Genomic DNA, 57,671 nt, shown 5'->3' on the forward strand with positions numbered 1-57,671 from the left:
AGGCCGGGCGCTCGCTGCTACCAGAGCCATTCCTCTTACCGTGCCTAAAGCAAAAGTTGAAGAGGTGGAAAGACTGGCTGCGGAATATAGAGCGGCCAATGAAGGGGAGGCTCCTCTTCGGGTCGTTCCTTTCCGCAAGCTGCGCGCGGGACTTCTGACAACCGGCGGCGAAGTATTTTCCGGACGCATTAAGGATAAATTTGGTCCGGCCGTCCGTTCCAAGCTGGAAGCGTTTGGCTCGGAAGTAGCCGAGCAGCGTTTCGCGCCGGATGACCGACAAATAATTGTCAAGGAAATACACTATTTGCTAGAGCAACGTTATGATATGATACTAGTGACCGGCGGAATGTCGGTTGATCCTGATGACCGGACACCAGGCGCGATAAAAGCGTCCGGAGCGGATATTGTCAGCTACGGCACGCCAATGCTGCCGGGCTCGATGCTGCTTATGGGTTATTTGAACGGCGTGCCGATTATGGGATTGCCGGGCTGCGTCATGCATGATCCGTATACTTCCTTCGATGTACTGCTGCCTCGTATATTAGCTGGTCAGACTATCGTGAGAGAAGACATTGTCCGTATGGGATATGGCGGTTTGAACAACGGTTAGTGTAGTACATAAGCGTATAACGATGAGGAGGAAGATCGAGGATGTCGGGAATTGGCGCAACGGGATTTATTTTGCTCGCAATTGTCGCTTTGCTGTTGTTTGGACCAAACAAGCTGCCTGAGCTGGGACGCGCATTCGGGCGCACGCTGAAGGAGTTTAAAGCAGGCGCAAGAGATATGATGGATGACGAGAAAGACAACAAACGGGTTGAAGTGAACCGTACGGAAAATATCGAAGTGGATAATAAGCGGCTTCCGGACTAAACCGGGCCCGCTTTTTTGCTGAAAGGGGGCTATAAAGATGAGTACATCACAAGACAAGGCTTCCGGACAGAGCTTCGACCGGGCCCGGATTCGCGAAGAAGGCTTGATGCCGCTGTTCGAGCATCTTGGCGAGCTGCGGAAGCGGATTATTTATATGCTGATTGTTATCGTACTAGGCCTTATTATCGGACTCGTTATAGCCGAACCGGCCTATAACTTCCTGATGGAGCAAGAGCCGGCTAAAGGCTTGCAGCTGCATGCGTTCTCCTTGTGGGACGGCATCGGCATTTATATGAAATTTGCCTTTGTTATTGCCCTATTGCTGGCTATTCCGTTTACGGCCTATCAACTGTGGGCCTTCGTGAAGCCTGCGCTTAAGCCGAATGAACAACGGGCAACGATTAAATACATACCTTTTGCGCTCATTATGTTCTTGGTTGGCCTATCTTTTTCATATTTTGTCGTGTTCCCGCTAGCCTTTCATTTCACGCGAAAAGTATCGGCGAATCTTAATCTGGAAGAAACGATTGGGATTACGCAGTACTTCTCCTTTATGTTTAATATTTTGATACCGATTTCACTCTTGTTTGAGCTGCCGCTTGTTATTATGTTCCTGACGGCCATCCGGATACTTAACCCGGTAAGGCTCCGCAAGATGAGACGGATTGCTTATTTCCTTATGATTTTTATCGGTGTCGTTGTGACGCCGCCGGACTTCGTATCCGACAGCCTGGTTGCGATCCCCCTTATTATTCTGTATGAGATAAGCGTGCTGCTGTCCGGAACGGTATACAAGAAACAGCTTGCTGCTGCCGAGAAACGCGAAGCAGAGTGGGCAGCGGGGCAATAACCCTGCGTTAAGCCAAAAAGACCTTGGGACTCCCAAGGTCTTTTTGGCTGCGTCGGCATTCGCCGGATTAATAACTCATGGCATTATCTTTGTACAGCTCTCGTCCGCCGAGCAGGGCGGCAAGAGTCTCGCGGCTCGCGGAAACGGCTGTCTTGCGTCCGGAAGCGACTCTCTCGCCCGGGCCAACAACGGCGACTTGCTCGCTTTGAGGAGCGCCAATAACCGCGCCGTCCTCGATAACCGCGTTTTCTCCGATAATGGCCTTATGAATACGGACATTCCGCCCGATCCTTGCGCCCGGCATAATGATGCTCTCGTAAATCTGGCTGCCTTTGCCAACGTCCGCACCGTCGCTTATAACGGATCGCTGCGCAATACCTTCCATCCGGCTATTGTTATGCACAATGCTGTCACGCTGCACAGACAGGTTTCGGAGAGTGGGACGCAAAGGGCTTTGGCGTTTTTGGCTGCTGCCATACAATGGCCAATGCGGCTCGGACAGGCTCAGCGTACCTTCGATCAGCTCCATATGCGCTTCCCACAAGCTGTCGACCGTGCCGACATCGCGCCAGTAGCCTTCATAAGGATAAGCCGTCAGGCTTGCTCCATCCTGCAGCAGCATCGGAATGACATCCTTGCCGAAGTCATGGCTGGAAGCGGGATTGCCGGCGTCTTTCAGCAGCACCTCCTTCAGCTTGTCGGTGCGGAACATATAAATGCCCATGGAAGCCAGGTTGCTTCTTGGACGGGAGGGTTTTTCCTCAAATTCAACCACGCTGTAATCCTCGTTCGTATTCAAAATGCCAAAGCGGCTTGCTTCATGCCACGGGACGCGCTTGACCGCAATCGTAGCTGCTGCTCCGCTTCTGACATGCGCCTCCAGCATCGGCCGGTAATCCATTTGATAGATATGGTCGCCGGAGAGAATGAGAACATGCTCCGGATCATGCTGCTCGATATAGCTTAGATTGCGATAGATGGCATCAGCTGTCCCTGCGTAGTATCCGTTTGGAGAAGCTTCGGAAGCGGGCAATAACGCAATCTCGCCCAGATGCTTAGGCTGCACGGCGTTCAGCCATGCTTCTCCGCCGCCGATATGACGGTGAACGGTGTCCGCGCAAAATTGAGTCAGCACGCCAATCCGTCGAATTCCCGAATTCATGCAGTTGCTAAGCGGGAAATCAATCATCCGATACTGTTCTCCGAAGGGGACAACCGGTTTGGCTAGCGCCGTCGTAAGGGGTGCAAGCCGTTTGCCTTCGCCGCCTGCCAATAACATCGCCATGCAATTCATCTGTGTCATTCTATATTCCTCCAAGCTTTCTCGTATTAGGATGGTATAATCGAAAGTGTCCTTGTATCATCTGCTTACACCAGAGCGTCCGCCTTTGAAACAGCTGTTTCTATAAAGCTATTAGCGGGTATTAAACATTCTGGAATGTGTTTTTTGGCTTACGAAGCAAGAATTGCCGCCAAAAGCAGGCGCCAATTCTAAGCACATGCTTACGAAGTAAGAATTGTCACCAAGAGCATGTGACAATTCTTTAAGCAAATCCTTACGATGCAAGAAATGTCACAAAAAGCATGTGACATTTCTTTTTAGGAGGTTGGAAATATTGAAACGAAGCAACAAGCTTAGCGCAGACGATATTTATCAATTCCGCGAAGGAACATGGCTGAACAGCTATCGGAAGATGGGTGCTCACTTAGCGGTGGAAAAAGGACGCAGGGGCGTTCGTTTCACGGTGTGGGCACCAAACGCGAGACGTCTTGCCGTCGCATCGGACCGCAATAGCTGGGACGGGTTCAAGGAAGCCGGCTATGAGCTGGAGAAGGTCGGAGAGTCGGGGATATGGAGCGGGTTTATCGAGGGCTTTGCCAATGGAGATTTATATAAATACGATATAGAGACAAGGACTGGAAGCAGGCAGCTGAAGGCGGATCCTTATGCGTTCAAGGCTGAAGTGCGGCCTCGCACGGCATCGGTCATCTGCTCATTAGACGGTTACGAATGGCAGGACAAGAGCTGGCTTCGCGGACGCAAGCCGCTGTTTGGCCAGCCTATAAATATTTACGAGGTACACGCCGGCACATGGAGGCAGCATCAGGATGGGCGGCTGTATTCGTATGAAGAGCTGGCGGAGGAGCTGCCCGCCTACGCAGCGGAGATGGGATACACCCATATCGAGCTGATGCCCTTGGCGGAACATCCGTACGATCGTTCCTGGGGTTATCAGGGGACGGGCTACTTCGCCGCAACAAGCCGGTATGGGGATCCTCACCAGCTGATGGCTTTTATAGACCGCTGCCATAGTCTTGGGCTGGGCGTTATCTTGGACTGGGTTCCCGGACATTTCGCAAAGGATGCGCATGGCCTGCGTCTTTTTGACGGCAGCCCGCTATACGAGAATGCGGATCCGCTGATTGCGGAGAAGGAGCAGTGGGGGACCCTTGCTTTTGATTACGAGAAGCCGGAGGTATGCGGTTTTCTGATCTCGAATGCTTTGTTTTGGCTGGACGTGTACCATATTGACGGTTTTCGGGTAGACGCGATTACGAGCATGCTGCTCCGGAACTTCGACCGTCCGGATGGGCGTTGGCGGCCGAACCGGCATGGCGGCAAGGAGGATTTGGAGGCGGCAGCCTTTTTGCGAAAGCTGAATACGGTGGTGAGGACGCATTTCCCTCATGCGCTTATGATGGCGGAGGAGTCGCATGCCTATCCGGGCGTGACGGTTCCGCCGGAGCAGGGAGGATTGGGCTTCACCCATAAATGGAATATGGGCTGGATGAACGATACGCTGAAGTATTTTTCCCATCAACCCGACGAAAGAGGCAGGCATCATGGCTTGCTGACGTTCCCGATCTGGTATGCCTTTGACGAGAAATACACGCTGCCGCTGTCTCATGACGAGGTGGTTCACGGGAAGAAGTCCCTGCTGGATAAAATGCCGGGCAGCTACGAGGAGAAGTTCTCGGGTCTGCGGCTGCTGCTTGGCTATATGATGACTCATCCGGGCAAAAAGCTGCTGTTTATGGGCGGCGAATTCGGCCAGTTTATCGAATGGCGCGATGAGGCGGAGCTGGACTGGCTGCTTCTCGAGTATGAACAGCACCGCAAGCTGCAGGATTTTGTCCGCGCATTAAACCGCTTGTATATAGAGCAGCGTTCATTGTGGCAGCTGGATTCCTCGCCGAAGGGGTTCGAGTGGATCGATTTCCAGGATGAGGGGCAAAGCGTCATCGTATACAGACGAAAAGGCAGGGCTAACGGGGAGTCGCTGATCATTCTCTGCAACTTTCATACGCATGCCCATACGCGGTACCGGATAGGAGTTCCGAGCCAGGGCGGTTATAAAATATTGCTCAACAGCGACAGCCTTGCTTACGGCGGCTCCGGATTCATGGAGCTTGCCGCCGCGGAAGGGGCGGTCGTCCGGTCGGAGCCGGTAGTCTGGCATGGCCGCAAACACAGCATTGAGCTGCCGCTTCCGCCGCTTTCGGTCGTTATTCTGAAACGCGAGAAGGAATCGCGTGCTGCCGTCCGCATGGGGCAGGAGCCGCAAACTTTGCATATGGAGCTGGCTCTCCCGGTACCGGGCAGCAAGCGCAGAGGCCGGCAGAGGGAACGGATTGCAAAGGTATAAGAGTCGAGAGCCAAAGGGGAGAGGGATCTTGAAAGTATTGTTCGTGGGGGCGGAATGCGCCCCGTTTCTGAAGACTGGCGGGTTAGGCGACGTGCTTGGCGCGCTGCCGGCGGCACTGAAGCCGTTAGGAGTTGAAGCGCGCGTCATGCTGCCGCTCTATACCTCCATACCGGAGCGTTACCGCTCGCGGATGAAGACGATTGCGGAGATTCGGGTATCGGTCGGCTGGCGGTACGCGTATTGCGGAATCAAAGAACTGGAGCAAGACGGCATTATTTATTATTTTCTCGATAACGAGCAATATTTCAAAAGAGGCTCCGCATACGGCCATGACGACGACGGGGAACGATTTGCCTTCTTATGCCGGGCCGCGCTGGAGGCTCTCCCCGCAATCGGCTACTGGCCGGATCTCATTCATGGCCATGACTGGCATACCGGCATGATTCCGGCGCTGCTGCGCCATCATTACAGCTGGCGGCAGGAATACGCGGGCATTAAGACCGTATTCACCATCCATAACTTGCAATACCAGGGTATTTACCCGCCGCATGCATTGGGCGATTTGCTGGGTCTGCCTCCGCATTATTTGACTTACGATCATGTGGAATTTTACGGATCGGTCAGCTTCATGAAGGCCGGCATCCAGCTGTCTGACCGGGTTACAACCGTAAGCCCGTCCTACGCGTGGGAGATTACGACGCCGGAATACGGTTGCGGGATGGAAGGCACGCTGCGCAGCAGAGGAGATAGTCTGGTTGGCATCGTAAACGGGATTGACGATGTTCTGTACAATCCGGCATCCGATTCGCAATTACAGGCTCGGTATTCTGGCGATGCCCCGGAGGCCAAGCTTGTATGCAAAACCGCCCTCCAGTGGGAGCTTGGCCTGCGCGAGGATGTTGAAGTCCCGCTAATCGGCATGGTTGGCCGGCTGACGGCTCAAAAAGGGCTTCCGCTAGTGCTCGAGCAGCTGGACGAGCTGATGCACAGCGAAAATGTTCAGCTTGCTTTGCTTGGAACAGGCGATCCGCATCTGGAGCATCTGTTCCGCGAAGCCGAGCATCGTCACAAAGGAAGAGTCGTCTCTTATATTGGCTTTGACGACGGTCTCGCCCGCCGGATTTATGCCGGCTCGGATTTGTTTCTCATGCCGTCTCAATTTGAGCCTTGCGGAATCAGCCAGCTGCTTGCTTTGCGTTACGGCAGCCTGCCGATCGTAAGGGAGACGGGCGGCTTGCGCGATACGGTGCACAGCTATAACGAATACACGGGGGAGGGCAACGGCTTTTCCTTTGCCCCCTATAACAGCTGGGACATGCTGTTCACGGTTCGCCGCGCTTTAGCTTTATGGAGGAACCAAGAGGTGCGCCAAAAGCTGTTAACCCGCGCTCTGCAGGGCGATTACAGCTGGAACCGTTCGGCACAGCAATACAAGGAGTTATACGAGGAGCTTTTGCCATAACGAAAGGGGTGCCGGACGAATCCGGCACCCCTTCATTTGTATTATTCGATTTTACGCCACACAATCCGGTAGCCGTTAGGCTCGAGCCCGATAACAAGCATGCCGTCAGGGTTGTCGATCGGCTCATCGGTTAAGGCGTCGCGCCATCCGCCTTCGTTCATCGGATGCGAAAGCTCGGCCGGTTCATCCGACCGGTTCATCCAAATCGTGAAATGCTCCTTGCCGTCCAGCCGCTCGTAAATGAGCGAGCCGCTGTCTTCATCCGCTAACAGGACGCGGAAACGGCCGCTGCGAAGGGCGGCACGCTCCTTCCGAAGCGAGATGAGCAGCTTGTAGAAATCAAACAGCTCCCGGTTCTGATCCTCTTCGCTCCACACCATGCATCTGCGGCAATCCGGGTCCTCTCCGCCCTCCATGCCGAATTCATCGCCGTAATAGACGCATGGCAGACCCATAGAGGTCATCATATATACAACGGCTTGCTTCACACGGCTCGTATCGCCGCCGCACCTGGTCATGACGCGCGGGATATCGTGGCTCGACAGCAGGTTGAACAGCGTCTCGTTTGTCTGCTGCGGATACCGCATGAGCAGCCGGTTCATTTTTTCCGCGAATCTCGCCGGCGGGATGGCACGGTCTGCGAAAAAGCTAAGCACCAGCTCCGTAAACGGATAGTTCATGACGGAATCGAACTGATCGCCAAGAAGCCAGCGCAGCGAATCGCTCCATACTTCCCCGATAATAAAAGCTTCCTTATTAGCATCCTTAATGGCTATGCGGAAATCGCGCCAGAAGTGATGGTCGATTTCGTTCGCCACATCCAGCCGCCAGCCGTCGATTCCCGTTTCTTTCATCCAGTTCACCGCGGTTTCGATCAGATACTTTTTCACATCCGGATTGGCTGTATTCAGCTTGGGCATATTGCCATAGAAGCCGAAGGTATCATAGTTCGGTATGCCGTCCTGAACCTCTACGGGGAAGCCATTTAGATGAAACCAGTCTTTATATTCCGATTGCTCGCCCTTCTCCAGTACATCCTGGAAAGGAGGGAACTGTTCGCTCGCATGGTTAAACACGGCGTCCAGCACCACGCGAATGCCATGATCATGACAGGTCTGGACCAGCTTCTTCAAGAGCTCCTTGTCCCCGAAATAAGGATCAACCTCCCGGTAATCGATCGTGTCGTATTTATGATTGGAGGGCGAACGGAAGACCGGCGTCAAATAAACGGCGTTAACGCCCAGCTCGTTCAAGTGTTCGATGCGGTTCATAATTCCTTGCAGATCCCCTCCGAAAAAGGATTCTCCCTCCGGCTGCTCTCCCCATGGGCTAGTGCCTTCCGGATCGTTTGTCTTGTCCCCATTCTCGAAGCGATCGGGGAGGATCTGATAAAAGATCGCTTCCTTCGCCCATTCCGGGGCTTCGAACAAATCTATGGAATGAATGTAATGCGCTTCGAAATAACCGCCAGCCGGCGTAGGCTCCTCCTCGGAGAAGCCGTCTTCCGTCAGCCAGATTGTTTCCTCGACGCTATGCAGCCGGAAGCCGTAGCTGAATCGTTTGAATTCCGGCCGGATAACGGCTTCCCAATAATCATGCAGGCCGTCGGCCGCAATGAGATCCATTTCGACTTCCTGGCAATGATGGTCCCAATCATATTTATCTCCTGCGATTGCAACAACCCGCTCGACATCGTTACGTTTGGTTTTGATGCGCAGATGGAATGTGTCCGGATCATAGGCATACGACCATCTGTGGCTGGGGGAATGATAGATGCTTTCTCTTTGCAAAACGGTTCATCTCCTTTTCTCTACACTCCATTCAAACCGGATTAACCGCGAAGAAGCGACTCCGCCCCGTCGATATAGACGGAGGTCCCGGTGATATGGCTTGCCTCGTCCGAAGCGAGAAACAACACGAGATTCGCAACCTGCGAAGGCTTCCCGGGTCCATCCTCAAGCGGATGACCGCCTTCCGGGAACTCGACGGGGATCCGAATCTCTTCGAGCTCCGGCTTGGGCTTGGTAGATTGATCAATGTTAGTCGAAATGGCACCCGGGCAAATCGCGTTGACGCGGATGCCGTATTCCGCAAGCTCCAGTGCCGCCATGCGGGTAAAAGCGGTCTCGCCGGCCTTCGAGCTGCTGTAGGCGCTGAAGCCGAAATTCGAGAACACGCGGTTGCCGTTGATGGAGCTCGTTATGATGATGCTGCCGCCTTTTTCCTTCAGGAGCGGGATCGCGTGCTTAACCGTCAGAAACGTTCCGGTCAGATTGACGCTGATAGTAGCTTCCCATTCTTCCTTGGACATATGCTCAATGGGAGAAATAGTGCCGTTAATGCCTGCGTTGGCAAAAACGATATCCAGCTGCCCAAACGCGGAGATTGCCTTATCGTAGGCTTCCGCCAAGGAATGCTCGTCCGATATATCGGCCTCGACGGCGATGGATTTGGCTCCAAACGCTTCCGCCTCGCGGCAGACGACGGAGAGCGTCTGCCGGTCGCGGTCAAGCAGAATAAGATTCGCTCCTTCCTCCGCGAACCGGACCGCGGCAGCCCGTCCGATACCGGAACCGGCACCGGTTATTAAGGCAACTTTTCCTTCTATGCGTCTTGCTGTTGATTGACTGGACATGTACATCTCTCCTTTATGGCTTTTGCTAGTTAGTACACGGGATCCGGCCATCGTTAAACAGGCAAGAGACACAAAGTAGATGCTAATGCGCCAATCAGAATGGAAGAGCTATTCTAATCTCGGATTAGCCTGAATAAATTTATAGGGAACAGAATACTCCTCATGGGAGAGGGAGGTCCGGATGAAGAGTCATCTTATCAGGATCGGAGGAGATAGCATGAGCTTCCTGGAGATTATCGCCTTGCTCACGCTTCTATTAAAGATCGTGGAGTTGACTCGGAAAAAGGACTAGTACTTTTGTTCAAAAATGGAGGGGGCTGAAAAAGCCACCCTCCATTTTTATTAACAAGAAGCCGCTGTTTATTTTCTATAGGTACGGCTCATGTATTCCGATGGCGAGCAACCCATTATCTTACGAAACACTCTACTGAAATAAAATGGGTTTTTAAATCCAAGCAAATCACTGATTTCGGAAACATTGCGCTCGGAATCTTTCATAAGTCCGATTGCTTTGTTCATGAATAGCCGGGCGTTGTACCCGTGAATGGTAGATCCTGTTTTCAGTTTGAAGATTTCGCACAGATAGCTGTAATTCATATCGAGACTAGCCGCAAGTTCCTTGGAGTTGATCTCATAATTATTCTTGTTCTCTAGATAATCGATAATTCGCAGAACCGTACGGTCGGATTTGGTTGGCGGGTGTTCTTTCATAGATTCTTGATATAGCTTTAAATACAGCTCCATGGTTTGCAAGCTCAGGGAAAGTGCCCGAAAGGGATCGGAGGAATGAAATAATTGAATAAGAGCATCCAGTTTATTTTCCAAACCTTTAGTTTGAGATAGCGTTCCATGTTTGGGCAGCGCAATGGACTTTCGATAATCTTCTTGCGCATCCATGACGGTAGGGGAGGCAAACAGCTTATTACTATTCAAATCATGCAACGTATCTCCATCCCCATTTAAATGACCGAAAAAATGAATCCAATACCAGGATGTTCCGGCAGGCGTTTTTGGCTCTCCCCAGTGAGACATTCCGCTTTTTAAAAAGAGGAACTGCCCTTTTTTGACAATATACTCGAGTCCTTCTTCCCATACTTCCATCTGGCCCTCGGCGACAAAGAGAAAAACATCAAAGTCGAGCATTCGACTCGGGTGTGTGTACAGGTTATTTGTCGTGTGAAATCCAAATTCTTTGATTTTAAGTACCTGATCAAAGCGTAAAATAACTTCATGCACATGAAAAATCCCCTTCATTTTGATGCGTATCGCTAATTGTAAGATGCCCCTCGTACTTTGTCTATTACTTTCATAAACCCAAATATAAGATATGCAAACCAAAGTGAGGGAATTCAAAGCGTGGACTTTCCCGTTTAAAATGGGGGTATTGCAAGAAGTATAAACATCGCGAAAAAGAGGGGGAAATCAATATGTTCGTCAATTTTAAACTTGATGAAGTCAAGCTTACTGACCAAACATTTGCTTGCCGAAGAGCACTCGTAAAAACGTATATATCTGAATTTAACGTGGATCGCCTTATGCATAATTTTAAGATCAATGCGGGTATCCCGTCGAATGCTGAACCCTTGGGTGGCTGGGAAGACGGCGAGTGCGGTCTGAGAGGTCATTTTGTGGGACATTTCCTCTCAGCTTGCGCAAAATTCGCTTTTGCCGATCAGGACGGACTGTTAAAAAGCAAGGCATCCGCCATAGTTGACATCATGGAATTATGCGCCCAACCAAGCGGATATCTGAGCGCTTTCGAAGAAGAAAAGATAGATATCTTAGAATTTGAGGAAAACAGAAAGGTATGGGCGCCTTATTATACCCTACACAAAATCATGCAGGGTTTAGTCGACTGTTATGACTATTTGGGTAACACCAAGTCCTTGCATCTTGCTGTTAACTTAGCCCTTTATATTTATCGGCGATTCGAGAAGCTCTCTTATTGGAAAATCGATGGAATTCTCCGCTGTACAAAATTGAATCCGGTGAATGAATTCGGGGGGATAGGAGATACGATCTATACTTTGTATGATTTGACAGGGGATGATCGGCTGTTCGAGCTGGCAAACAAGTTCGACAGGATGTACTTTGTGGATACGCTTGAAGCCGGGCACGACATCCTTGAAGATCTTCACGCCAATACGCATCTTCCCATGGTCATTGCAGCTATGCATCGGTTTTCGATCAGTGGTGAAACGAAATACAAAGAAATGGCCATCCATTTTTATCAATTTTTGCAAGGAAGGACCTTCGCCAACGGTAATAGCAGCTCCAAGGCTACTGCTTATATTCAAGGTAGTGTCTCTGAGAAATCAGAGCATTGGGGAGGCTTCGGTAAGCTTGGGGATGCTTTAACTGGCGGTGAAAGCGAAAGCTGCTGTGCTCATAATACGGAGAAAATATTGGAGCGATTGCTTGAATGGTCCGGGGCGGTTGAATATCTGGATCATCTGGAGACGTTGAAATATAATGCCGTCTTGAACAGTGCAAGCGCGAAAACGGGCCTCTCGCAGTACCATCAGCCTCTTGGCCATTGCGCGATTAAGAAATTTAGTGAGCCATATGATTCTTTCTGGTGTTGTACCGCGTCCGGAATTGAAGCGATGAGCGAACTTCAAAAAAACATCTGGTTTAAAAGCGAAGGCACGATTTTGCTTAATGCTTTTATTTCTTCTACGGTTATTTGGAGAGAGCAGAAAGCGGTTATCTCGCAAACAAGCGAATTTCCTGACAATCGAACTTCCAGGCTCGTCATCGAAGTTACGGAACCTACGTCATTTAAACTGCTGCTGAAAAGGCAAGCCATTAAAGGGATTAAAATCAATGGCACGCCTATCGATGTAATGGAGGACAACGGTTTTATCATCGTAGAGCATACTTATAATAATCGCGATATCGTCGATATTGATATCCATGCAGATCTGAAACGGGTTCCACTTCAGGGCTCCGAAGACATTTCGGCAGTCATGTACGGCAATATTTTGCTTGCTCGGGTTGGCCATCAACCAATACAAGAGGATATCACCGTCTCTAATCTCCTCGAGAAATTCATTCAGCTTCCAACGGTGGATTTGGCGTTTTCCGTAGAAGGGCATCGGGAGATGAAATTCATTCCGCTGTATCGAGTAGAGGAAGAAGAATACACGGTTTATAGCGATTGGACGGGGCAAGCCACGCATGGTCGTTTTTCGCTTTAGTCAGCCGTTTTGGAAATTTGAGCAGAACGCGATAAGCGATACCGGCTTGCCGGCATTCCATAGTTTATTTTGAAGGCCGAGCAAAATTGCTCTAGAGACGAATATCCGACCGTTTCCGCGATATGGCTGATTGTCATGGTCGTCGTGGTAAGAAAATGGGCAGCTGCGCTTAACCTGGCCATGTTACGCTTTTGGGTAAACGTCATGCCGTAAAATTGTTTGATCGTTCTTTCCGTTTGTCTAACGCTTAAGCCCAATGTGCTCGCAAGCGCTTGTACGGTAATGAAGCTATATTGAGAAAGAAAGCTGTGTTCGATGGTGGCCAGTCGTTTGTCGTCCGGCGTTTGCAGCGGTGTCGGCGAGACGGAGACGGCCATCTGGTCCCCCATATAATTCCGAATGAGCTTGACGACAATCTGTTCGAGAATGGTGCCTACATACCGGTGATATCCAATAGATTTGCGGGTCGTTTCGAATGAAAGCTGTTCGAACAGCTCCATCAAGTTTTGCGAATCTTGGCCGAACCAGAAAGGAGTTTGCGCGAAGGTTTCGGTTAAGATATCAAGTTCCGGATCCCGAGTAGGCTCGTAATCCAACAGCTCGAAGCAAATACAGTATTCCGACATAGGATCCGAAGGGTTCGTGATCTGCTCATGGACGACATCAGGGCCTGTCATAAACAAGGTGCCGGGGATGATCGGATAACTGTGGCCGCTTGCAATCAACGTTCCTTGCCCGAGAGGAATAAAATGCATTTCATAGCTTCGTTTGCTATGGCTGTGCTCTGGAAAAGAACGATAAAAAATGCCCAACCTGATATAGAGCACATTCAGTGCAAGCCCGCCGATTGTGATCTTCAGATTCGTATTTTCCAAGTGGATCGGCGGTAAATTCATGCTCCATTCACTCCTCAGACCGTTTATGTTCCCATTATAACAGATCTGCGAATTTGCGACATTTAGAGCGAGGATCTGTCGTTCTAGTGAATGCCGCTTTATAGGAGACGATCGTTATAATAAAGGTCAAACGAAGTGAAGGAGAATCCTAGCATGACGAAAGATTCGAACTCTGTACGCCTGTACGAAAAAGGCAATTACGCCGGCACTTATACCGAGATTCCAGCGTTCAATCCCGGTCGGGCGTGGCGGGACGGCATGGTTAGCGGAAACGGCGAGAACGGGTACGTCACGTCGGGATCGCCATATGCGGACACCTTTATTTTTCAATATATGTGGTTCAACTATCCGTCCAACGAGCCGAGAGTGATTCCGGAAGAACTGACCGGGCAGCTTGCCGCGGCCAGGAGGAATGTTTTTGATCTTAACGATCAATGGAAGATTACCTTTCCGGACGGGACAACCAGGAAAAGAACCTTTCTTTACAGCTATCATCCGGGACACCAGCTCAGATTAAACGCCAAGAACAAGGGAACCGTGTCCAGCTATGAAAGATGGACGAACTATGAGACGGCGGAAACCGGCGTCCGTTATTCCGATGAATGCGGCGAGTGGATCCGAACCTCGTTTACGTCCAGGGAAGACAACGTATCGATTACGAAGATCGTGCAATCTTCCGCCGGCGCCAAAATCAACATGATCATTTCCATCGATGACATTTCGGGCATGTACAAAGCGCGGGACGGGTTGTCCGAGCTGACGGCGCTCCAATACAAGAAGCTCGTTGATCCGAATGCGACCTATATCGCGCAGGTTGCCCATTATCCGTCCTACCCGGGCAGCGAGTTGATCGATGGAGGATACGCCGGCCTGACCCGGGTTGTGGTCGTTAACGGAACTCAGAAGAGAGTGCTGCTCGCGGATACGAATGAACCGATGAATGTCGGAGAGGAGCGGAATCCGGCAATTCAAGTGATCGATGCCGAAGCCGTCTATTTAATCACGCAATCGAACCGAACATTTGATATGGGCAAAATCGATGAATTTGCAGGTATAACGCGATACCCGATCATTGACCGTCTGTTTCAGAATACGAATGCTGTCGCTGAAAAATATAAGGACGTTTCCGGCAAATTCGATTACAATGCGGCCCTTGCGCCTCACGCGCTAAAGCATGCCGCGGAATTTAACGCCGTACGTTTTTCTCTTGCAGGCGACGAGGACGACAAGCTCGCGGACAATATAACGCTGATCAACGCGCAGAAGGCATCCAAATCGAGGATCAATCATGCTTTTATGGAACAGGTGTACAACCAGGGGCGATATGCCTTGATTTGCTGCAGCGGCTCAAGCGCGCCGCGGTTGTATGGCATGTGGACCGGAGAGTGGAATCCGGGCTGGCGCGCCATCTATACCCTTGACGCCAACGTGAATTTGCAGGTCTCTCCCATGAATACAGGCCATATGACGCATGCCCAGCTCGGGTATATCACCTTCTTCTTGAGAAATACGCCCGATTTTGAATACAATGCGCGAATGGCCTACGGGATGCATGATGCGCTTCAGGTGTCGGTCAACTCGGATATCGACCGCGGGATGCACGTGGAATACGACAATGACTACCCGTTTCAATATTGGAATGCGGGAGCAAGCTGGTGTCTGCTTCCCATCTTCGAATATTGGCAGTGCTGCGGCAATCAACAGATCCCGATCAACGATTACATGAGAATCCACGAACTGAAGCCTATTCTCAGCGTAAGGGACGGGGGGCTGACGGATGGAGAATTCGAAAAGCTGCTCGAACAGGGATATCTGGATTTGGAAAAAGATATTTTGCTTCCGCTGTTGACCAAGCAGTCCAATTTCTGGGAGCAGCTATGTACGCCGGAGTACTATACGGATGTAAACGGCAACGCGTGCTATGAGGAAGGCAAGTCGGTGCTAAATCCTGGCGAGAAATATCTGCTCATCCCTACCTATTCGCCGGAGAATAACCCGATCGGTTACAACAGCACGCTTACGGCCAATGCCACCATGGATATTTCGGCAGCGAGGGATGGACTGCACATGGTCATAACCGTGGAACAAGCTGTCATGCGCGAAGGATATGAAGCAGCGGTCGAACGATGGGAGTCTTTGCTGGGACTGCTGCCGGACTACAAGGTGGACAAGGACGGCGCTTTGCGTGAATGGGCGATGAATGAATATACGGAGAACAACAACCACCGCCATTTGAGCCATCTCTACCCGGCATGGCCAGCATACGAGACGCAGAACGATGCGGAACTCACGAAAGCCGCCATTACCGCGATGGAGAACCGAAACAAATACAATACGTCGGACGCCACGGCGGGGCACGGCTGGATGCACAAGGCGCTGGTCTCTGCGAGATTAAAGGACGGCAACGAAGTAGCCGCTGCCCTTCTGCCGATGATGACGGATTCCGGTTATTACGCATCGCTGATGACGGACCATGATACAAACCGAAGATGCGATACTTATTGCACGGATACCTTATTCGGTACGATGGGAGCCGTTAATGAAGCGCTGCTATTCTCCAACACCGGTGAAATTGAGGTTCTTCCGGCACTGCCCTCGAAATGGCATTCGGGTTCCATTCATGGGTTGATGGCAAGAACCCGGGTGGAGGTCCGCGCTTTAACATGGGATCTCTTATCCAAAACAGTGAGCGTTACCTTGAATTCCATTGTTAATTCCAATGAAATCAAATTTAAATTGGGCATCCCTTGGACAAAAGCCACGGTCAACCGAAGAGAAGCAGCGGCTCTTGAAGTAAGATATGGGGATTATATCCACCTATCGCTGAATTCCGGTATAGACGTTACCGTCGAATTTACGTTATCCGATTAATGGGATAGATCGAGCTTGTTAGAGGAGGAGGCTAATGAGTAAGATTTGGCTTCGAAAGATGATCTGGTCTTACATCCCGCTCTTTCTGATCGTTTTTTCTTTTTTGCTTTTCGTTTTTCTTCGGGTAATCGTGGACCAGAACCGAAAGAATGCGAAAGAGTCCAGCGAGGTATTCACAGCCCAGCTGCTGCAGTCGGTCAATGTTTCCTTGAAAACGGTGGATCATATGGTGATCCGCGAGCTTCTGAACAGCAAAGTGCTGGCCAGTTATTTCGAAGACAGCGGAACCGGCAGCGTTTATATAAACTATGAGGTTCTGGAGCGTCTCAACGAATTGAAGCGGGAAGTGCCGTTGATCGATTCCTTCTATTTGTACCGATACAGCGACGGAACCATTCTTTCGGGAAATATGCGGAAAAATATCAATATATTCGAAGACCGGGCGTTCGCTCGGTCCGTTTCCGGTTTCCATAACGGGCCTCTTTGGACCGATGTACGGGAGTATCGCGAACTCTCTTTCCAGAACACGAAGCGCGTCGTCAGCCTCGTTCATGAGGTTCCGGTTAGCTCCGGATCGAAAGGGATTATCGTGGTGAATATCGATACTTCTTCCATTCGGGCAACCGTATCCTCTCTTTACGACGAAGCCAACACTTACGTGAATATTTTTGGCCGGGACCGGCAACCGATTTATATCGGTAATTTGGAACCGGACCGCAAAGTAACGGCCAGCTTAACATCCGATTACACGGGCTGGACTGTAGAAAGCGGGATGAACAGCGGACTGCTGGCCCGGTCAACATCGGCGTTCTCCAGCGTTTGGTTTGCAGTCGGTGTAATTGTGTTTGTCGGCGGCCTTATACTCACCATCTATATTACACGAGCGAACTATAAGCCTCTTGAAGAGCTGGTGGTGAAGCTGAACCACTCGCTGTTCGACGGAAAAGGATCAGCGGGCAGCGTATCACTCGATGAGTTTGCCTTTATTGAATCCGCTATCAATAATTTCGCCGCACAGTCGAAGCTTGTCGAGAGAGAATTCAGCGAGGCAGCCATCCTGAAACGCAAACATGCATTCAGCATTCTGATCCATGGCCATTACGAGAATGGAGAACTGTCGGAGACTTCTTTCGAGGACTTGCAGTTGCCGGCATTCCATACGCTGAAGGCAATCGTGATCGAGGTCGACAATGCGGAGCAGGCATTCTGTGCATACAGCGGCCGGGACCGCTCGCTATTCAAATTCGTCGTCAGCAGTGTTGTCAACGAAATGATTCAGCAGCCGGATGCATCCGTCTGGCTGGAATGGACATCTCCTACCCATTTATCCGCTGTTATTTTCCAGAATGATCAAAAGGACCTCACATCCGTTTATGAATCGATTGTCGACTGGATTGCCAAAAATCTCAAGTTCACCGTTACCATTGGAGTCGGTCGTGCAACATCCCGTATTGAAGATATTCGTTCTTCCTATGAAGAAGCTTGCTCGATCCTGCATTTCAAGGCGGTGCTTGGTACGAACCGGATCATCCGGTACTCGGACGCCGAGCACCAGCAGCGTAAGAATGAGCATGAGCATCTTCGCGTGATTCACGAGATCTCGTCCGCCTTTCGCCTTGGGGAGGAGCAGTGGAAGACTCTATATTGGAAGCTCTTCAACAATATTCGCGCGGATAAACCCAGGAAGGCCGAGATCGTCAAACTATTAGATTATTTGCTTGCCTACCTGGGCCTTCATCACTCGAACGGGTCCAAGGAGGAAAACCAGATTGTCAGGCAGGCGCTCGAAGACGTTCGCGTCAAGATGGAGACATTCGATACGCTGAACGAACTGAGCCAGACGCTGTTCGCAGTGCTGGACGAATGCAGCAGACAGCTGCAGGAATTGCGCTCGCCGCGAGCCTACTATAACTTATTGCAGGACATCAAAGAGTGTATAGAGAACGAGTACGCAAACCCGAATCTGTCGCTCGATTTCCTGAGTGATCGATTTTCTGTCAATTCCAAATACCTAAGCAGATTATACAAAGAAACATTCGGCGAAAATTTCCTCGACTTCCTGGCTTCCGTCAGGATTAGGAAAGCGAAGGAGCTGCTTATCCACAGCGAGGTTCCGATCCAGGAGGTGGGCGAGAAAGTGGGATACCCCAATTCCGCGACCTTCCGCCGCGTGTTCCGAAAGATGGAGGGACTGCCGCCGCAGGATTATCGCAGTCGAATGCAAGAGTAGGAGCTCGATTGCCCGGAGGTGGACACAGTGATCAGAAGTCGAACGATTGTATTATCCGTAATGGTTGGGGCTGCAGTCGCGCTGATAAGCTGTATGTTATGGATCATTCATGAGAGAGGCCTTTCGGCCGGCGGATCCCTGAATCGCGGCACGGAGACGGTCATCCGTAAGCCGGGTGAATTCCCTATCGCCGACAAGCGCGTGAAGCTTGAGGTATTGGTGGGCTCCGACCTTACGAAAGAGGAATTGGAGAATAATTGGTTTACGAAATATGTGGAACAAAAGCTCGGTATTGATCTCCAATTCGTCATTGCCAAAGAGAGCGAACTGGACAATGCGGAAGACATGTTGTTTGCAAGCGGAGACTACCCGGCGGTCATTCTCGACGGCAGTCTTACGCCCGATGAACAGGTGCGATATGGACAGAGGGGCATCTTTCGTCCGCTGAACGGCTTAATAGACCAATATGGCGACCGTCTGAAGGAGATTTTCCGCCAAAATCCGGATTTAAAGAAGTCGATTACGGCTCCCGACGGAAATATTTACGCGCTTCCGTCAGTAAATGAATGCTTCCATTGCTGGTATGCGCAGAAGCTGTGGATCAATACGTCGTGGCTAAATAAGCTGAACCTGGAAATGCCAACGACGACGGAGGAGCTCTACCAGGTGCTTCGCGCCTTCAAGCTGAAGGATCCAAATGGAAACGGGCTCCAGGATGAGATTCCGCTCAGCGGAGCGATGAACAGCTGGCATACGGAAATCACGGGATTTTTGATGAGCGCCTTTATTTATAACACAGACAACAATTATTTCTTTGTGCGTGACGGCACTGTCGGAATGGCTGCCATTCAGCCGGAATGGCGGGAAGGGCTTGCCTATATCCGCAAGCTGTTCCGCGAGGGATTGATCGACCCGGAAGTGTTCACCCAATCCCTTGACGGGCTAGTGGAGACGGCATCTCGCAAAGATAATGTGCTTGGCGCGGTCACGACGGGATTTGCCCGGATGGTTTTCGACAGCAACACCGGCAGCCGAAGCGGCAATTATGAGGCTGTCCCGCCCTTGATCGGTCCTTCCGGTTATCAGACTGCCGGATACTTCAGCTCATTCGACCGTGCGGCCTTTGCCGTCACCGATAAAGCAACGGCTGCCGAAGCGTCTGCCGCACTGCGCTTGGCCGACTTCCTCATGACGGAAGAGGCGACTATCCGCAACGAGTGGGGGCCGGAGAACAAGTGGTGGCGGAAAGGACGGCCGGGGGAATACGACGAGCACGGAAGGCCCGCAAAATATTGGCTCGATCCCGAATTTTCCAGTTCGTCCGCACAGAATGACGTCTGGGCTCAGATGGGCCTGCTCTATCGGGATCGGAACCTGCGGGAATCGTGGGCCGTGACGGAGAGTCCAGGTTCGTTCGTCGACTATGAGCATCGGCTTTACGAAGAGACGCTGCGGAAGTATGCGGGCAAGGAACCGGATGAGGTCTATCCGGACTATATCTTTACGGATACCTCCGCCGCCGAGGAAGCCGCCCGATTGAAAGTTCCAATCGATGAATATATTCAAACAAACCTGGTTCAGTTCATTACGGGCGTGAAGGATACGGATGCCGATTGGGACGACTATGTGGACGGGCTGAAGCAGTTGAGACTCGACCGGTACATGGAGATCCATCAGAACGCTTACGATGCCTATAAACAAAAATGAGCAAACCTCTATCGAGGCCTCTCGACGATGAGCGACCGCGTCAAATAGGTAGGTTTTATCGCCGAATAGAATTTCAGTTTTCGACTGACATCGAAACTTATAAATTCTATTGTGGTAAGTACAAGCCTTGGTTCAGAACATCTTTCTGGATCAAGGCTTTTTTATGTTTTAAAGAATACTGATCGGTATGCGAAAAATGAGCGGTGCCTTAAATTCATACAAATGTAAGCGCTTTTAGAAATGTGCTCGGCAGTAGATTTCTGTCCGTTGACGGTCTTGGCCGGAGTTCGCTATCGTTAGGCCAGTCAGGTTGAATCTATCGCAAGGAAAGGGCGTGGTCGGGCAAATGAAAACCAGTGTTATGGATGCGCGCGGCAAGTATAAGAGAAGCGGATTGCCGTCCGCCAGGCGGAAGTGGAAAGGGATCAAGCGGCATTGGCAGCTGTACCTGCTCATTATTGCTCCAATGGCTTATATCGTGATCTTTAAGTACATTCCCATGTACGGCGCGCAAATTGCGTTTCGGGATTACAGCGTCATTAAAGGGTTTACGGGAAGTGAATTTGTAGGACTCAAGCACTTTCAATCGTTCTTTCAATCGCCAAACTTCTGGCTGCTGATCAAGAATACGCTCGGCATTAGCTTGTACTCATTGGTCGTCGGCTTTCCCGCACCGATTATTCTGGCGCTGGCCCTTAATGAGATCAAGAGCATGAAGTTCAAGAAGACCGTCCAGACGGTAACCTTCGCTCCCTTTTTCATCTCGACCGTCGTTATGGTTTCCATGATCATTATTTTCCTCTCTCCGCGGCTCGGCTTCGTGGATTACATTGTTCGCGGGCTCGGTTTCGATTCTATCAACTTCATGGGCACGCCGGGGTATTTCAAGAGCATCTATGTATTCTCCAATGTCTGGCAGGGAATCGGATACGGTGCCGTCATTTACCTGGCCGCGCTAGCCGGCATCAATCCGGAGCTGTACGAAGCGGCAAAGGTAGACGGCGCTTCACGATTGCAGAAGATACGGCACGTCGATTTGCCGGGCATAGCTCCGGCGGCAATCATCCTGCTAATTCTAAGCGTCGGCCAGATTATGAACATCGGCTTCGAGAAGATTTACCTGATGCAAAATCCGCTTAACGTAAGCACTTCGGAAGTCATATCCACTTATGTGTATAAGATGGGTCTACTCGGAGCGAACTTCAGCTTCTCGTCTGCCGTCGACCTATTCAACTCCTTCATCAACCTGATTCTGCTCATTACCGTCAATTCGATTGCCAAACGCATTTCCGAAAGTAGTCTGTGGTAAGGAGGAACGATATTTATGAACCGTGTAAACGCAATACGCGAATCGGTCCGCGACAGGATTTTCCTTGGGCTCATCTACATCTTTCTCTTCTGCGTGCTTGCCGTGGTCATTTATCCGCTCATTTTCATCCTCAGCTCATCGTTCAGTTCACCGCAGGCAGTCGTCAGCGGACGGGTCTGGCTGTGGCCGGTCGACATAAGTCTAATGGGGTATAAGGTAATCTTCTCTAATCCGGCCATTCTGACCGGCTATATCAATTCGTTCATCTATACCGTGCTTGGCGTAATGATAAACATTGTCATGACTGTGGCAATCGCCTATCCGCTGTCTAAGTCGACGTTCGTGGGGCGTAATGCGATCATGATGATTCTAGTCTTTACCATCCTGTTCAGCGGTGGACTGATTCCGACGTATCTCACGGTCAAGGCGGCAGGTATTCTGGATACAAGGTGGGCCATGGTTTTGCCCGGAGCGCTAGCTGTCTTTCAGGTCATCGTTGCGAGAACGTTTTTCCAGTCTACCATTCCGAAGGAGCTGGGAGAAGCGGCGGAGCTTGACGGGTGCTCGGATATCGGGTTTCTGTGGCGAGTCGTCCTGCCGCTCTCGAAAGCCATCCTGGCCGTGCTGATATTGTTCTACGCGGTAGGCAACTGGAATGCTTATTTCGACGCGCTGATCTATTTAAAATCACCAGAACTTTATCCGCTTCAGATCATTCTGCGCAACATCCTTATTCTCAATAGCATTGATGCATCTTCTCTCGTGGACGCCAATCAGATGGCTGCGAGACAGGGGCTGCGAGATCTTTTGAAATTTTCGCTTATCGTGGTAGCGACGGTCCCTATTCTTTGCATCTATCCGTTCGTCCAGAAGTTTTTCGTTCAAGGGATCATGATCGGTTCTATCAAAGGATAGCGGGAAATCACGTAGAAGGGAGGTGAGGCCGAAAGCGGGCAAGAAAAACGGAAGATAGCACAAAGACAATTCAAATTGAGCAAAGGAATAAAAAGGAGGAGTCATCTTGGAAAAGAGACGGAAAATCGGAATAGCCATCAGTCTCGCGTTGATAATCGCCCTGCTCCTGAGTGCATGCAGCGGCGGCAACAACAATACCGGAAATAGCGGAAGCGGCAACGCCGAAGGCGAGCAGGCTTCGGGTAGCAAAAGTCCGGTTACGCTGGATGTATTCCTGTCATTATCTCCACGCATTGAGGATATAAAAACAAATGCCGTTACCAAGTATATCGAGAATAAGCTGAATATCAAATTCAAATTCGATGCGGCGCCGAGTGCGAGCGCAGGGGATAAGAAGAAATTGATTATGGCAAGCGGCGATTACCCTTCCGTGTTCCTTTCCGGCGATTTCACGCAGTCCGAACAGATCGATTACGGCCAGCAGGGCGTGCTGCTTCCGCTGAACGATCTGATCGACCAATACGGCAGTGAGATCAAAAAAGCGTTCGATGACGATCCCGATCTCAAAACGGCCATTACGGCGCCGGACGGCAACATTTATGCGCTCCCGCATGTGAATGATTGCTTCCATTGTTGGTACTCCCAGAAAGCCTGGATCAACAAGGCTTGGTTAGACAAGCTTGGATTGCCTATGCCAAAAACGACGGACGACTTCTATAACGTTCTCAAGGCGTTCAAGACGGGGGACCCGAACGGCAACGGCAAAGCCGACGAGATTCCCTATTCCGGGGCCATTGGAACATGGCATGGCGTTCCTTCAAACTTCCTCATGAACGCGTTTATTTATGACAATGACGAGGACTTCTTCAATATGAAGGACGGAAAGGTTGATCTTTCCGCCGATAAGCCGGAATGGAGACAAGGCCTCGAATATGTGAACAAGCTGTACAGCGAGGGACTCATCGACAAGGAATCGTTCACGCAAAACGGTGACGCGCTTTCGCAGGTAGCCAACCAAGTTGGAGATAACGTGCTAGGCGTCATCGCCGGCGGCATTCCTAGTCTGTACTTCAGCCTTGCGGCCGACCAAACACGCCACAAAGATTATGTATCCATTCCGCCTCTGACGGGCCCGAACGGCATTGCGTATACGGCTTACTACAAATCGTATGGCAACGGGCAATTCGCCATTACGAACAAGGCGTCGAAAGAACAACAGATTGCAGCGATCAAGATGGCGGATTACATGTGGTCCGAGGATCATGCGATCACGAACGAATACGGATTGGAAGGGAAGTACTGGGAGAAGGCGCCTTCAGGAACCGTTGATGTCCGAGGCAGACCGGCGAAGTATAATCTTAAGCCTGAGTACTTCGATATGGTTTCTTCTACTACAAATAATGACACGTGGGATCAAATGGGCATCACGCGCCGGACGCGCGATATCCGCGAATCCTGGGTTGCTCCGAAAGATCCGATGACGCAGGAAGGGTATGAGTACAGACTGTTCCTCGAAACGCAGAACAACTATGAGAACAAGCAGCCGAAAGAGACCTTCCCGCTCGGTATCTTCATGGAAACGGCGGACGCCAAGGAAGTTAACCAATTGAAGCCGCAAATCAATGACTACATCCGCTCGAATATGGCGCAGTTCATAACCGGATCGAAGAAGCTTACGGACAATGAGTGGAACTCATACGTGAAGGGCTTCGATGGCTTAAAACTGAAACGCTATCTTGAAATTTATCAGAATGCGTACGACAAAATGGCAAAGTAACGGAGATCATGCCGAGACAACTAATTAGGAGGTTTTTCATTTGCTGAAGACAGAAATTGCAAAGGGTCCCTACGAACCAACCTTTGATTCCTTGCGGACGTTCGAATGCCCGGATTGGTTCCGGGACGCCAAGCTTGGCATCTGGTCGCACTGGGGCGCCCAATCGGTCCCCATGTACGGAGACTGGTACGCGCGCAACCTTTACGTCGAAGGCTCGGAACAATACCGCTATCATGTCCGGCACTACGGGCATCCATCGCAATTTGGTTACAAAGACATCGTCCAGCTGTGGAAGGCCGAGAAGTTCGATCCCGAAGAGCTGATGGACTTATACGCAGCGGCAGGAGCTAAATACTTCGTAGCGCAGGCCATGCACCACGACAACTTTTTCAACTACGATTCCAGGATCCACCGTTGGAATTCCGTGAACATGGGTCCGAAAAAGGATATCGTCGCCCTGTGGAAGCAGGCTGCGGTAAAACGGGGACTGCCGTTCGGCCTGACCGAACATCTTGGCGCTACGTTCAGTTGGTTCCATTGGAACAAAGGGCAGGACAAGGAAGGACCGTACAAAGGCATTCCCTATGACGGCAATGACCCCGAGTACGAGGATCTGTACCTGCCGAACCGCGAGCATCACGACCCGGGCAAGAAAATGTACGATCTGGACCCATGGTATACGCCGAATCAATGGTGGCATCAGCGCTGGTTCGATATCGTAAAGGAAGTCATCGACCTGTATCAACCGGATCTTCTGTACTCGGACGGCGTGGTGCCGTTCGTCAACACGTGGGACAAATCGGATTTTAATCCCGATCATCCTGATTACCAGACGGGGCTGCACGCTGTCGCGCACCTGTACAACACAAGCGCGTCGCTTAACGGCGGCGTTAGCAGGGCGGTATATAACCAGAAGGACCGCAAGAAAGAGATTTACAGCATCGGCGTAATGGATATCGAGCGCAGCCAAGAGCCGGATATCAAACCGGAACCGTGGCAGACGGACACCTGCCTGGGTGACTGGTTCTATAATGTAAAATCCGTCTACAAGAAGCCGGGGCATGTCATCGAGATGTTTGTAGATATCATTGCGAAGAACGGCAATCTGCTGTTGAACATTCCGCAGAAGCCCGATGGCACGATCGACGATGAATGCAGGTACATCTTGAAGGAAATGGCGCGGTGGATTGAAGCCTGCGGGGAGGGGGTATATGGCACCCGACCGTTCCGCGTGTCGGGCGAAGGCGGCACTCGCGTCGTTATTGATCACTTTAAGGAAGACAAGGCGGAGTGGACCGCGTCGGATTTCCGGTTCACGCAGAAAGGCAGCACGGTCTATGCGTTCCAGATGGCTGTGCCGCAAGACCGTCTTGCCGTAATCCGAACATTCGGCTCGGAAGAGAAGGTGAAGAACGTGCGGCTGCTCGGTGCCGGAGAAGTGCCTTTCCAGCAATCGTTCGGCGCGCTCGTCGTTTCGCTGCCGGAGTCACTGCCAACGGAATACGTCAACTGCCTTGCCATTGAAATTTAAACATAGGCTTGAATGGAGAAAAGAGCAACGAATGCGTTTGCTCTTTTTTTTGATCAAGTGTGAGTTCAAATCGCATCAGGATACGCTGCAGCGTGTTTTTGAACAGGTTCAAAAACCATCAAATCGGCGTTTTGATAAAACGAGAACTTGAACACTCATAGCTATGCTATTAAAGTGAAAGGGAAATGAACGAATCGTGCATTATTTTATAGTTAATATTCCTGAAAACGGTATCATCCCTATCGACATCCGTCAGCCGAAGGAGCAGGCTTAGGAGGTTATGGTAACGTATGATGAGCCTACGCTGGGAGGAGAACTTCGTGAGCTATTTAAAGATTTGGGATGCGCCCGCAGGGGCGGTTGGCCGGGATGATTTTGAGGTAAGCATCCGCATCCCCGGAGGGAATTGGGAGCCGCTTTTCGTGTATGAAGCGAAGGTGGATATGCACAATGTTAGACAGGCTTCCATGTCTTTTTTTGACATGGGTGGACCGGTGGAGGTACGGGTCGAGAACCGGAAGGGGCCTATTCACCAAGCTGTCATCCGCCCGCTCTCTAAGCGGATCCCGTTCGAAGTGGAAGGTGCGGCCGTTACCTTCCGCTTGGAAGAACCGTGCAAGCTGTCTATTGAAGTGAACGGGGACCGATTTGGCAATTTGCATCTTTTCGCAAATGCACCGGAGGACAATCCGCCGAAACCGGATGACCCGAATGTGCTGTTCCTGAAGCCAGCCATTCACAGAATGGAGGATATTCAACGTTTGGCGAATCTTTCGCTGCCTGGGGGAGCGGCACCGGAGGTGATTTATTTCGGGCCAGGGATGCATTATCTGGAGGAGACCATCTTCCTCATTCCGTCCGGTAAAACCGTCTTTATAGCCGGCGGCGCTATAGTTGTCGGTTCCCTTGTTTGCGATCATGTACAAGATGTCACCATACGCGGCAGAGGTGTGATATATTTATCTGACTTCCACCGATTCTCCGCCTTTCGGGGCGTTAGGATTATGTTCTCGCTTCATATTTCAGTGGAGGGTATCGTGCTGCTCGATCCGCCGCATTACAGCATTTACATCGGCAAGTCCGAGCATATCCGGATCCGCGATTTCAAATCCTTCAGCACGCGGGGATGGTCCGACGGCATCGACATGATGTCCAGTTCGCATATAGAGATTGAGGATGTGTTCCTGCGGACGTCCGACGATTGCATTGCCGTATACGGCAGCCGCTGGGATTATAAAGGGGATTCGCGCTGCGTTAGTGTCAAAGACTCCGTCTTATGGGCCGACGTTGCACATGCAATGAATATCGGCGGACACGGAGACTATCGCCGGGGCGGTGACTTGATCGAGGATATCCAGTTCAGCAATATCGATATTTTGGAGCACCACGAGCCCCAGCCCGGTTATTGGGGGGCCATGAACATTAATGTTGGCGATAATAACACGGTGCGGAACGTCACCTATGACAACATCCGTGTGGAGGATTTTGAATTAGGCCAGCTGGTGGACATCCGTATCGTGTGGAATGAGAAATATAACCCTGTTGCCGGTAAACGCATTGAGAATATTCATTTCCGGAATGTGACCTATAACGGAAAAAATGAACATAAAAACCGAATCTACGGATTTGACCGGGAGCGGACCGTGGATGGTGTCACCTTCACCAATTTGCGTATTAATGGCGAGCTGATTTTGGATGCGGAGCAGGGGCATTTCGACATTAATGAGCATGCGTACGGCATTCAATTTCTAAAGTGACGATAGGACGGTTCAGGGCGAATTGGGGGACGGGATTATAAGACCGGTTTCCCAGGTCGTTCTCCCAATAGATATAATGAGGGGGTAGCCAAATGAAAGTAGAACGTGTGGGGGGAAGGCTAACACGCCTCTTTAGAAGGGATACTTTATTAATAAAAATCTTATCGTCCTATTTCATTATTGTTATCGTTCTATTATCTGTTTTTTCCTTTGTCTTGTTTCGCACCTACAGCAATAAAAGTATAGAGCAAATCAGTCAAACCTCTGAAAACTTTATTTCGCAATCTTATTATATTGCAGATACAATGCTCATTAATGTCTATTATAACTTTTATCAGTTATTTAATAATAGTATGGATAATGATCTTAATTACGGTTTGTATGTTGATAAACCAGATAAATTTGCCGATCAAGATGTATTAAAGAAATTAAAGCAATATGTGAAGTCAAATCCGCTTATCGGCTCCATTTATATTTATAATTCAAAGGCCGACAGAGTATTATTCAGTATATCTGAGGTAGGAGAAGGGACGTCTGGTTTCGATTCATGCAAATGTAGAATGGGATGTTTTGATTTTTATTAGAGTGTTGATAAGGTATAATTTCGATAGAATAATAGTTTCGACTTATTCGTAAGATTCTTGTTGTAAGCGCTACCACAGAAATGCTCAAGCATCCGAAAGGAGACCTGGAATGAGAAGCAAGATTCTCGCCGCGGTTAGGAAAACAAACAATATCCGGCTCAAGAACAAGATGATCATTTCCATCGTGGTTGTGGTATTCATCCCGGTACTGCTCGTGGGCAGTATCTTGACGGCATCTTACCGTCAGAATGTACTAGATCAGGCTACGAACCAAACGATGAACAACGTGGATAAAATCAAGAAGCAACTAACGGACATTCTTCGGATGCCGATTGAAATATCGCACAACCTGCAAGTCGACGACAGGTTATCCAATTTGGTCAATTCCCGCTATGAGACCACTTTCGAACTGGTTACAGCCTATTGGGATTTTCGCTATTTCCGTGACTATGTGCAGCTATATAAGGAAATTTATAACATTCGCTTCTACACGGACCCCCCGATGCCGATCAGCAACTGGTACTTTCTAAACCCAGATGAGTCTGTCAAGAACTCGGAATGGTATCGGGAGGCGCTCAACAACCCCGGTTCGTCTATCACTTGGCATTACATCGCGGACGAGACGAAGGAACATCGTCCGTATCTCAGCCTCGTTCGCAGAATTGATTTTCCGGTTTACCGTTCCCGTGGAGTGCTGGTCATCGATCTGGATCAGAATGAATTGAATGGGCTTCTAAGCCAGGAACCGTTCGACACGATGATTTTCGATTCTCAGGGCCTAATTGTCGCTGCCAAGTACCCGCAATGGGTCGGCCGGAATATCGACAGCATGGATTTCGCCAAGGATTTGAGCGATAAACCGGCTGGAGCCTACGAGTTTAATTACGAGGGAAAACGTTCGAAAATTGTGGTGGAGGAGGTGATTCCGCCATATAGCCGGAACGGGCTCAAAGTCGTTTCGGTCTTTCCGATCGACAGCATCGTGAGCGACGCAAACCGGGTCAGCAGGCTGGGGTTTACCATTATTGCGGCTAGTTTGTTCATCGCGATCGTTCTCATCTACATCACCTCTTCCTTCTTGTCCCGCAGATTGCTTCTGCTTAATAAGGTGTTGAACAAAGTTTCCATGGGGAATCTGAACGTGCAGTCGGATGTGGATGGAAACGATGAGATTGGCGTGTTATCCAAACAGTTCAACCATATGCTTGCCAGCATCCGGGGCTTGATGGAAGAGGTGAGAGAGTTCCATGTGCACAAAAACTTGCTGGAGCTGCGGCAGCGCGACATCAAGCTGAAGATGATGGCGAGCCAAATCAACCCGCACTTTCTGTTTAACGCGCTGGAGTCCATTCGAATGAAAGCGTTTGTGAAGGGAGATGCGGAAATATCCAATGTGGTGCATCTCCTGGGGAAACTAATGAGGCGCAGCATTGAAATCGGAGACCGCAAGATCAAGCTTCAGGAAGAGCTGGATATTGTACGCTGCTATTTGGAGCTTCAGCAATTCCGCTTCGACGACGAACGTTTGACATATAAGCTTCACCTGGATCCTTCGGCAATGAAAGTGGAGATTCCGCCGCTCATTGTTCAGCCTCTTGTAGAAAATGCCGTGGTGCACGGGCTGGAGGAGGTTGAAGAGAGCGGAATCGTAATCATCGATGCGCGTGTGGAGACGGATCGGGTAGTGATTACGGTGGAGGATAACGGATGCGGCATACCGGAGGACAAAATGCGGGAAATCGAGCATTCATTTCTGGATATGGAAGATGCGGAGGAGCATCGGATCGGACTCCGCAACGTACATCAGCGCCTTATTCTGACCTACGGAGAAGGGTTCGGGCTAAGGCTGGAATGCCCGCCGGGATCCGGTACCCGCATCACATTTTCAATACCGTTGGGAGGGAATTTGCATGTATAAGGTAATAGTTGCCGACGACGAACCGGCGATCCGGCAGGGGCTTCTGAAAATTGTCGATTGGGAAGCGCTTGGCTTCTGCGTAGTTGGAGACGTCTCGAACGGAATAAAAACGGTTGCCCTCCATCAGGAGTTGTCTCCCGAGCTGATCGTCATTGATATCCGGATGCCGCGGATGGATGGTCTTCAAGCGATCCGCGAAATTCGCAAGATAGACGGGGATTGCCAATTTCTTATTTTGAGCGGGTACGCCGATTTTGCCTACGCCAAGCAAGCCATCGAGATGAATGTGAGCGGCTATGTGCTCAAGCCGATTGATGTAGAGGAGTTTAGAGAGGAACTGCTGCGCATCAGAGCCAAGCTAGACCGGCTGTCAGGCCGCGCTAAATTGTCCGAATTCCATGCCGATGCGCTGCGGGAGGAACTTATCCTCAAGTTGATCGCGGCTGATCCGGCTGACGCTCAGGAACTGGAAAGCGAGCTGGTGCCCTTAATCAGCTTTGCAGGGAAATCCAAACAGATTTTGTTGGTTGAGGCGGAGGACATCTCTCAAGAAGGACTTGCTTATCTGGAGTCGGTCAAGACGAGATGGCTGGAAGCCGCGGAGATGGAGGGCCTCGGATACGGGTTTCAGACCGGACCGTATATCGGATTTCTTTTGAAGGAAGATCTGAACGGGCCAGGCGCCAAAAACGAATGGACTCGGCTTCTGCAAGATTCCTGCGGGCTTAAGCCGGGCTTCACTGCAGCCGCTGGAAGAATCGTTTATGAACTTGCGGATATCCGACAATCGTACGAGGATGCCTTGGGATTGTTGAAAAACCGTTTTCTGCTTGCCGGAGGGCAGATCCACATGGTAACGGAATCGGTCTTGAGCCATATTGCGACCGAGTCGAACGAACATGCTCCTCCGGATTTGGAGGCGCTCTCTACCAAGCTGTGTTATATGCTGGATCTCGGCAGATGCGAGGGGGTGGCTGAGACGCTTGAGGAGGCGGGAGGAGCACTCGTGGCTTACGATTCTTCCGAAACCGCGATCAAGACCGGCCTGGCCAAAATGTTGTCCGTCACCCTAAGCAAGCTGGCCGCTCTCCATCAAAGCATCGATATCCAGGACTATGCGCCGCTGATTGCCGAGCTTTATCAGCACACGCATTACGATAGAGTGATGAACGCCGCCCATTCCCAGCTTGCCGAACTGGCGAGAAGACTGGGGGGAAACGGCAACCTGCCTGTGGTCAAGCAAGTGATGGATTTTATCCAGCGGCATTACCATGAAAATTTAAAGCTGGAGACGATGGCGGAGATTTACAATTACAATAAGGGGTATATGGGCAGAATGTTCAAGCAGCATACGGGAGACTCCTTCCATACCTTCTTGGATAAGGTCCGGATTCAGCAAGCGATCCGGCTCCTAAGAGAAGGACACAAGGTCTACGAGGTCTCGGAGCTCGTAGGTTATCCCAATGTGGATTATTTCCATTGCAAATTCAAGAAATATGTAGGAGCTCCCCCCTCTTCGATCAAAGGGGCTCCTCCAAAGGCCAAGACCATTTCGCTGGAAACATCCTAGATTTTTTTAAAATGAGGGCGGCAAAGAGTGAAAAAGGCATCCAATCCCTTTTTTTGGGGATGTGGATGCCTTTTTTTTCGGCTAACCTCTTGAGATTCATAGCATAAGCGTTCGAAAAGAATTATTTTGATATGATTTTAGGTTCATTTTATCGGGTGCAATGGAAGGGTCTCTATCGTTTATGATAGTGCAAATAGGAGAGAGTAAGCAATCATATGAAAGAGGAAGCTTAAGAAGCTAGGAGGAGCACAAATGAAACCGCTAACAGAAGGCACCCCGGAAGCAGGGTCGACGCTCAAAAGGAACCGGATCTGGTTCAAAGCATTCCAGCAGCGTTACTTGTACATGATGTCACTTCCATTCGTAGTATGGATTGTTATTTTCAGTTATGTGCCTGTCTGGGGCTGGCTTACCGCATTTCAAAATTACAAGCCGAAAAATTCAATTCTCGATCAGAAATGGGTCGGCTTTGAGAATTTCATTGAATTATTCCAAGATGAAAGATTTTATATTGTTTTGCGCAATACGCTGGCCATGAGTACGATGGGCATGATTGTAGGCTTCACGATTCCCGTTGTATTCGCATTATTGTTAAATGAGATGAAAGGTCAGTTTTTCAAACGGTCGGTTCAAACGATTTCGTATTTGCCTCACTTTGTTTCATGGGTTGTTGTATCCGGACTCGTATATAAGATGCTTTCGACAGACGGCGGAGCGGTGAACCAATTGCTCATGTGGCTTAACATTATCGACCAGCCTATTCAGTTTATGGCTAAAGGCAATTTGTTCTGGGGAATTGTAACCGCTTCAGATTTATGGAAGGAAATGGGCTGGAACTCGATTATTTTCCTGGCAGCGATGGCTGGCATCGATCCCGAGCTTTACGAAGCGTCAACGGTTGACGGCGCAGGCAGATTCCGCAAGATGTGGCATATCACGCTGCCTGGTATTCGTACAACCTTCATGGTACTTTTCATCTTGTCTATTGGACACTTAATCGGTATTGGATTCGAGAAGCAGTTCTTGCTTGGCAACCCTCTGGTATCTGATTATTCCGAGGTGTTCGATCTGTATGCGCTCAAGTACGGTATTCAATTGAGCCGATATTCGTACGGTACGGCGATCGGCATATTTAATTCCGTAGTCAGCATCCTATTAGTATTTATCGCGAACGGAATATACAAGAGAATCACCAAAGAAACTGTCATATAGGAGGCGCGGCATATGCAAGGTGTTGTTCAAAAAAATATTGGCGATAAAATCTTTGACATTTTCATCTATGTATTCATGGCGTTGGTAGCTCTTGTAACTTTATATCCGTTTTTAAATGTACTCGCGATTTCATTTAACGATTCGGTGGATACCGTACGAGGCGGTCTGACGGTTTACCCGCGAGAATTTACCTTAAGAAACTATGAAACGATTTTCGGCTTTGAGGGCTTGCTTACCGGATTTAAAAACACCGTCATTCGGACGGTAATCGGTACGGCAATCGGGGTTGTGGCAGCGTCCATGATGGCTTACACGTTAAGCCGTCCTGATTTTCAGGGCAGAAGATGGATGTCGGTTTTGTTCGCTCTCACGATGTATTTCTCAGGCGGACTCATTCCGGGCTTCCTATTGATGAAATACCTAGGCTTGATCGGAACCTTTAACGTTTACATCATTCCTGCACTGCTCAGCGTTTGGAACGTGTTCGTTATCCGCTCGTATATCGACGGACTTCCGTTTGCGCTTCAAGAGTCAGCGAAACTTGACGGTGCTAATGATTGGACTATATATTGGAGAATTATTCTTCCGCTTTGTCAACCCGTATTGGCGACAATCGCATTGTTCATTGCTGTCGGACACTGGAATTCCTGGTTTGATACGTACTTGTTCAATAACAGGAATCCGGAAAATACGACGCTGCAGTACGAGTTGATGAAGGTGCTGTTGTCTACGCAGACGGGCAGCGATTACCGCGACCCGAACGCACAGCAAGCGATGGCGGCGGTATCGCCCGAATCCATTAAGATGGCGATTACGATCGTCGTTACCTTACCAATCCTGCTCGTATATCCATTCCTTCAAAAGTATTTTGTCAAAGGAATGACGCTTGGCGCAGTAAAAAGCTAATTTCGGTAATAGCAGGTTTCCTGTTATATACATGCAAATCACGCACATGAAAAAGGGGAGGGCTTAACGAAATGAAAAGAAAGATCCAAATGGCACTTAGCTTAATGTTGGCACTCGTATTCGTATTCATCGCGGCATGCAGCAATTCGAATAATGAAGGCGGTAATAACGCGACGACGCCAGAATCAACAAAAGCAACAAATGAGCGGGCAGCTGAGCCCATTACGGTTCGCTTGGCTGCAGGTAACAACCCGAACTGGGATGATATGCAATCCGATATCGGCAAATTTATTAAAGAAAAGACAGGCATTACCATTAAACAAGAATTCCCTGTCGGCGGTTCCGACACAGACGTGTACGCACTTATGGTAGCAAGCGATGAGTATCCGGATCTGGTTATGCCGGGCGGCAGCACAGGCAAATTGGTTGATGCAGGCGCTTTGATCGACCTTCGTCCATTGATCGAAGAGTATGGTCCCAACATTAAAAAGGTTTACGGCGAATATTATAACCGCCTGCGTTGGAGCAAGGATGATGACGCGATTTATACGCTTTCGCTGACCGGCGTAGGTCATACGTACTTTGATTCGGGAAGCGGTTTCCAATTGCAGCACCAAGTGCTTGAAGCAGCCGGCTACCCGAAAATTAAAACCGTTGAGGATTACGAAGCTGCAATCAAAGCATATATAGAGAAAAATCCAAAAACGGCAGACGGCCAACCGAATATCGGGTTGTCTCTTAACGGCGGGGAATGGCAAATTCTCATTTCGGCAACAAACCCTGCGTTCTTGGCAACCGGCGCTCCGGACGATGGCGAATTCTTCATTAACCAAGATACTTATGAAGCAATCATGCACTACCAGCGTCCAGAAGAAAGAGAATACTTCCGTTGGCTGAATCACATGAACGATATCGGCTTGCTTGATAAAGAAAGCTTCGTTCAAAAATACGATCAATACAAAGCAAAAATCGCTTCCGGCCGCGTTCTGGGGCTTATCGATCAAAGTTGGGATTACGGCCAAGCCGAGAACGCTTTGAAAGCGGAAGGCAAATTCGCTTCGACATACGCTCGTTTCCCTGTAACCTTGAACGACACTTACAAGGATCATACCTTCGCAAGTCCTGGTTACCTTCCAGCCCTCGGAATCGGTATTACGAAAGATGCTCAAGATCCGGTTCGTTTGATTAAATTCCTGGACTACCTTGCCTCCGATGAAGGCCAAGTGCTTTTAAACTGGGGGATTGAAGGCAAGCATTACAATGTGGTAGACGGCAAACGAGTCATTCCTGCCGATGTGCTGGAGCAGAAAACAAACGATAACAACAAATTTACGAAAACAACGGGTATCGGCAACTACAACCTATCCGCCCGTTACGGCGACGGCGTGAAGGATCCGTCCGGAAACTACTATACGACGACATTCCCTGATCAGATCCAAGCAACTTACTCGGAAGAAGACAAAAAGACGCTGGCAGCTTACGGCGCAACGACTTACAAGGATCTGTGGCCTTCTGATGACTCGTTCCCTGAACGCAAATACGGCGCGGCATGGACGCTTTCGTTCGAGACGGGCTCCAAGGCGAACGTTATTTTCCAGAAAACGCAGGATATTATGAAGAAACGCATACCGGAAGCGATTCTGGCGAAGCCGGAAGATTTCGATAAGGTCTATGATCAGTTCCTGAAGGATCTGGAAGACGCAGGCGTTGCAAAGCTCAATGAAGAAGTTACAAAGATGGTGAAGGACCGCGCTGAGCTTTGGTCGAAATAAGCGCAAGGCTTACGAATCCATGGTACAGGAAGCCGATTTCGGCACATTAGATACGGAATTTAAGCTGCTGGCCCAAAAAGCAAAAAGTAAAGAACCGCTAGTTTATACGATTACTTATAGAGCAACAGATCAAGCAGGGAATGTTACGGAAGCATCCGCCACGGTTACGGTTCCCCATGATCATGGAAAAAAATAAACCCTTTCAGGAACTGGATACCTCCGACCGGAATGGTTCGGAGGTATTTCGGTTGAAATGTCTTTATCATGCTATTTCATGGCTTTAAAATCAAGGTTTAATAGCATGCGGTGTAATAGCATCGAAACGAGGGGGAGTTATAATGGGAAATGTGAGCATTCAATTCGACCGGTTTCCGGGAGGGCTTGGCAAGGCGGTCGTCTTTAGTTTTGACGATGGCCGCGAGCAGGACAGGAGACTAGTACAGGCTTTTAACCGATACGGGCTCAAAGGAACGTTCCATCTGAATTCCGGCAAATTCGGCCAGGAAGGTTACATCAATGCCGAGGAAGTAACGGACTTATATCGCGGCCACGAGATTTCGGCCCATTCCGTCACTCACCCGTTCCTGGAGCAGTCTCCGGATGAACAGATCGCGGAGGAGTTGATTACGGACCGCCGAAATTTGGAAGCGATTGCGGGATACCCTGTACGCGGCATGAGTTATCCGTTCGGCACCTACAACGACCGCGTCGTGCATGCGCTGCCGGTGCTCGGCATCGAATATGCCCGCACCGTCCAAAGCCACGGCGGTTTCCACATGCCGGATGATCCGCTGAGATGGCATCCGACCTGCCACCACAAGGACATGGTCGAGAAGGCGGAGCAGCTGCTGTCGTCCAATTCATTTTTTAGTCGGATGGAGCTATTGTTCATTTGGGGTCACAGCTATGAGTTCGACAACGATGACAACTGGGAGCTGGTAGACAAGACGGGAGAACTGCTCGGCGGAGAGCAGTCGGTCTGGAAAGCGACGATGACGGACATTGTAGCCTATCAGAATGCGCTCAAAGCGCTCCGTTTCTCGGTTGATAGGAGCATGGTGCATAATCCGAACGCCCTTGAGGTTTGGATTAGCGCAGACGGAGAAGTCGTCCGTATTGCGGCAGGCGAAACGAAAATGCTGCGATAGCAAGCGAAAGTTTTCAAAATTAACAAAAAGTTTGGTAAGGTACCGGGTTTCTTCCATGCAAAACCCTGGTGCCTTTTTCGAATGGGAAAATGAAACTGGTTCTACCTTGGAAGGCTATTTGTTCCTGTTGATGAGCGCTTTAAACATGGCCCCTTATGCGATTGAAATTGTCGAATTAGATAAAGAGTTTGGAGGGAAATCCATTGCTGAGACTGTTTAGAACGAATGAAATACGCGACGTGCAAGAGCTGGAAGGCGATTGGGATTTTCAACCGATTAACGGGATTGAGGGGTTACCGTCCCGCTACGAATATCGGATGCCCGTGCCCGGCTGTTGGGAGATGCACCCGCAGTTTGCGACCTACCGGGGGAAGGCCGTATACCGGCGAACTTTAGAAATATCGCGGAAAGGCTCAATTCGGCTTGTTTTCAAAGGCGTGAGCCATACAGCTGACGTTTTCTTTGACGGAATTCCGGCAGGGCACCATTATAATGCGTATACGCCGTTTGCCGTCGTCATTCCGGATGTCGAACCGGGAACGCATGAAATTGCAGTGATCGTCGACAATTCATTCGGCGAATCGTCCGCGCTCCATGTTCCGAACGATTATTATACCTATGGAGGTTTAATCCGACCTGCGGCAATTGAGCTGCTGCAAGAGTTGTTCATCGAACGAATCGTCTTTACGCCGATTCGTACGGCTGAAGGTTGGCAGGGTGGGATTCGCCTCTATGTACGGAATATCGGACAACGAGCCCATCGCGCACGGCTGCAGCTCAGTCTGGCAGGCAGGGACATTGCCGCAGGGGAGGCTGGCGTGAAGCCGGGCGAAACCGTCGAGATTTCGATTACGGAATCGTTCCCTGGCGTTACTCCGTGGTCGGCGGGTGACCCCAATCTCTATTTGCTGAAGGCGCATCTATATATAGAGGGACGGGAAGCTCCCGCGGATGATTTGATCGAGCGGGTCGGCTTTCGAACGGTGACAACGGAGAATGGCCGCATCCAAATAAACGGCGAGGACGTTGTTCTGAAGGGCTTCAACCGGCATGAGGATCATGCGCTGGCAGGAGCCGCCATTCCTTACCCTCTCATGGTGAACGACATCGAACTGATGCTGGACATGGGCGCCAATACCGTACGGACCAGCCACTATCCGAACGACGAACGGTTTCTTGATTTGTGCGATGAGCGGGGCTTGTTCGTATGGGAAGAAAATCATGCGCGCGGCCTTAGCCTGGAGCAAATGAAGCATCCTTTGTTCGCCAAGCAGTGCGAGGATTGCAACCGGGAGATGGTGGAGACTCATTACAACCATCCGGGCATCATCATCTGGGCGATACTGAACGAATGCGCAAGCGATACGCCGGAAGGACGGGAGATGTATCGGTCGCAGCTCGAGCAAATCCGGGCGATGGATTCGTCAAGGCCGCTAAGCTTTGCTTCGCATCACCGCGATCGCGAGCTTTGCTTCGATCTTGCGGATATCGTCTCGTTCAACTTGTATCCGCTCTGGTACGAGGACGAGGATCCTCTGGAGCTTGTCAAGCAGGCGAGACTTTGGGCGGACCGAGCCGGAGGACTTGGGAAGCCGATGATTATGAGCGAATTCGGGGCCGACGGCTATTACGGCTACCGGGATCCGAGTCGGGTGAAAGGAACGGAGGAGCGTCAGGCCGATATCATCGAGCGCAATTTGGCGGCTTATACGTCCGTCCATTTCTTATCCGGCATGCTGATCTGGCAATTTTGCGATTGCAGGGTAACGGAAGGAACAGGATGGCTGCTAACCCGCGCTGGAACGCAGAACAGCAAGGGAATCGTCGACCGGTACCGCAGACCGAAGCTCGCTTATTCCGTTGTAAAAAAGTATTTTGCAGGACGGCAGCCGCGCCCCACTATGGAGTAAATCTTGTTGAAAATAAGGTGTTGAACGGAAAACGTTACGATAAATTCAATAGCCTGCCGGCTGATCCGGCAGGCTATTCGGGCTTAGTATAGTTTAGTTATAAACGTACTTTCCAAAAAAGGGTGTGATAAACTGTTCGAAGCCCGACACTTGAGGGGGATTAAAGGAACTATGGAAGACGCTGTAGTTATACAAGCAGAACGAATTGCAGCCGATTTTCTGCTGGAACAAGTAAAAGCTTCATATAGGATCATAGGTAAAGGCATCACAAATCAGGTTTGCGCAGTTGAGACGGGGAGTCGCAAAGTTGTTGTCCGCATGAACGATAAAAATACATTCCCAAGCTTTATCAAAGAAAAATGGTGTATCGAGCAAGCAGCCGCAGTTGGCGTTCCTGGTCCCGAGGTGTTGTCCATTGGTATAGTTGATGAAACTGCATATATGATTCAAACCTTTATCGAGGGAGATAACGGGTTAGACAGTGCCGTTCCCAAGTCCTATGTTTGGAGGAAACTGGGTGAATATGCCAAGCTTATTCATTCGATTCAAGTGAAGGGATATGGAGGGGATCTGATTGATCTAGTCAACGGTTATTTTCAGTCACCTTCTCATGCCGGATCAGACGGCAGCTGGCTAGGGTATGTACAGTATAACATCAATAGTTTGACTGAGCATGATCGCTTGATTGAGCTTGGAGTAATCACTCAGATGGAATCGAAGAGAGTAAGAAAACGGTTTGAAAATTTGAAGAGCACACGGTTCCGCTTCGGTTTAAACCATGGTGATATCTCTTTAAAGAATACGATTGTCAATCAGGCAAACCAAGTGATATTGCTGGATTGGAATCCAGAAGTAAGCGTGGTACCGCATGCAACCGTTGCTCAATTGATGCATTACCAAATTCTAGGGCTAGAAGAAAGTGCAAGCGTTGAAGAGTTCAAAGCGTTTATGGACGGGTACGGAATAAGTGAAAAAGATCTTACTGAAACGAGGCATTTCCTGCTATTAAGGGCTTTCGATAACCTTAGGTGGGCTATTGATCGAAGTCCTGATCTGATCGTGCCTTACGCTGCGTTTGCGAAACAACTCCTTGGCATGATTATGGAATAGCATAGGAAATTTTAAAGGGGATACCGGCAAGCAACTGAACTATGATCAGTTGCTTGCTTTTTTCACGTTTACCCATTGTTTATTGAATCTAAATATGCATTCGCATTGTGTCTGTGTCTTGAGACTCTACTACTCTTCTTCTCTCTGAATTATTTGTTTGCCATTGACAAGGGAAGGCATGCTTGATATTGTATTAAACAGTTGTTTTAAACATATGTTTAAGACGAGATATAGATAGAGGGAGTGGAGAGATTGAAACAGGCTTTGCAGGCATTTATGAAGCGCCCGACCACATGGATCGGGATTATTACGGCACTGATGTTCCAGATCATATTCTCTTTGATTTGGATGACGGGCTATGACGGGGTAACCGATCGTGCCAATCAGCTGCATATTGCGGTTGTCAATAAAGATCAGCAGCTGGGAGAGCAGGTAGCGGCGAATCTGTTGAAGGAGCTGCCGTTCCGGATGTCCCGACTGGATAATTTGGACGCTGCCAAGCAGCAGCTGGATGACCGGAAGCTTCAGATGATTATTTACATGCCGGAGGATTTTACGCAAAAGGCGGCGTCCCCAGGCGGACACGCCAACATTCAGTATTGGATTAATGAGTCGAATCCTGCTTTAATTAAAAGCATGATGAACGGAGTAGCCGAGCAGGTTACGGCCGAGGTCAACAAGCAGGCGGTAGCCGCCGGCGTGAAGACAACGCTTGGAGTGGCTGCCAAGATGCCGGAAGATCAGGCTGCTACGGCAGCCCAAAGCTTGGCTGAGCGCGTAACGGCGGATATTCAGTCGACTAACGCCATACATGGCATGAACAATCAGATGGTGCCGATGATGATGGTGCTTGCTTCTTATGTAGGCGCCATGATTATGGGGATGAATCTGGAGCAGTCGGCGATGGCCGTTCAGGCCAGCGTCAGCCGCTGGAGAAGATTTGGGGCAAGAAGTATCATTAATATTGCGGCAGCAGTTGTTGTATCATTAGTAGGCTCGGCATTGCTGTTATCGCTTGGCGGACAAATCGAGCAGGGTTTTTTCCATCTATGGTTATTTGAAATGCTGTTCCTGCTCACCTTTATGTTCGTATCGCAAATGTTTCTTTATCTGCTTGGCATGGCAGGCATGCTGTTCAACATTATGCTGTTGTCGGCGCAGCTAGTATCCTCGGGTACCATTGTTCCGCGCGAGCTGTTATCGGACTTCTATACCGGGCTTGGTTCCGTACTTCCCGCAACGTATGCGGTTGAAGGCAATATGAACTTATTGTTTGGCGGACCCGGCGTGGGCCATGAGGTAGCGGCTCTCTTCCTGATTACGGCGGTGGCCGTGGCGGTGAGCGCTGCGGCAACGGGGCTGAAACGAAGCGGAAGGGCCCGCCAAAAGCAAGAGGCGGCGGTTTCGGCTAAATAATTCGATTTAAATAGATTTGCTGGAGGACTAGACAATGACAACGAATGAGAGCGATGTGAAGTCCCGCATCCTGCTTGCGGCAAAGAAGCTGTTTGCCAGCCAGGGCTTTGACGGGACAACGGTAAGGCAAATATGCGAGGAAGCGGGCGGGGCTAACGTCGCTCTCATTTCGTATCATTTCGGCGGGAAAGAGAATATGTTCGCGGCTTTGTTCGATGCGTATTTTCCTAGCCAACAGTTTGCTAACGTGGACAAAGACCTGCCTCCGCTTGACGGCGTGAAGCTGGTTATTTCGGAGGTCTCCAAATTTCGGTACAGCGATCCGGAGCTTGTTCAGATTATCCAGTATGAAATCCTGCTGAACACTTCTCGCATCGACAAAATCCGCTATTACGTTATGCCGCTGTGGCAGGCGCTGCGAAAGTGGCTGGAGGCAGGCCGCGAGCAGGGCGTGTTCCAATTCAACTCGGTTGATCTTACCGTGTACTCCATCGCGGGCGTATTGTTGTTTAATCGCAACTCCGAGTACTGGCAGGCTATCCGCAGCGAGGGGCCTCATACGCTGGAATACACGATTGAAGAGATGACTCATTTTATTTTGGGCGGCTTGCAAGTGAAGCTGTAATTAGAGACGGCATGCGCGTATTTGCGTATGCCGTCTTTTTGCTAGGGCTATAATGGTGAAGGTGCCTTGCAAGCCGATGTTAATTAACTGCAAAATTGGTCCAAGACACTTGAAATCGGACTGGAAAATGAGTATGATAAAAATGGTTGTTAGCACTTCAAGCTTACGAGTGCTAATAAAAAACAATAAGCGACAAATTTTTTAAGGAGGCTATTTTCAATGATCAGACCTTTAGGTGAACGCGTATTGATCGAACCGATCGCAAAAGAAGAAACGACTGCAAGCGGCATCGTTTTGCCGGACACGGCTAAAGAAAAGCCGCAAGAGGGCAAAGTAGTGGCAGTTGGCAGCGGCACGCTGAAAGACGGCGTTCGCGTTGCGCTTGAAGTTCAAGTTGGCGACCGCGTCCTTTTCTCGAAATATGCGGGAACAGAAATCAAATACGACGGCAAAGAGTATTTGATTATGAAGGAAAGCGACATTCACGCGATCTTTGGATAAGCCCGTTTCTTAACATAGAGGGCAAGGCGGAAGATACTTATTATACTTTCTGGGAGGTAACTGGTAATGGCAAAAGAAATTAAATTTAGCGAAGACGCTCGTCGCGCAATGCTGCGCGGTGTTGATCAACTTGCAAACGCGGTTAAAGTAACGCTTGGTCCTAAAGGCCGCAACGTGGTACTGGAGAAGAAATTTGGCAGCCCGCTCATCACGAACGACGGCGTTTCCATCGCGAAAGAAATCGAGCTGGAAGACGCATTCGAGAACATGGGCGCTCAACTGGTTAAAGAAGTAGCGACTAAAACAAACGACGTTGCCGGCGACGGTACAACGACGGCTACCGTTCTGGCTCAAGCGATGATTCGCGAAGGCCTGAAAAACGTTACGGCAGGCGCTAACCCAATGGTTATCCGCAAAGGCATCGAAAAAGCGGTTAAAGCTGCGGTTGAAGAGCTGAAAGCTATCGCTAAACCAATCGAAGGCAAACAATCGATCGCGCAAGTAGCTTCGATCTCCGCTGCTGACGATGAAGTTGGCCAACTGATTGCGGAAGCTATGGAAAAAGTGGGCAACGACGGCGTTATCACCGTTGAAGAGTCGAAAGGCTTCGTAACGGAACTTGAAGTGGTTGAAGGCATGCAATTCGACCGCGGTTACGTTTCCCCGTACATGATCACGGATACGGATAAAATGGAAGCTGTCCTCGACAATCCATACATTCTGATCACGGACAAAAAGATCTCGAACATCCAAGAGATCCTGCCTGTTCTGGAGAAAGTCGTTCAATCCGGCAAACAGCTCCTGATCATCGCGGAAGACATCGAAGGCGAAGCGCAAGCTACGCTCGTACTGAACAAACTGCGCGGCACATTCACTTGCGTAGGCGTTAAAGCTCCGGGCTTCGGCGACCGCCGCAAAGCGATGCTGGCTGATATCGCGGCTCTGACTGGCGCGCAAGTCGTAACGGAAGAACTCGGCCTTGAGCTGAAATCCGCTACTGTGGACCAACTCGGTTCCGCTCGCCAAGTTCGCATTACGAAAGAAAACACGATCATCGTTGACGGCAGCGGCAACCCTGACGACATCCAAGCTCGCGTTAACCAAATCCGCGTGCAGCTGGAAGAAACAACTTCCGAGTTCGACCGTGAGAAGCTGCAAGAGCGTCTGGCTAAACTGGCTGGCGGCGTAGCGGTAATCAAAGTCGGCGCGGCTACCGAAACCGAACTGAAAGAGCGCAAGCTCCGCATTGAAGATGCCCTGAACTCGACTCGCGCAGCGGTTGAAGAAGGCATCGTATCCGGCGGCGGTACAGCTCTGATCAATGTATACAAAGCAGTTGCGGCTATTCAAATTGGCGGCGACGAGCAAACAGGCGTTAACATCGTATTGCGCTCCCTCGAAGAGCCGCTTCGCACAATCGCTGCGAACGCTGGCCAAGAAGGTTCCGTCATCGTTGAGCGTCTGAAAAACGAAAAAGTTGGCATTGGTTACAATGCCGCAACCGGCGAATGGGTGAACATGTTCGAAGCGGGTATCGTTGACCCTGCGAAAGTAACTCGTTCCGCTCTGCAAAACGCAGCTTCCGTAGCGGCTATGTTCCTGACTACCGAAGCGGTTGTTGCCGACAAGCCTGAGAAAGACAAACCGGCTATGCCTGATATGGGCGGCATGGGCGGTATGGGCGGCATGATGTAAGAATCGGACAGAGTACGTCCGATTCGGAAAAAATCAGTCATCTAACAAGAGAGGCTGCAAACGCGCTGAACAGCGCGTTTGCAGCCTCTTTATCATTTCTTATTAAGTATCCCCAAGTATTCATGCCACGGTCCTACATCCGTAACATAACGGTTGGCCATAACCCTGACGATTTGGGCGATATGCGTCATGTCATGGACAACCCAAGTAGCGATTAACTCCCGTACCTTTACGACGCCAAATGCAGGATGGGAGCCAGTCCGCTCAAGACTGGATTCATCCTTCACGAGCTCCTCGAGTCTCGCGATATTATGAGTCCGGATCGCAATAAATTCAAGCAAGGACTGTTCAAATGACCGGGCAGAGGCTTGATTCAAATGAGCGTAACGGTCAAAGGAAGGGAAGGGCGCATGTTCGCCTTCTGCGAGGATAAATTCGAGACGCGGAATCCAGTTGTTTTTCTCGCCCTCAATTAGATGCTCAATGACCTCCCGCACATTCCAAGTTCCTTCCCCTTCATTGCATGCCAGCCAGCCATCGGATAAGCCAGATAAAAAAAGCTGCAAGGTTTGCGGTGTGCGTTCCAATACTTCAATCGCTTCCGTGAGATTAAAATTCATTTGCTTGCTCCTCTCCTAGAAACCGTTCTGCCCTAATAGCCTATCATAAAAAAATACCACTTGTAATCTGGCCTTCATTCCTAGTATGATTAGAAATGCATTTTTAAAAAGACTCATATAATCATGGGAATATGGCCCATAAGTTTCTACCGGATAACCATCGCAACTATCCGACTATGAGTGATCGCTGTTTGCATTTTTTCTTTATTGTGCTTTTCCGTACTGGAAGCAGTAGGAAAGCCTTCGAATGTAGTTCAGCGTGCACGAATTAGTTTAACGTGGGACAGGCCTAATAGGGCTTGTCCCTTTTTTTATTCAACTAGAGGAGCGAAAAAGATGAAAAGGCTGAAAGATCGAATACGCGAAGAAGGATTAATTTTGTCCGATACGGTGCTGAAGGTGGATTCCTTCTTGAATCATCAAGTAGACACGGAGCTTGCCTTGGAGATTGGCAAAGAATTGGTGGCCCGGTTTGCGGACAAGACTATTACGAAGGTGCTTACGATTGAAGCAAGCGGCATTCAATTTGCGATGGCTGCGGGTATTGCGCTTAAAGTTCCGTTTGTATACGCCAAGAAGAAAAAGGCGGTTACGCAGTCGGAGCAGGTCTATTCGGCGTCTGTTCATTCCTTTACGAAGCAAGAAACGTATCAGGTGACGGTTTCGAAAAATTATTTGGGACCCGGCGACAAGGTTCTTATCGTTGACGATTTTCTCGCAACGGGCGCAGCCCTGGTTGGTTTGGTTCATATCGTGAGAGAATCCGGCGCTGAGCTTGCCGGCGTTAGCTGCGTCATTGAAAAAGGATTCCAAGAGGGCCGGGGATTGCTGGAGCAAATGAATGTCAGCGTCGAGTCGCTTGCAACCATCTCCAGAATGGCGCCGGGGGAAATCGATTTCGAGGAATCGGCCAAAGAGCTTGTAAAGGAGACGGTATAAGGGATGCTGGGCAAACAGAGGGCATTTACATTAGGGTTTCAGCATGTCTTGGCGATGTACGCAGGCGCCGTTGTTGTTCCGTTAATCGTCGGGAATCAGCTCCACTTAACTCCAGCGCAGATGGCCTACCTGATCGCGGCCGACCTATTCACTTGCGGTCTTGCAACGATTCTGCAGGTGCTGGGTACCAAATATTTCGGAAGTAGACTGCCGGTTATCCTCGGCTGCACGTTTACGGCGGTGGGCCCAATCATAGCGATTGCGTCTGCCTCGAATCTGGCTACGGCTTATGGAGCAATCATCTTATCCGGCCTTTTCGTCGTATTGGCAGCACCGCTATACGGGAAGCTGTTGAAGTTCTTCCCGGTCATCGTAACCGGTTCGGTCGTTACCATCATTGGACTTTCGCTAATCCCTGTTGCCATGAATAACGTTGCCGGCGGACAAGGCAGCGCGGACTTCGGATTGCCTCGCAATCTGTTGCTGGCACTTGGCACGCTTATCGTCATTTTGCTCGTGAATCGGTTCGCCAAAGGCTTCTTGCGCTCCATATCCGTGCTGATTGGCCTTGCCGTTGGCACGATCGCCGGATACGCGATGGGAATCGTCAGCTTTGCGCCCGTAAACGAGGCTTCCTGGTTCAACATCGTTCAACCGTTCTACTTCGGTACGCCGCAATTCAGCCTGACGGCCGTGTTCACGATGATTATCGTCAATATTGTCAGTATGGTGGAATCCACGGGCGTTTATCTGGCTGTTGGTAGAGCGACGGATCAGAAGGTGGAGCAGAAGCAGATTATTAACGGTCTCCGCTCGGAAGGCGCGGCCATTATGCTCGGCGGATTATTTAATGCGTTTCCTTATACGGCCTTTTCGCAAAATGTCGGTCTGATCACGCTGACTCGCGTAAAAACCCGCGATGTCATTTTTGCGGCCGGCGGCATTATGGTTGTGCTTGGCCTGCTGCCGAAGCTTGCGGCGATTACGACGGTGATCCCGAATGCGGTGCTTGGCGGTGCGATGGTTGTCATGTTCGGCTCCGTTGCGGCTTCCGGCATCTCGATCTTGTCCGAAGTAAATCTGCGCGAGGAGCGTAATCTGCTCATCGCCGCATGCAGTATTGCCGTTGGTCTTGGATCCTCGGCGGTGCCGCAAATCTTCGACCAGCTGCCGGACTTTGCCAAGATGCTTCTGCAGAACGGGATCGTAACCGGCTCCGTTACCGCTATTCTGATGAATCTGCTATTATCCGGCAAGAACGGCTCTGAAGACGCTTAAAGTTTCAGGCCGGTTGTTTGTGGGGATGTAACCTGATAAGGGTTGCATCCTTTTTTGCTTCAATGAATTGTTCAAGATCATTTCCCCTTAGCCAGTTGAAGCCTAAGCTCGGCGTTTTTCACGGACAATTGCTTGGCCAGATCCGTTTGCGATTCCGTTAATTGATCGGCTTGGGCGCTGAGCTTTTTGATTTGGGTCAATTTACTCTGGTCTGCCGGCGAGGAACCGTCAGGTTTGTCTTTTTGCAGCTGTTTGATTTTAGCGTTAATCTTGGCAGCTTTGCTTTTATTTTGGACAATCTGCCGGTCTATTTCAGCGATATCCCGTTTTAATCGGCTAATGATCGATGACGTAAAACTGATGGACATGGTAAGCACCTCATAATCGAATTGGGAAGCATGTTTCATTCAGCTATAAATTCTACTATAAAAGGAGTATGGCGTATATTGGCTTCTTGTACTCGCCGCCTTCGAGTGAGGATGAGGTTATTTGGGAATGCTTCCTGTAGTAGGGCCAACGACTTAGCGAAGCTGAAAATTATGGGAGAAAAAACCTGTATCTTTATACGTGATAATGAATTATAATCAACTGGTTTTCTAATGATCAGACATCAGGAGTTGAATGACATGACGTTGAAAAAAAGCTTGGTTCTTATGCTTACATTAGTTGTTGTGTTTACGCTGGCGGCATGCGGCGGCAAAAACAACGCGAATAATCCTTCCTCTAACGAAAGCCCGGCCGCATCCGCGGATAACGGTGCCGCAGAGGCTACCGGCAAGCTGGCCGATATTAAGAAAGCCGGAAAAATCGTCCTCGGCACAAGCGCTGAATACGCGCCGTACGAGTTCCACAAAAATATTGACGGTAAAGATCAAATCGTAGGCTTCGACATTGAGATCGCAAAGGAAGTTGCGAAGGATCTTGGCGTTGAGCTGGAGATTAAGGATATGGACTTCGGCAACCTGCTCGCCGAGCTGAAGCTTGGCAAAATCGACTTCGTTATCGCAGGCATGACGCCGGATAAGGAACGCGCTAAAGCGGTAGACTTCTCCAAGATTTATTACGAAGCTAAACAAGGCGTTCTTGTTCGTGCGGAAGATAAAGACAAATTCAAGACGATGGCTGACCTGGAAGGTAAAGCGATCGGCGTTCAAATGGGCTCCACGCAAGAGAAAATCGGTCAAGGCATTAAAGGCGCCAAGTTGAAATCCTTGGGTAAAACGACGGATCTGGTGCTTGAGCTGAAATCGAAAAAGGTTGATGCTCTCATTGCCGAGCTTCCGGTTGCGCAAGGGTATGCCAACGTAAACTCCGATCTCGCATTAACAAGCATTTCGCCTGAATACGAGTCCGGCGGTTCCGCTGTAGCGGTTAACAAAGGGGAAATGGATCTTCTCGCCGAGATTCAAAAAACGCTTGATCATCTGACTGCGGACAAGAAGATTGATCAATGGGTATCCGAAATGACGCAAATCTCCGAGAAATAAAAGGTAGGTAGACATCATGGAATTAGCGTATCATTGGGATTTTTCTTTTCTAAACGACTATGGTTCGTACTATTGGACCGGCATTAAAAAGACGTTGGAGGTATCGCTGCTTGCCGTTCTTAGCGGCCTTGTGCTTGGTACTCTCGTGTCCCTCCTCCGTTTGTCGGGACTGTGGCTGCTTCGTTTCATCGGAACGGTATATGTTGAAATCGTTCGCGGTACGCCGCTTCTCGTACAGTTGTTCTTGTTCTATTACGGACTTCCGATCTTCCTTGGCTTTGACATCGGTATCTTTACGGCCGCTTATCTGACCCTTACCGTAAACAGCGGCGCTTATATTGCCGAGATCATGCGTGCGGGTATCCAAGCGGTGGATAAAGGTCAAATGGAAGCCGCTCGTTCTTTGGGGATGTCGAAAGGATTGGCGATGCGTCAAATTATCCTTCCTCAGGCATTCAAAAACGTATTGCCCGCGCTTGGCAACGAGTTTGTCGTTGTCGTAAAAGAGTCGTCGGTATTGTCCGTTATCGGATACGCCGAATTGACTTACCAGGCAAATGCGATTAGAGGCGCCACCTATATTTCCATTGAGCCGATGCTTATTTCCGCGTTGATCTATTTCGTCTTGATCTTTACGTTGTCCAAGCTGCTTGGCATTGGCGAACGGAGGTTGAAAACAAGTGATTAAAGTAACCGGACTTAAGAAATCATTCGGCAAAGCGAATATTCTGAACGGCATTGATGCGGAGATTGCGAAAGGCGAGGTTGTCGTCGTCATCGGGCCAAGCGGCTCCGGCAAAAGCACCTTTCTGAGATGCCTGAACCTTCTCGAGACGCCTACGGACGGCGTGATTGAGTACGAAGGCAAACGCCTTACGGACCGCAACACGAATATCAACGAGCTTCGTCAAAGCATGGGCATGGTGTTCCAGCAGTTTAACCTGTTCCCGCACAAGACGGTGCTGCAGAACATTACGCTTGCTCCTACCAAAGTACAGAACGTGGCAAAGGATGAGGCGGACAAAATCGGCCTTGAGCTCCTGCGCCGCGTAGGTCTTGAGGAGAAACGGGATGCGTACCCGAACCGCTTGTCCGGCGGCCAGAAGCAGCGCGTAGCGATTGCCCGCGCGCTTGCGATGCGACCGCATGTGATGCTGTTCGACGAGCCTACGTCGGCACTCGATCCCGAGATGGTCGGCGAGGTGCTTGACGTGATGAAGTCGCTTGCGAAGGAAGGCATGACGATGGTCATCGTAACCCACGAGATGGGCTTTGCGCGCGAGGTAGGGGACCGCTTGTTGTTTATTGACGGCGGGCAGATTGTCGAGCAGGGACCGCCGCGTGAAGTATTCGCGAATCCGCAGCATCCAAGAACGAAAGAATTCCTTAGCAAGGTGTTATAAGGATTATTGAAATAAAGAAAGAGACTTCGCATGGCGGATTAGCCAAGCGAAGTCTCTTTTTTGTATAGCGGGGAATGTTCAAGCGGGGCTTACTTCTTGATCGTAATATTCAAGGCTTGCGCCAGCTTGTTGAAGATGGAGGTATTCTCGAAAATGCCCGTGAACAGCTCCGAGCCTGCGCCTGTTGCCGTAACCGGAACGTCAACGCCCGTATGGCCGGAAGTTGTCCAGTCAACGACAAAGTTCAATTTGGAATTGGCGATTGCGAACGGGCCGTCTTCGCCGGAGATGGTTTTGCCATCCGTAGACTCGTCGGAATCGTCTACCTCTTCAACCGAGAAGCCGCCTGTTTCGTGGTCGGCAAGAACGAGCACGAGCGTATCCGGATGCTGCTTCGCGAAATCCTTCGCTACTTTTACGGCTTTGTCGAGCTCTTGACCGGCTTTGATCGTGAGCTTCGCGTTATTGTTGTGAGCCATTTCGTCCGTAGCTTCCTCTTCGACCATAAGGAAGAAGCCTTTTTTGTTTGCGGAGAGAGTGTCCAGCGCTTTTTTCGTCATGTCGGCAAGAGGGACGATCGGGTTGTAGACATCGCCTTGTCCTTCCGGCTTTTGCTGGAACATTTCTTCGTTAGCGAACAGGCCAAGCAGCTTGCCTTTTGCTTTGGTCATGTCCGTTTTGTTCGTTACGTACGTATAACCAAGCGACTTCGCTTTTTTCACCAGGTCGCCTTGCGTTCCTTTGCTTTTCTCGGAAGGATCGGCTGGCGTCTCATCGTCGAAAGCACCCTTGTCGCCTGCAGGATACCAGAAGTCTTCGCCGCCGCCGAGCAGCACGTCAACCTTCGACTTCGTCAAATATTGCAGGGCGATATCGCTTTGCTTGGAGCGGTCTTCTACATGGGAAGCAAAAGCCGCGGGCGTTGCGTCCGTAATCTGGCTTGTCGTAACAAGACCGGTAGACATGCCTTTATCCTTTGCGTATTCCATGATCGTTTTTACGCTTTTCTTGTTTGCGTCCACGCCGATTGCGCCGTTGTACGTTTTTACGCCGCTTGCATATGCGGTTGCGGAAGCGGCGGAATCCGTGATGGCCGTTGTGGAGCTTGTATGAATGAGGCCAACGTAAGGCATCGAGTCCATAGCCAGTTGTCCGCTTTCGCCTACTGTAGCAAGCCGGATGGCATCACGCTGCGCGGTGCCCATGCCGTCGCCAACAAAGAGAACAACGTTTTTTGCTTTTTGGGTTGCAGCGTTAACCTGGTTACTGCTCTTAACTCCTGTATAACCGGTAACAACAAGCGCGGCTGCTGCTGTTCCAAGCAGGGCTGTCTTCAAAACTTTGCCTTTCATTCTTGTATCCCCTCCTATTGGATAGCTCGATTTCAATTGCATCTTACCGAGCCTCTATTAGGAGAATGTATAGGAGAAGTAAAGGTTTTGTAAATAAGTTGCAAAAATAGGAGAAAAGTTGGAGCTGGGCGAAAAATCAGATCTATAGTCTTACGAATTCCTGTACCCAATAAGTCCGGTATCGGCTGTCATTTGTCCCGGGTGCGTATCCGATTCCCAAATGCGTATATTTAGGAGACAAAATATTGGCCCTATGGCCAGGGCTATTCATCCATGCTTCCATGACAGCGGCCGGTGTCCGCTGTCCGGCAGCGATATTTTCCCCGTAAGCGGTCCATTCCACGCCAAACTGCGTCAGCATTTGTCCCGGAGTGCCGTACGTGGGGGATAGATGATCGAAATAATGGTTGTCTCTCATATCCTGCGCTTTCGCTTCAGCCGCTTCAAAGAGCACTTCCAGTCTGCTGAGAGGCTGAAGGCCGGCGGCTTCTCTCGCTTGGTTGACCAGGGCAAACACTTCATCTTCAAAGTTTTCCTGCAAAGGATAGAGCAGATCCGCTTTTGCGCTGTGGCTCTCCGTATTCGTTTTCTTCGTTGCGCTCGATTTTTTCCTTGCTGCGGTTTTCTTCTTCGTCACCCAAATTATCCCCCTAATCGCTCGTGCTGCTGGAATATGATATTCTATTCATACGATCAAGTCTGGTTTGGATGGTTGGTCAGGTTGATAGAGTAGGAGTGATATAAAATGTTTAACGGAAACTTGTATACGGGCACGAGAGAAGAGAACTATACGCTGCTTATCAAGCAATTAACGGGACTGGTAGAGGACGAGAGCAGCCGGATCGCCAATCTGGCGAATGCCTCGGCGCTTCTGCAGCAGTTCCTGGACGATATTAATTGGGTTGGCTTTTACACGCTGGAAGGGGAAACGCTTGTCCTTGGACCGTTCCAAGGGAAGCCGGCCTGCACGCGTATCGCGGTTGGCAAAGGGGTATGCGGAACAGCCGTGGAGCGCAAGGAAGCCGTTCTCGTCGATGATGTTCATCAGTTCCCCGGGCATATTGCCTGCGACAGTGCCTCTAATTCCGAGCTGGTTATCCCGCTGTACAACGGCGGCCGGATCATTGGCGTGCTGGATATCGACAGTCCGTCCTTCAACCGTTTCGACGAAACGGACCTTAAATATTTGACTATTTTTAACGAGCGCTTAGGGGAGTATCTATAATTTCGTCCTGAAAAAGGGGTACATGCTCAGTTTTCTTGGCAATGTGCATCATTCATTAAAATTCAGCAAACGCACAATTTTGATGAATGCCTATACCGTTTGGGTTTTTAAACATAGGATACTGTACATTAGTTAAAGGAGATGAACAAATGAGCTACGGAGTTGGTCCTGTTGCAGGTGCCGGTTGCGGATATGGTGGCGGCAGTGCTTTTGGATTCATTCTTGTCCTCTTCATTCTGTTGGTCATCATCATCAGATCCGTCTGGCTTTAATGTCTGATTAAATAAAAAGAGGCTGCCCCCGCCATTTTGGCGCGGGGCAGTCTTTTTTTTTCGCTGCGGCGTGACATGGTTGCAGCCGGATGCGGTAGCGCTATAATGAAGGGATGACAGACGGAAAGGGAAGAGCAGCGATGAACACAAACATTATACCGATTTATTTGCTGTCGGGGTTTCTTGGCAGCGGCAAGACTACGCTACTAACCGGTTTGCTGGACCATTGGCAGGCGCAAGGGCTTAAAGCGGCCGTTATTATGAACGAGCTTGGCGATATTAATCTGGACGGTCAGATGGTCGGAGATAAAGTCCCGATGTCGGAAATGCTAAGCGGCTGCATCTGCTGCACGATTCGAAGCGATCTCAGCCTGGAGATTAAAACCCTGATTGACACGCATCAGCCGGATGTCATCGTGATTGAATCAACCGGTGCGGCCAATCCGATGGAGATTATGGACGGCGTAACGGAGGCTGCTCTGTATTGCCGGATTGAGCTGCAGAGCGTCATTACCGTCGTGGACGGACCTGAACTGCTGCAGCGGAGCCGAAGCGGGAAAGGCAAGACGTTTAAGCTGATGCGCGATCAGATCCGGTGTGCGACAAGGCTGCTCCTGAACAAGGCGGATAAGCTGGCTCCGGACGAGCTGGTGGAGGCGCAGCAGCTGGTTCGCGAGATCAATGCGGTTGCCCCGGTTATGACGACGGTCCGCTGCCAGGTGGAGGATTGGGCTTTCATCGAGCGGCAAGCGGAGGATGCTTCGCAGCTATCCGGCGTCGGCGTACATAAAGGAGAGGCGGAAAGCGAACACGGGCATCGCGATTCGCATCACCATCATCATACCCATGAGCATGTTATGGTCATGACGCATTACCTGAACGGAGCGGTCGACAGCGTAGCGTTTGAGGCGTTTCTGAAGCAGCTGCCGGATCATGTGTACCGGGCGAAGGGCATTGTAACGTTCTCGGATACGGCGAGCCGCTTTTTGTTCCAATACGCGTACCGGGAAACGGACTTTATCCGGATCACGCCGCAAGGGGAAGTGAATGACGTTGCCGTCTTTATCGGCGAGCATTTCTCGAAGGATGCCGTGCTTGAGGAGCTGCGTAAGCTCGAGCGTGAGCCTAACCATTCGACAGAATAATCGGCAATGCGACAAGACCATGTCTATCTAATCGTATGCTTGGGAAAAATAATCCATGAGGGGCATCGAGCTCCGGCATCACGAATTGGATAGGAAGGTGTGGCAAGGCATGAAAAGACAAATCATCGGCGCATTCGCAGCGACAATGCTGCTGCTATCGGCTCCAGTCTACGCGGCGCAGCCGGAGGAGAAGGCTCCAGCAGCTCAGGATAACCGGATGGAGGATGGTCCTAAGCATGGCCATCATCATCATGACGGCAAATTCGGCAAAAACTCGGAAGAACATCGGATGGAGAAGCTCCGCTATATGGCTGATTATTTCGGCATTAAAACGGAGGGCAAGACTGCGGAGCAGCTCAGAACGGAGCTGGAAGCGGCAAAGCAGAAGGATAAAGCGAAATGGGAAGCGTTCAAGACCGAGCATAAAGCGAAAATCCTGGAGCATCTGCGTCAGAAGGCTAAGGAAAACGGCATTGCAACGGAAGGCAAAACGGCGGAGCAGCTTCGCGAGGAGCTCCATAAGCTTCACCGGATGCACCACAAGAGCGATGCTCAGCAAGAGCCGCAGCGGGATGTCAAACAAGGCTGAACAAAGCCAGGACTATAGAATCAGAAATAAAGAGGCTGCTCCGTTAGCGAGCAGTCTCTTTTATTTTCATAAATGTAGTAAAGTTACAAAATTCGACATTATCATGTCGAAGAATTGATTATTCTGTCATATTAATTCCTAGTTTTCCGTTGAATTTATCACATTTTGTCAAGTATACTAGAACCATATCATAAATTGGAAAATACGCATGAGTAGGTCTATGGACAGAGAAGGAGGATAGAATCTTGAGGAAAATAAGGCTCAGCATCGCACAGAAACTAATTACTGCATTGGGAGTTCTAATGCTGACGTCTTATTCTTTGTTAGTTTCTTTCTATCTCACCAAGCTCTATCATACCAGCCTGGAGAATGGCGAGCTGCTCGCGCAAAAGCAGTCTATACAATATATCGACCAATTCACTACTTCTATTAATACGAGTTTAGCATCTCTTACTACCATAAGAGATGCTTTGCTTCAAATGCGCTCGGATGGCGTGCAGAACCGTTCTTATGCCGTACATATGCTCGAAACGGTTGTACGCAACAATCCGGATCTGATTGGTTGTTATACGGTGTGGGAGCCGGACGCCTTTGATCGGAAAGATGCGATGAATCGTTTGGCGAGCGGCTACGATGACGACAGCGGAAGGTTCGTTCCTTATATCGTGCGTACCAGCGACGGCTTAAAAGCAATCCCCACCGTAGATTACAACATGCTCAATGGGGATGGAGACTTTTATCAGGTCGTCAAGCAATCGAAGACATTCACCTTGTTTGATCCTTACCCCTACAACCTGAACGGCAAGGATATCGTCGTCACTTCTTTTATTCTTCCGATTCTCGATGAGAACGGACAGTTTCTCGGGATTGTCGGCGGCGATATCTCGCTTCAGACGGTGCAGGACAAGATCCGCAGCATCCGTCCGCTGGGCGGCCATGCTAGCATCATTACGTCCAATAACTATTATCTGGCTAACGGCGCTTATCCGAACCTTGTTATGAAGCCTTATGAGATGTGGGAGGGCGGGGGCTCTATTAACGACTATAAGAAGAGCTTCTCCACCATCCAGTACACGCCGGACCGGCATGCGAGCGGTCAAATGTTCCGGATGCTGATTCCGATTCGGATTCAGGATTTTACGTGGCATTTTGAAATGGTCATACCAAAGGGCAATATGCTGACGCAGTATTATTCGTCGTTATGGAGCTCTATTCTGATAGCTGCCGCCACGGTTGTACTAATGTCTTTGCTGGCTTGGTTAATGCTTAAGAAAATTGTTCTGGAAAATATAAAAAAGGTCATTCAGGTTACTTCAGCCGTTGCGATCGGCAACGAGAAGCTGAAGCTTGATATCCGGTCGAACGACGAGTTCGAGACGATGGCCAATCATTTTAACCGGATGGTTGATTTCCGCAAGGAAGCCGAGCATCTGATCCAGCATCAGGCGACGCATGATCTGGTCACCGGGTTCCCCAACCGTTACGGCTATTCGCGGCATGTGGAGACAAAAACGGGCAGTAACGGTCAATTTGCTTTGCTGTACATCGATTTGGACCGTTTTAAGATTATTAACGAGACCCTGGACTATACGATGGGGGATATGCTCCTGAAGCAGGTTGGCAACCGGATCGTTCAAGTGATGGGTCAGTCCGGCCGGGTATACCGGTTTGGTGGCGACGAGTTTGTCGTGCTCTTGGACGACATCAGCTATCTGGGACAAGCAACGGCAGTTGCGGCGCGGATTTTGAGCGTGATTGCAGAGCCCATCAAGATGAAGGGACGGCTCTTCTATCTGACGGCGAGCATCGGGATGAGCGTTCATCAGGAATGGACGCCTGAGACTGGCGACCGTCTGGTGAAGGAATCCGATATTGCCTTGTATGTAGCGAAGAAGCAGCGCAATACGTACAAGCTGTATTCTCCCATGATGAACGATGTTCCGACCAAAGAGCTTATTTTGGAGAACAGTATGTTCGAAGCGCTGGAGTCCAATCAATTCATGCTTCATTATCAGCCGAAGCTGGAGATTCGGACGGGACGTATTTATGGGGTTGAAGCGCTGCTGCGCTGGAAGCATCCGGAGTTTGGGATGGTGTCCCCCTTCGAATTTATTCCGATTGCCGAGAAGACGGGCTTTATTATTTTGCTCGGGGAATGGGTGCTTCGGTCAGCCTGCCGGCAGGTGAAGCAGTGGGAGCGGATGGGGCTGGATTCGGTGCTTGTGAGCGTAAATATGTCCATGCTTCAGTTCCAGCAGAAAGACATTGTGTCCAGCATCAAATCGATTATTGAGGAAGCGGGTGTTCGGCCGGAGCAGATCGAGCTGGAGCTGACGGAATCGATCTTTATGGAAAATCCGGAGCATACGCTGCGAATTTTGCATGAGCTGCAGGGGCTTGGGTTAAAGCTGTCTCTTGACGATTTCGGTACGGGTTATTCCTCCTTAAGCTATCTGCAGAACATACCGATTCATTATTTGAAGCTGGATAAATCGTTTATCCGTGGGATTGTGACGGATATCCGCAAACAGATGATCTTCCGATCGATTATTGTTATTGCCCATAACCTCAATATGAAGGTTGTGACGGAAGGCGTGGAGACGGCGGAAGAGCTGCAGATTATAAAGGAGCATAATTGCGACCTTCTGCAGGGTTATTTGTTCAGTCCGCCGGTTGCGCCGGAACGCTTCGTTGAATTGTTCCGTTCTAACAAATGTCCGGAAGAATAAGGTGCAAAAGAAAGGGCGCTCCCCGTCATAATGACGAGGGAAGCGCCCTTTATGCACTAAATGGTCCATTGGGAATGAACGATGGCGCAAACGTACCAGGCGCCGTTATGCTGCTCGAGGACAAGGATCAGGCTTTCCCAATCCATGCCGCTAAGCTCCGGATCAAATCCGCTGAAGTAATAGTCGTAATAGGTGCTTCCCGGGTAAACTTCCTCGATATTGACCAGCGTATTGCCTTGGCCGAATATTTCGTTATGACCGACTTTTTCGGCTTCCGCGAAGTTTTTATCGTAGACGAATTTTTCGAAATAGTCTTTGAAAGTAAGGCTGATCGGTTCGCCGGAACCGTCGTAGCTTCCCCATTTATACAGCTTTGAATCATCCCATGCGGGCAGCTGGCCTGCTTTAAAGGTTAAAGCGGCATCTTTCTCGATATGACCGTAGGGAGAGAACAACAGCCCTTTCTCGGGATGGATATAGCTGGACAGCTTCTCTGTGTCCTGCTGCTTTAGGGCATTCATAATAGCTTTTGCCGTTTCTTCGGCAGATGGTGCCGGTGTCGGAGACGGAGTTGAAGTTGGTGTTGGTGTTGGAGTTGGAGTTGG

At 50.0% G+C, this 57,671-nt stretch carries 49 protein-coding genes and 1 riboswitch (2 of these 50 running past the window's edge); of the genes, 39 read left to right on the forward strand and 10 right to left on the reverse strand.

Annotation, left to right across the window (positions count from 1 at the left end; all coding sequences use genetic code 11):
• The 3 genes in view from CFI03_RS00325 to tatC are tightly spaced (at most 41 nt apart) and all read left to right on the forward strand, a layout consistent with a single transcriptional unit that may run on beyond the window.
• Positions 1-610 carry the 3' portion of a molybdopterin-binding protein gene (locus CFI03_RS00325; protein WP_116393673.1) on the forward strand. 410 nt of this gene lie to the left of the window's left edge, so only the last 610 of its 1,020 coding nucleotides appear in the window; its start codon lies off the left edge, out of view; it ends in the stop codon at positions 608-610.
• Between the two features lie 41 nt (positions 611-651).
• A complete protein-coding gene (locus tag CFI03_RS00330; RefSeq protein ID WP_015842666.1) occupies positions 652-873 on the forward strand; it encodes a twin-arginine translocase TatA/TatE family subunit in 222 nt (73 codons plus the stop codon).
• A gap of 37 nt (positions 874-910) precedes the next feature.
• Positions 911-1,723: a twin-arginine translocase subunit TatC gene (gene tatC, locus CFI03_RS00335; RefSeq protein ID WP_244935623.1), complete on the forward strand. Its 813-nt coding sequence runs from the start codon at positions 911-913 to the stop codon at positions 1,721-1,723.
• Between the two features lie 67 nt (positions 1,724-1,790).
• Here the strand turns inward: tatC and CFI03_RS00340 are convergent, their stop codons facing one another.
• Positions 1,791-3,026 (reverse strand): sugar phosphate nucleotidyltransferase, encoded by a 1,236-nt coding sequence (locus CFI03_RS00340; protein ID WP_116393674.1) that lies wholly within the window; start codon positions 3,024-3,026, stop codon positions 1,791-1,793.
• Between the two features lie 313 nt (positions 3,027-3,339).
• Here CFI03_RS00340 and glgB point away from each other — a divergent pair, with 313 nt between their 5' ends.
• The gene (gene glgB / locus CFI03_RS00345) at positions 3,340-5,370 is read left to right on the forward strand and encodes a 1,4-alpha-glucan branching protein GlgB (RefSeq protein WP_116393675.1); all 2,031 of its coding nucleotides are present in this window, start codon (positions 3,340-3,342) and stop codon (positions 5,368-5,370) included.
• A gap of 28 nt (positions 5,371-5,398) precedes the next feature.
• A complete protein-coding gene (gene glgA / locus CFI03_RS00350) occupies positions 5,399-6,832 on the forward strand; it encodes a glycogen synthase GlgA (RefSeq protein WP_116393676.1) in 1,434 nt (477 codons plus the stop codon).
• A 41-nt stretch (positions 6,833-6,873) separates the two neighbouring features.
• Here the strand turns inward: glgA and CFI03_RS00355 are convergent, their stop codons facing one another.
• The 3 genes from CFI03_RS00355 to CFI03_RS00365 form a co-directional block, all read right to left on the reverse strand.
• Positions 6,874-8,622: an alpha-glycosidase gene (locus CFI03_RS00355; protein WP_116393677.1), complete on the reverse strand. Its 1,749-nt coding sequence runs from the start codon at positions 8,620-8,622 to the stop codon at positions 6,874-6,876.
• 41 nt (positions 8,623-8,663) lie between these two features.
• A complete protein-coding gene (locus CFI03_RS00360; protein WP_116393678.1) occupies positions 8,664-9,467 on the reverse strand; it encodes an SDR family oxidoreductase in 804 nt (267 codons plus the stop codon).
• A 360-nt stretch (positions 9,468-9,827) separates the two neighbouring features.
• Positions 9,828-10,703, reverse strand: coding sequence for a helix-turn-helix domain-containing protein (locus CFI03_RS00365; protein ID WP_162862741.1), 876 nt, complete (start codon positions 10,701-10,703; stop codon positions 9,828-9,830).
• Positions 10,704-10,894: 191 nt separating this feature from the next.
• On the opposite strand from CFI03_RS00365, the gene CFI03_RS00370 reads away from it, so the two are divergent.
• A complete protein-coding gene (locus tag CFI03_RS00370) occupies positions 10,895-12,667 on the forward strand; it encodes a beta-L-arabinofuranosidase domain-containing protein (protein ID WP_116393680.1) in 1,773 nt (590 codons plus the stop codon).
• Here the strand turns inward: CFI03_RS00370 and CFI03_RS00375 are convergent.
• Positions 12,664-13,563 (reverse strand): AraC family transcriptional regulator, encoded by a 900-nt coding sequence (locus CFI03_RS00375; protein ID WP_116393681.1) that lies wholly within the window; start codon positions 13,561-13,563, stop codon positions 12,664-12,666. The genes CFI03_RS00370 and CFI03_RS00375 overlap by 4 nt on opposite strands.
• A 153-nt stretch (positions 13,564-13,716) precedes the next feature.
• Here CFI03_RS00375 and CFI03_RS00380 point away from each other — a divergent pair, with 153 nt between their 5' ends.
• From CFI03_RS00380 to groL, 23 genes are all read left to right on the forward strand, one after another.
• Positions 13,717-16,434: a glycosyl hydrolase family 95 catalytic domain-containing protein gene (locus CFI03_RS00380; protein ID WP_116393682.1), complete on the forward strand. Its 2,718-nt coding sequence runs from the start codon at positions 13,717-13,719 to the stop codon at positions 16,432-16,434.
• 34 nt (positions 16,435-16,468) lie between these two features.
• Positions 16,469-18,664 carry a helix-turn-helix domain-containing protein gene (locus CFI03_RS00385; protein WP_116393683.1) on the forward strand — a complete coding sequence of 732 codons (2,196 nt, stop codon included), beginning with the start codon at positions 16,469-16,471 and terminating at the stop codon, positions 18,662-18,664.
• Positions 18,665-18,691: 27 nt separating this feature from the next.
• Positions 18,692-20,371, forward strand: a complete 1,680-nt coding sequence (locus tag CFI03_RS00390) for a type 2 periplasmic-binding domain-containing protein (protein ID WP_116393684.1) — start codon at positions 18,692-18,694, stop codon at positions 20,369-20,371.
• Positions 20,372-20,732: 361 nt separating this feature from the next.
• A complete protein-coding gene (locus CFI03_RS00395) occupies positions 20,733-21,680 on the forward strand; it encodes an ABC transporter permease (RefSeq protein ID WP_481857640.1) in 948 nt (315 codons plus the stop codon).
• A 15-nt stretch (positions 21,681-21,695) separates the two neighbouring features.
• On the forward strand, positions 21,696-22,595 hold the full coding sequence (locus tag CFI03_RS00400) for a carbohydrate ABC transporter permease (RefSeq protein WP_116393686.1): 900 nt from the start codon (positions 21,696-21,698) through the stop codon (positions 22,593-22,595).
• A 106-nt stretch (positions 22,596-22,701) separates the two neighbouring features.
• Positions 22,702-24,372, forward strand: a complete 1,671-nt coding sequence (locus CFI03_RS00405; RefSeq protein WP_248756126.1) for a type 2 periplasmic-binding domain-containing protein — start codon at positions 22,702-22,704, stop codon at positions 24,370-24,372.
• A gap of 40 nt (positions 24,373-24,412) precedes the next feature.
• Positions 24,413-25,903 carry an alpha-L-fucosidase gene (locus tag CFI03_RS00410; protein ID WP_205411924.1) on the forward strand — a complete coding sequence of 497 codons (1,491 nt, stop codon included), beginning with the start codon at positions 24,413-24,415 and terminating at the stop codon, positions 25,901-25,903.
• A gap of 320 nt (positions 25,904-26,223) precedes the next feature.
• Positions 26,224-27,660, forward strand: a complete 1,437-nt coding sequence (locus tag CFI03_RS31235; RefSeq protein ID WP_116393745.1) for a glycosyl hydrolase family 28 protein — start codon at positions 26,224-26,226, stop codon at positions 27,658-27,660.
• Between the two features lie 92 nt (positions 27,661-27,752).
• Positions 27,753-28,244, forward strand: coding sequence for a hypothetical protein (locus tag CFI03_RS00420; RefSeq protein WP_116393688.1), 492 nt, complete (start codon positions 27,753-27,755; stop codon positions 28,242-28,244).
• Positions 28,245-28,353: 109 nt separating this feature from the next.
• A complete protein-coding gene (locus CFI03_RS00425; protein ID WP_116393689.1) occupies positions 28,354-30,162 on the forward strand; it encodes a sensor histidine kinase in 1,809 nt (602 codons plus the stop codon).
• Positions 30,155-31,732: a response regulator gene (locus tag CFI03_RS00430; protein WP_116393690.1), complete on the forward strand. Its 1,578-nt coding sequence runs from the start codon at positions 30,155-30,157 to the stop codon at positions 31,730-31,732. Before CFI03_RS00425 ends, CFI03_RS00430 begins: the two co-directional genes overlap by 8 nt.
• Positions 31,733-31,984: 252 nt before the next feature.
• A complete protein-coding gene (locus CFI03_RS00435) occupies positions 31,985-32,944 on the forward strand; it encodes an ABC transporter permease (protein WP_116393691.1) in 960 nt (319 codons plus the stop codon).
• Positions 32,945-32,956: 12 nt separating this feature from the next.
• The gene (locus tag CFI03_RS00440; RefSeq protein WP_116393692.1) at positions 32,957-33,850 is read left to right on the forward strand and encodes a carbohydrate ABC transporter permease; all 894 of its coding nucleotides are present in this window, start codon (positions 32,957-32,959) and stop codon (positions 33,848-33,850) included.
• 71 nt (positions 33,851-33,921) lie between these two features.
• Positions 33,922-35,622 (forward strand): ABC transporter substrate-binding protein, encoded by a 1,701-nt coding sequence (locus tag CFI03_RS00445; protein ID WP_116393693.1) that lies wholly within the window; start codon positions 33,922-33,924, stop codon positions 35,620-35,622.
• A 19-nt stretch (positions 35,623-35,641) separates the two neighbouring features.
• Complete coding sequence (locus CFI03_RS00450) at positions 35,642-35,818, forward strand: DUF5011/hyalin repeat domain-containing protein (RefSeq protein WP_162862742.1); 177 nt, start codon at positions 35,642-35,644, stop codon at positions 35,816-35,818.
• A 142-nt stretch (positions 35,819-35,960) separates the two neighbouring features.
• Positions 35,961-36,770 (forward strand): polysaccharide deacetylase family protein, encoded by an 810-nt coding sequence (locus tag CFI03_RS00455; protein WP_116393694.1) that lies wholly within the window; start codon positions 35,961-35,963, stop codon positions 36,768-36,770.
• On the forward strand, positions 36,739-36,990 hold the full coding sequence (locus CFI03_RS00460; protein ID WP_162862743.1) for a hypothetical protein: 252 nt from the start codon (positions 36,739-36,741) through the stop codon (positions 36,988-36,990). The genes CFI03_RS00455 and CFI03_RS00460 overlap by 32 nt, the downstream gene beginning before the upstream one ends.
• Positions 36,974-38,680: a glycoside hydrolase family 2 protein gene (locus CFI03_RS00465; RefSeq protein WP_116393695.1), complete on the forward strand. Its 1,707-nt coding sequence runs from the start codon at positions 36,974-36,976 to the stop codon at positions 38,678-38,680. Before CFI03_RS00460 ends, CFI03_RS00465 begins: the two co-directional genes overlap by 17 nt.
• Positions 38,681-38,851: 171 nt before the next feature.
• Positions 38,852-39,790, forward strand: coding sequence for an aminoglycoside phosphotransferase family protein (locus CFI03_RS00470; protein WP_116393696.1), 939 nt, complete (start codon positions 38,852-38,854; stop codon positions 39,788-39,790).
• Positions 39,791-40,033: 243 nt separating this feature from the next.
• Positions 40,034-41,206, forward strand: coding sequence for a YhgE/Pip domain-containing protein (locus CFI03_RS00475; RefSeq protein ID WP_248756127.1), 1,173 nt, complete (start codon positions 40,034-40,036; stop codon positions 41,204-41,206).
• Positions 41,207-41,240: 34 nt separating this feature from the next.
• On the forward strand, positions 41,241-41,831 hold the full coding sequence (locus CFI03_RS00480; protein ID WP_116393698.1) for a TetR family transcriptional regulator: 591 nt from the start codon (positions 41,241-41,243) through the stop codon (positions 41,829-41,831).
• 219 nt (positions 41,832-42,050) lie between these two features.
• A complete protein-coding gene (gene groES / locus CFI03_RS00485; protein WP_116393699.1) occupies positions 42,051-42,332 on the forward strand; it encodes a co-chaperone GroES in 282 nt (93 codons plus the stop codon).
• Between the two features lie 66 nt (positions 42,333-42,398).
• Positions 42,399-44,027, forward strand: a complete 1,629-nt coding sequence (gene groL / locus CFI03_RS00490) for a chaperonin GroEL (protein ID WP_116393700.1) — start codon at positions 42,399-42,401, stop codon at positions 44,025-44,027.
• Positions 44,028-44,119: 92 nt separating this feature from the next.
• On the opposite strand, the gene CFI03_RS00495 is transcribed toward groL, so the two are convergent.
• A complete protein-coding gene (locus CFI03_RS00495; protein ID WP_116393701.1) occupies positions 44,120-44,647 on the reverse strand; it encodes a DinB family protein in 528 nt (175 codons plus the stop codon).
• Positions 44,648-44,740: 93 nt separating this feature from the next.
• A riboswitch (purine riboswitch) is annotated at positions 44,741-44,844 on the forward strand.
• Positions 44,845-44,983: 139 nt separating this feature from the next.
• On the opposite strand from CFI03_RS00495, the gene CFI03_RS00500 reads away from it, so the two are divergent.
• Positions 44,984-45,586, forward strand: coding sequence for a xanthine phosphoribosyltransferase (locus tag CFI03_RS00500; protein WP_116393702.1), 603 nt, complete (start codon positions 44,984-44,986; stop codon positions 45,584-45,586).
• 3 nt (positions 45,587-45,589) lie between these two features.
• On the forward strand, positions 45,590-46,864 hold the full coding sequence (locus tag CFI03_RS00505) for a nucleobase:cation symporter-2 family protein (RefSeq protein WP_116393703.1): 1,275 nt from the start codon (positions 45,590-45,592) through the stop codon (positions 46,862-46,864).
• A 77-nt stretch (positions 46,865-46,941) separates the two neighbouring features.
• Here CFI03_RS00505 and CFI03_RS00510 read toward each other — a convergent pair whose 3' ends face one another.
• Complete coding sequence (locus tag CFI03_RS00510; protein ID WP_116393704.1) at positions 46,942-47,232, reverse strand: hypothetical protein; 291 nt, start codon at positions 47,230-47,232, stop codon at positions 46,942-46,944.
• Positions 47,233-47,490: 258 nt separating this feature from the next.
• Between CFI03_RS00510 and CFI03_RS00515 the strand changes: the two genes are divergently transcribed.
• The 3 genes from CFI03_RS00515 to CFI03_RS00525 are packed head-to-tail and all read left to right on the forward strand — an operon-like array spanning position 47,491 to position 49,754.
• On the forward strand, positions 47,491-48,351 hold the full coding sequence (locus tag CFI03_RS00515) for an ABC transporter substrate-binding protein (RefSeq protein WP_116393705.1): 861 nt from the start codon (positions 47,491-47,493) through the stop codon (positions 48,349-48,351).
• A gap of 16 nt (positions 48,352-48,367) precedes the next feature.
• Complete coding sequence (locus tag CFI03_RS00520; protein WP_116393706.1) at positions 48,368-49,039, forward strand: amino acid ABC transporter permease; 672 nt, start codon at positions 48,368-48,370, stop codon at positions 49,037-49,039.
• Positions 49,032-49,754 carry an amino acid ABC transporter ATP-binding protein gene (locus tag CFI03_RS00525; protein WP_116393707.1) on the forward strand — a complete coding sequence of 241 codons (723 nt, stop codon included), beginning with the start codon at positions 49,032-49,034 and terminating at the stop codon, positions 49,752-49,754. The genes CFI03_RS00520 and CFI03_RS00525 overlap by 8 nt, the downstream gene beginning before the upstream one ends.
• A gap of 89 nt (positions 49,755-49,843) precedes the next feature.
• On the opposite strand, the gene CFI03_RS00530 is transcribed toward CFI03_RS00525, so the two are convergent.
• Both CFI03_RS00530 and CFI03_RS00535 read right to left on the reverse strand, forming a co-directional pair.
• On the reverse strand, positions 49,844-51,106 hold the full coding sequence (locus CFI03_RS00530) for an alkaline phosphatase (RefSeq protein ID WP_116393708.1): 1,263 nt from the start codon (positions 51,104-51,106) through the stop codon (positions 49,844-49,846).
• 142 nt (positions 51,107-51,248) lie between these two features.
• On the reverse strand, positions 51,249-51,743 hold the full coding sequence (locus CFI03_RS00535) for a CAP domain-containing protein (protein ID WP_116393709.1): 495 nt from the start codon (positions 51,741-51,743) through the stop codon (positions 51,249-51,251).
• A 108-nt stretch (positions 51,744-51,851) separates the two neighbouring features.
• On the opposite strand from CFI03_RS00535, the gene CFI03_RS00540 reads away from it, so the two are divergent.
• The 5 genes from CFI03_RS00540 (at position 51,852) to CFI03_RS00560 (ending at position 57,066) form a co-directional block, all read left to right on the forward strand.
• Positions 51,852-52,331: a GAF domain-containing protein gene (locus CFI03_RS00540; protein WP_116393710.1), complete on the forward strand. Its 480-nt coding sequence runs from the start codon at positions 51,852-51,854 to the stop codon at positions 52,329-52,331.
• 149 nt (positions 52,332-52,480) lie between these two features.
• Complete coding sequence (gene yjcZ / locus CFI03_RS00545; protein WP_015842688.1) at positions 52,481-52,603, forward strand: sporulation protein YjcZ; 123 nt, start codon at positions 52,481-52,483, stop codon at positions 52,601-52,603.
• A gap of 140 nt (positions 52,604-52,743) precedes the next feature.
• Positions 52,744-53,748, forward strand: a complete 1,005-nt coding sequence (locus tag CFI03_RS00550) for a CobW family GTP-binding protein (protein WP_116393711.1) — start codon at positions 52,744-52,746, stop codon at positions 53,746-53,748.
• A gap of 109 nt (positions 53,749-53,857) precedes the next feature.
• Positions 53,858-54,337, forward strand: a complete 480-nt coding sequence (locus CFI03_RS00555) for a hypothetical protein (RefSeq protein ID WP_162862744.1) — start codon at positions 53,858-53,860, stop codon at positions 54,335-54,337.
• Positions 54,338-54,582: 245 nt separating this feature from the next.
• Positions 54,583-57,066, forward strand: a complete 2,484-nt coding sequence (locus CFI03_RS00560) for a bifunctional diguanylate cyclase/phosphodiesterase (RefSeq protein ID WP_248756128.1) — start codon at positions 54,583-54,585, stop codon at positions 57,064-57,066.
• A gap of 56 nt (positions 57,067-57,122) precedes the next feature.
• Here the strand turns inward: CFI03_RS00560 and CFI03_RS00565 are convergent, their stop codons facing one another.
• Positions 57,123-57,671: the 3' portion of a hypothetical protein gene (locus tag CFI03_RS00565; RefSeq protein ID WP_162862745.1), read on the reverse strand. The gene runs 90 nt beyond the window's last position; only the last 549 of its 639 coding nucleotides appear in the window; its start codon lies beyond the right edge, outside the window; its stop codon occupies positions 57,123-57,125.

The organism is Paenibacillus sp. ATY16, assembly GCF_003399985.2.
Classification (GTDB): domain Bacteria; phylum Bacillota; class Bacilli; order Paenibacillales; family Paenibacillaceae; genus Pristimantibacillus; species Pristimantibacillus glycanilyticus.

Coding starts and splice junctions, on each gene's coding strand:
- CFI03_RS00450 (WP_162862742.1), top strand. CDS start 35,642: ATGGTACAGGAAGCCGATTTCGGCACATTAGATACGGAATTTAAGCTG.
- CFI03_RS00425 (WP_116393689.1), top strand. CDS start 28,354: ATGAGAAGCAAGATTCTCGCCGCGGTTAGGAAAACAAACAATATCCGG.
- CFI03_RS00550 (WP_116393711.1), top strand. CDS start 52,744: ATGAACACAAACATTATACCGATTTATTTGCTGTCGGGGTTTCTTGGC.
- CFI03_RS00375 (WP_116393681.1), bottom strand. CDS start 13,563: ATGAATTTACCGCCGATCCACTTGGAAAATACGAATCTGAAGATCACA.
- CFI03_RS00480 (WP_116393698.1), top strand. CDS start 41,241: ATGACAACGAATGAGAGCGATGTGAAGTCCCGCATCCTGCTTGCGGCA.
- CFI03_RS00515 (WP_116393705.1), top strand. CDS start 47,491: ATGACGTTGAAAAAAAGCTTGGTTCTTATGCTTACATTAGTTGTTGTG.
- CFI03_RS00400 (WP_116393686.1), top strand. CDS start 21,696: ATGAACCGTGTAAACGCAATACGCGAATCGGTCCGCGACAGGATTTTC.
- CFI03_RS00420 (WP_116393688.1), top strand. CDS start 27,753: ATGAAAGTAGAACGTGTGGGGGGAAGGCTAACACGCCTCTTTAGAAGG.
- tatC (WP_244935623.1), top strand. CDS start 911: ATGAGTACATCACAAGACAAGGCTTCCGGACAGAGCTTCGACCGGGCC.
- CFI03_RS00360 (WP_116393678.1), bottom strand. CDS start 9,467: ATGTCCAGTCAATCAACAGCAAGACGCATAGAAGGAAAAGTTGCCTTA.
- CFI03_RS00380 (WP_116393682.1), top strand. CDS start 13,717: ATGACGAAAGATTCGAACTCTGTACGCCTGTACGAAAAAGGCAATTAC.
- groES (WP_116393699.1), top strand. CDS start 42,051: ATGATCAGACCTTTAGGTGAACGCGTATTGATCGAACCGATCGCAAAA.
- CFI03_RS00385 (WP_116393683.1), top strand. CDS start 16,469: ATGAGTAAGATTTGGCTTCGAAAGATGATCTGGTCTTACATCCCGCTC.
- CFI03_RS00340 (WP_116393674.1), bottom strand. CDS start 3,026: ATGACACAGATGAATTGCATGGCGATGTTATTGGCAGGCGGCGAAGGC.
- CFI03_RS00510 (WP_116393704.1), bottom strand. CDS start 47,232: ATGTCCATCAGTTTTACGTCATCGATCATTAGCCGATTAAAACGGGAT.
- CFI03_RS00530 (WP_116393708.1), bottom strand. CDS start 51,106: ATGAAAGGCAAAGTTTTGAAGACAGCCCTGCTTGGAACAGCAGCAGCC.
- CFI03_RS00470 (WP_116393696.1), top strand. CDS start 38,852: ATGGAAGACGCTGTAGTTATACAAGCAGAACGAATTGCAGCCGATTTT.
- CFI03_RS00440 (WP_116393692.1), top strand. CDS start 32,957: ATGCAAGGTGTTGTTCAAAAAAATATTGGCGATAAAATCTTTGACATT.
- yjcZ (WP_015842688.1), top strand. CDS start 52,481: ATGAGCTACGGAGTTGGTCCTGTTGCAGGTGCCGGTTGCGGATATGGT.
- CFI03_RS00540 (WP_116393710.1), top strand. CDS start 51,852: ATGTTTAACGGAAACTTGTATACGGGCACGAGAGAAGAGAACTATACG.
- groL (WP_116393700.1), top strand. CDS start 42,399: ATGGCAAAAGAAATTAAATTTAGCGAAGACGCTCGTCGCGCAATGCTG.
- CFI03_RS00370 (WP_116393680.1), top strand. CDS start 10,895: ATGTTCGTCAATTTTAAACTTGATGAAGTCAAGCTTACTGACCAAACA.
- CFI03_RS00445 (WP_116393693.1), top strand. CDS start 33,922: ATGAAAAGAAAGATCCAAATGGCACTTAGCTTAATGTTGGCACTCGTA.
- CFI03_RS00505 (WP_116393703.1), top strand. CDS start 45,590: ATGCTGGGCAAACAGAGGGCATTTACATTAGGGTTTCAGCATGTCTTG.
- CFI03_RS00495 (WP_116393701.1), bottom strand. CDS start 44,647: ATGAATTTTAATCTCACGGAAGCGATTGAAGTATTGGAACGCACACCG.
- CFI03_RS00330 (WP_015842666.1), top strand. CDS start 652: ATGTCGGGAATTGGCGCAACGGGATTTATTTTGCTCGCAATTGTCGCT.
- CFI03_RS00500 (WP_116393702.1), top strand. CDS start 44,984: ATGAAAAGGCTGAAAGATCGAATACGCGAAGAAGGATTAATTTTGTCC.
- CFI03_RS00435 (WP_116393691.1), top strand. CDS start 31,985: ATGAAACCGCTAACAGAAGGCACCCCGGAAGCAGGGTCGACGCTCAAA.
- CFI03_RS00430 (WP_116393690.1), top strand. CDS start 30,155: ATGTATAAGGTAATAGTTGCCGACGACGAACCGGCGATCCGGCAGGGG.
- CFI03_RS00555 (WP_162862744.1), top strand. CDS start 53,858: ATGAAAAGACAAATCATCGGCGCATTCGCAGCGACAATGCTGCTGCTA.
- CFI03_RS00520 (WP_116393706.1), top strand. CDS start 48,368: ATGGAATTAGCGTATCATTGGGATTTTTCTTTTCTAAACGACTATGGT.
- CFI03_RS00395 (WP_481857640.1), top strand. CDS start 20,733: ATGGATGCGCGCGGCAAGTATAAGAGAAGCGGATTGCCGTCCGCCAGG.
- CFI03_RS00455 (WP_116393694.1), top strand. CDS start 35,961: ATGGGAAATGTGAGCATTCAATTCGACCGGTTTCCGGGAGGGCTTGGC.